This window comes from Microbacterium sp. NPDC055683 (genome assembly GCF_053617895.1).
Genome location: NZ_JBSHGQ010000035.1, coordinates 1 through 41,093, shown reverse-complemented (window position 1 = coordinate 41,093; position 41,093 = coordinate 1). Strand labels below are relative to the sequence as shown.

Annotated in this window: 50 protein-coding genes; 42 read left to right on the top strand and 8 right to left on the bottom strand. The window is 70.2% G+C overall.

The genetic code is table 11. The annotated features are described in order from the left end of the window. The first annotated feature begins 358 nt into the window (after positions 1 to 358). The 33 genes from rpsJ (at position 359) to mtnN (ending at position 19,610) form a co-directional block, all read left to right on the top strand. A complete protein-coding gene (gene rpsJ / locus ACWGPF_RS13285; RefSeq protein ID WP_156242027.1) occupies positions 359 to 667 on the top strand; it encodes a 30S ribosomal protein S10 in 309 nt (102 codons plus the stop codon). Positions 668 to 675: 8 nt separating this feature from the next. Then, positions 676 to 1,335, top strand: a complete 660-nt coding sequence (rplC, locus tag ACWGPF_RS13280; protein WP_345439222.1) for a 50S ribosomal protein L3 — start codon at positions 676 to 678, stop codon at positions 1,333 to 1,335. 5 nt (positions 1,336 to 1,340) lie between these two features. Then, positions 1,341 to 2,000: a 50S ribosomal protein L4 gene (rplD, locus tag ACWGPF_RS13275; RefSeq protein WP_452333246.1), complete on the top strand. Its 660-nt coding sequence runs from the start codon at positions 1,341 to 1,343 to the stop codon at positions 1,998 to 2,000. Beyond that, positions 1,997 to 2,296 carry a 50S ribosomal protein L23 gene (gene rplW / locus ACWGPF_RS13270; RefSeq protein WP_345439226.1) on the top strand — a complete coding sequence of 100 codons (300 nt, stop codon included), beginning with the start codon at positions 1,997 to 1,999 and terminating at the stop codon, positions 2,294 to 2,296. Before rplD ends, rplW begins: the two co-directional genes overlap by 4 nt. Before the next feature lie 21 nt (positions 2,297 to 2,317). Next, entirely contained in the window at positions 2,318 to 3,157 is an 840-nt protein-coding gene (rplB, locus tag ACWGPF_RS13265; protein ID WP_345439228.1) for a 50S ribosomal protein L2, read from the top strand. Between the two features lie 11 nt (positions 3,158 to 3,168). After that, a complete protein-coding gene (gene rpsS / locus ACWGPF_RS13260) occupies positions 3,169 to 3,450 on the top strand; it encodes a 30S ribosomal protein S19 (protein ID WP_135063327.1) in 282 nt (93 codons plus the stop codon). 22 nt (positions 3,451 to 3,472) lie between these two features. Further along, a complete protein-coding gene (rplV, locus tag ACWGPF_RS13255; protein WP_345439231.1) occupies positions 3,473 to 3,868 on the top strand; it encodes a 50S ribosomal protein L22 in 396 nt (131 codons plus the stop codon). After that, complete coding sequence (rpsC, locus tag ACWGPF_RS13250; protein WP_345439233.1) at positions 3,868 to 4,623, top strand: 30S ribosomal protein S3; 756 nt, start codon at positions 3,868 to 3,870, stop codon at positions 4,621 to 4,623. Before rplV ends, rpsC begins: the two co-directional genes overlap by 1 nt. Then, a complete protein-coding gene (gene rplP, locus ACWGPF_RS13245; RefSeq protein ID WP_345439235.1) occupies positions 4,623 to 5,042 on the top strand; it encodes a 50S ribosomal protein L16 in 420 nt (139 codons plus the stop codon). Before rpsC ends, rplP begins: the two co-directional genes overlap by 1 nt. Further along, a complete protein-coding gene (rpmC, locus tag ACWGPF_RS13240) occupies positions 5,042 to 5,347 on the top strand; it encodes a 50S ribosomal protein L29 (RefSeq protein ID WP_345439237.1) in 306 nt (101 codons plus the stop codon). The genes rplP and rpmC overlap by 1 nt, the downstream gene beginning before the upstream one ends. Beyond that, positions 5,347 to 5,631, top strand: coding sequence for a 30S ribosomal protein S17 (rpsQ, locus tag ACWGPF_RS13235; RefSeq protein ID WP_345439239.1), 285 nt, complete (start codon positions 5,347 to 5,349; stop codon positions 5,629 to 5,631). The genes rpmC and rpsQ overlap by 1 nt, the downstream gene beginning before the upstream one ends. Beyond that, a complete protein-coding gene (gene rplN, locus ACWGPF_RS13230; protein WP_345439241.1) occupies positions 5,628 to 5,996 on the top strand; it encodes a 50S ribosomal protein L14 in 369 nt (122 codons plus the stop codon). Before rpsQ ends, rplN begins: the two co-directional genes overlap by 4 nt. Positions 5,997 to 5,999: 3 nt before the next feature. After that, positions 6,000 to 6,359 carry a 50S ribosomal protein L24 gene (rplX, locus tag ACWGPF_RS13225; protein ID WP_345439243.1) on the top strand — a complete coding sequence of 120 codons (360 nt, stop codon included), beginning with the start codon at positions 6,000 to 6,002 and terminating at the stop codon, positions 6,357 to 6,359. Between the two features lie 2 nt (positions 6,360 to 6,361). Next, positions 6,362 to 6,952, top strand: a complete 591-nt coding sequence (rplE, locus tag ACWGPF_RS13220) for a 50S ribosomal protein L5 (RefSeq protein WP_345439245.1) — start codon at positions 6,362 to 6,364, stop codon at positions 6,950 to 6,952. A 152-nt stretch (positions 6,953 to 7,104) separates the two neighbouring features. Next, positions 7,105 to 7,503, top strand: coding sequence for a 30S ribosomal protein S8 (gene rpsH, locus ACWGPF_RS13215; protein ID WP_345439247.1), 399 nt, complete (start codon positions 7,105 to 7,107; stop codon positions 7,501 to 7,503). A 7-nt stretch (positions 7,504 to 7,510) separates the two neighbouring features. Continuing rightward, the gene (gene rplF / locus ACWGPF_RS13210) at positions 7,511 to 8,047 is read left to right on the top strand and encodes a 50S ribosomal protein L6 (RefSeq protein ID WP_345439249.1); all 537 of its coding nucleotides are present in this window, start codon (positions 7,511 to 7,513) and stop codon (positions 8,045 to 8,047) included. 2 nt (positions 8,048 to 8,049) lie between these two features. Further along, the gene (gene rplR, locus ACWGPF_RS13205) at positions 8,050 to 8,409 is read left to right on the top strand and encodes a 50S ribosomal protein L18 (protein ID WP_345439251.1); all 360 of its coding nucleotides are present in this window, start codon (positions 8,050 to 8,052) and stop codon (positions 8,407 to 8,409) included. Between the two features lie 20 nt (positions 8,410 to 8,429). Continuing rightward, positions 8,430 to 9,083, top strand: coding sequence for a 30S ribosomal protein S5 (rpsE, locus tag ACWGPF_RS13200; protein ID WP_345439253.1), 654 nt, complete (start codon positions 8,430 to 8,432; stop codon positions 9,081 to 9,083). Further along, positions 9,083 to 9,268 (top strand): 50S ribosomal protein L30, encoded by a 186-nt coding sequence (rpmD, locus tag ACWGPF_RS13195; RefSeq protein ID WP_345439255.1) that lies wholly within the window; start codon positions 9,083 to 9,085, stop codon positions 9,266 to 9,268. The genes rpsE and rpmD overlap by 1 nt, the downstream gene beginning before the upstream one ends. Further along, positions 9,268 to 9,729, top strand: coding sequence for a 50S ribosomal protein L15 (rplO, locus tag ACWGPF_RS13190; RefSeq protein ID WP_345439257.1), 462 nt, complete (start codon positions 9,268 to 9,270; stop codon positions 9,727 to 9,729). Before rpmD ends, rplO begins: the two co-directional genes overlap by 1 nt. Before the next feature lie 110 nt (positions 9,730 to 9,839). Next, positions 9,840 to 11,165, top strand: coding sequence for a preprotein translocase subunit SecY (gene secY, locus ACWGPF_RS13185; RefSeq protein ID WP_452333245.1), 1,326 nt, complete (start codon positions 9,840 to 9,842; stop codon positions 11,163 to 11,165). Then, positions 11,162 to 11,758, top strand: coding sequence for an adenylate kinase (locus ACWGPF_RS13180; RefSeq protein WP_452333244.1), 597 nt, complete (start codon positions 11,162 to 11,164; stop codon positions 11,756 to 11,758). Before secY ends, ACWGPF_RS13180 begins: the two co-directional genes overlap by 4 nt. 1 nt (position 11,759) lies before the next feature. Further along, positions 11,760 to 12,602, top strand: coding sequence for a type I methionyl aminopeptidase (map, locus tag ACWGPF_RS13175; protein WP_452333243.1), 843 nt, complete (start codon positions 11,760 to 11,762; stop codon positions 12,600 to 12,602). A 22-nt stretch (positions 12,603 to 12,624) separates the two neighbouring features. Continuing rightward, positions 12,625 to 13,314, top strand: coding sequence for a DsbA family protein (locus ACWGPF_RS13170; protein ID WP_452333242.1), 690 nt, complete (start codon positions 12,625 to 12,627; stop codon positions 13,312 to 13,314). Positions 13,315 to 13,479: 165 nt separating this feature from the next. Beyond that, entirely contained in the window at positions 13,480 to 13,707 is a 228-nt protein-coding gene (infA, locus tag ACWGPF_RS13165) for a translation initiation factor IF-1 (RefSeq protein WP_156242004.1), read from the top strand. A gap of 64 nt (positions 13,708 to 13,771) precedes the next feature. Then, positions 13,772 to 13,888 (top strand): 50S ribosomal protein L36, encoded by a 117-nt coding sequence (gene rpmJ, locus ACWGPF_RS13160; protein ID WP_005050492.1) that lies wholly within the window; start codon positions 13,772 to 13,774, stop codon positions 13,886 to 13,888. 167 nt (positions 13,889 to 14,055) lie between these two features. Then, entirely contained in the window at positions 14,056 to 14,430 is a 375-nt protein-coding gene (gene rpsM / locus ACWGPF_RS13155) for a 30S ribosomal protein S13 (RefSeq protein ID WP_345439268.1), read from the top strand. Between the two features lie 28 nt (positions 14,431 to 14,458). Then, positions 14,459 to 14,857, top strand: a complete 399-nt coding sequence (gene rpsK / locus ACWGPF_RS13150) for a 30S ribosomal protein S11 (RefSeq protein ID WP_345439270.1) — start codon at positions 14,459 to 14,461, stop codon at positions 14,855 to 14,857. 142 nt (positions 14,858 to 14,999) lie between these two features. Next, complete coding sequence (locus ACWGPF_RS13145) at positions 15,000 to 15,989, top strand: DNA-directed RNA polymerase subunit alpha (protein WP_345439272.1); 990 nt, start codon at positions 15,000 to 15,002, stop codon at positions 15,987 to 15,989. Positions 15,990 to 16,024: 35 nt separating this feature from the next. Continuing rightward, positions 16,025 to 16,597, top strand: coding sequence for a 50S ribosomal protein L17 (rplQ, locus tag ACWGPF_RS13140; protein WP_452333241.1), 573 nt, complete (start codon positions 16,025 to 16,027; stop codon positions 16,595 to 16,597). Positions 16,598 to 16,812: 215 nt separating this feature from the next. Beyond that, a complete protein-coding gene (locus ACWGPF_RS13135; RefSeq protein WP_452333240.1) occupies positions 16,813 to 18,273 on the top strand; it encodes a SulP family inorganic anion transporter in 1,461 nt (486 codons plus the stop codon). A 195-nt stretch (positions 18,274 to 18,468) separates the two neighbouring features. Further along, a complete protein-coding gene (locus ACWGPF_RS13130) occupies positions 18,469 to 18,924 on the top strand; it encodes an S-ribosylhomocysteine lyase (protein ID WP_345439871.1) in 456 nt (151 codons plus the stop codon). Then, a complete protein-coding gene (mtnN, locus tag ACWGPF_RS13125) occupies positions 18,921 to 19,610 on the top strand; it encodes a 5'-methylthioadenosine/S-adenosylhomocysteine nucleosidase (protein WP_452333239.1) in 690 nt (229 codons plus the stop codon). The genes ACWGPF_RS13130 and mtnN overlap by 4 nt, the downstream gene beginning before the upstream one ends. A gap of 21 nt (positions 19,611 to 19,631) precedes the next feature. Here mtnN and ACWGPF_RS13120 read toward each other — a convergent pair whose 3' ends face one another. The 3 genes from ACWGPF_RS13120 to ACWGPF_RS13110 are packed head-to-tail and all read right to left on the bottom strand — an operon-like array spanning position 19,632 to position 22,840. Further along, positions 19,632 to 20,507 (bottom strand): carbohydrate ABC transporter permease, encoded by an 876-nt coding sequence (locus tag ACWGPF_RS13120; protein ID WP_452333238.1) that lies wholly within the window; start codon positions 20,505 to 20,507, stop codon positions 19,632 to 19,634. A 1-nt stretch (position 20,508) separates the two neighbouring features. After that, positions 20,509 to 21,504 (bottom strand): carbohydrate ABC transporter permease, encoded by a 996-nt coding sequence (locus tag ACWGPF_RS13115; protein ID WP_452333237.1) that lies wholly within the window; start codon positions 21,502 to 21,504, stop codon positions 20,509 to 20,511. A 4-nt stretch (positions 21,505 to 21,508) separates the two neighbouring features. Next, positions 21,509 to 22,840 (bottom strand): extracellular solute-binding protein, encoded by a 1,332-nt coding sequence (locus tag ACWGPF_RS13110; protein ID WP_452333236.1) that lies wholly within the window; start codon positions 22,838 to 22,840, stop codon positions 21,509 to 21,511. A 130-nt stretch (positions 22,841 to 22,970) separates the two neighbouring features. On the opposite strand from ACWGPF_RS13110, the gene ACWGPF_RS13105 reads away from it, so the two are divergent. From ACWGPF_RS13105 to ACWGPF_RS13090, 4 genes are all read left to right on the top strand, one after another. After that, a complete protein-coding gene (locus ACWGPF_RS13105; RefSeq protein WP_452333235.1) occupies positions 22,971 to 24,062 on the top strand; it encodes a substrate-binding domain-containing protein in 1,092 nt (363 codons plus the stop codon). A gap of 98 nt (positions 24,063 to 24,160) precedes the next feature. Continuing rightward, the gene (locus tag ACWGPF_RS13100) at positions 24,161 to 25,189 is read left to right on the top strand and encodes a hydroxyacid dehydrogenase (protein WP_452333234.1); all 1,029 of its coding nucleotides are present in this window, start codon (positions 24,161 to 24,163) and stop codon (positions 25,187 to 25,189) included. After that, positions 25,186 to 27,066, top strand: coding sequence for a hypothetical protein (locus ACWGPF_RS13095; protein WP_452333233.1), 1,881 nt, complete (start codon positions 25,186 to 25,188; stop codon positions 27,064 to 27,066). Before ACWGPF_RS13100 ends, ACWGPF_RS13095 begins: the two co-directional genes overlap by 4 nt. Continuing rightward, positions 27,063 to 28,991, top strand: coding sequence for a DUF2264 domain-containing protein (locus ACWGPF_RS13090; RefSeq protein WP_452333232.1), 1,929 nt, complete (start codon positions 27,063 to 27,065; stop codon positions 28,989 to 28,991). Before ACWGPF_RS13095 ends, ACWGPF_RS13090 begins: the two co-directional genes overlap by 4 nt. 49 nt (positions 28,992 to 29,040) lie before the next feature. Here the strand turns inward: ACWGPF_RS13090 and ACWGPF_RS13085 are convergent, their stop codons facing one another. Then, on the bottom strand, positions 29,041 to 30,639 hold the full coding sequence (locus ACWGPF_RS13085; protein WP_452333231.1) for a hypothetical protein: 1,599 nt from the start codon (positions 30,637 to 30,639) through the stop codon (positions 29,041 to 29,043). Between the two features lie 219 nt (positions 30,640 to 30,858). Here ACWGPF_RS13085 and truA point away from each other — a divergent pair, with 219 nt between their 5' ends. From truA to ACWGPF_RS13065, 4 genes are all read left to right on the top strand, one after another. Further along, entirely contained in the window at positions 30,859 to 31,722 is an 864-nt protein-coding gene (truA, locus tag ACWGPF_RS13080) for a tRNA pseudouridine(38-40) synthase TruA (RefSeq protein WP_452333230.1), read from the top strand. A gap of 146 nt (positions 31,723 to 31,868) precedes the next feature. After that, positions 31,869 to 32,501: a hypothetical protein gene (locus ACWGPF_RS13075; protein ID WP_452333229.1), complete on the top strand. Its 633-nt coding sequence runs from the start codon at positions 31,869 to 31,871 to the stop codon at positions 32,499 to 32,501. 263 nt (positions 32,502 to 32,764) lie between these two features. Then, positions 32,765 to 33,427, top strand: a complete 663-nt coding sequence (locus tag ACWGPF_RS13070) for a fructose 1,6-bisphosphatase (protein ID WP_452333228.1) — start codon at positions 32,765 to 32,767, stop codon at positions 33,425 to 33,427. A gap of 148 nt (positions 33,428 to 33,575) precedes the next feature. Beyond that, positions 33,576 to 35,018, top strand: a complete 1,443-nt coding sequence (locus ACWGPF_RS13065; RefSeq protein ID WP_452333227.1) for a glycosyltransferase family 2 protein — start codon at positions 33,576 to 33,578, stop codon at positions 35,016 to 35,018. A gap of 4 nt (positions 35,019 to 35,022) precedes the next feature. Here ACWGPF_RS13065 and ACWGPF_RS13060 read toward each other — a convergent pair whose 3' ends face one another. From ACWGPF_RS13060 to ACWGPF_RS13045, 4 genes are all read right to left on the bottom strand, one after another. Further along, positions 35,023 to 36,078, bottom strand: a complete 1,056-nt coding sequence (locus tag ACWGPF_RS13060) for a response regulator (protein WP_452333226.1) — start codon at positions 36,076 to 36,078, stop codon at positions 35,023 to 35,025. A gap of 69 nt (positions 36,079 to 36,147) precedes the next feature. Further along, a complete protein-coding gene (locus ACWGPF_RS13055) occupies positions 36,148 to 37,149 on the bottom strand; it encodes a glycoside hydrolase family 6 protein (RefSeq protein WP_452333225.1) in 1,002 nt (333 codons plus the stop codon). Continuing rightward, positions 37,146 to 38,279 (bottom strand): hypothetical protein, encoded by a 1,134-nt coding sequence (locus tag ACWGPF_RS13050; RefSeq protein WP_452333224.1) that lies wholly within the window; start codon positions 38,277 to 38,279, stop codon positions 37,146 to 37,148. Before ACWGPF_RS13050 ends, ACWGPF_RS13055 begins: the two co-directional genes overlap by 4 nt. Continuing rightward, on the bottom strand, positions 38,276 to 39,895 hold the full coding sequence (locus ACWGPF_RS13045) for a sensor histidine kinase (RefSeq protein ID WP_452333223.1): 1,620 nt from the start codon (positions 39,893 to 39,895) through the stop codon (positions 38,276 to 38,278). Before ACWGPF_RS13045 ends, ACWGPF_RS13050 begins: the two co-directional genes overlap by 4 nt. A 117-nt stretch (positions 39,896 to 40,012) precedes the next feature. Between ACWGPF_RS13045 and ACWGPF_RS13040 the strand changes: the two genes are divergently transcribed. Beyond that, entirely contained in the window at positions 40,013 to 40,681 is a 669-nt protein-coding gene (locus tag ACWGPF_RS13040; protein WP_345439313.1) for an endonuclease/exonuclease/phosphatase family protein, read from the top strand. The last annotated feature ends 412 nt before the right edge of the window (positions 40,682 to 41,093 follow it).

Here is a 41,093-nt window from a genome sequence, read left to right as displayed (position 1 = left end):
CGGGGGCGCATCCGAGGGATGCGCCCCCGTCGTCGTCGCCTACGGACGACTGGCATCGCGACGCGACACGCCCGGGTTGCGCCGACATCGGCGGGATGGCAGAATAGACAGGTTCCACATTCCGGCGTGCGCTTCGGCGCGTGCGGATCACTGCCAGGGCAGTGCATAGACGGCGCGGAAACGCGCAGGGATCTAGGCCGCGGGCAGCAGAACGACATCACCCCCCTCCACCCCTCCGGGGGAGGAGTGCGGACTGACAGATGAACAGCGGTGCAGCATCAGCCGCCTCCGGGCGGCATCGAACATGCGCCTGTGCGTCCAATGCCCCCGAGGTACGACGCGGAAAGAGAGACAGACAATGGCGGGACAGAAGATCCGCATTCGCCTGAAGTCGTATGACCACGAGGTCATCGACTCGTCGGCGCGCAAGATCGTCGACACGGTGACCCGTGCCGGCGCTCAGGTCGTCGGCCCGGTGCCGCTCCCGACGGAGAAGAACGTCGTGGCGGTCATCCGTTCGCCCCACAAGTACAAGGACAGCCGCGAGCACTTCGAGATGCGCACCCACAAGCGCCTCATCGACATCGTCGACCCGACCCCCAAGGCGGTCGACTCGCTCATGCGCCTGGACCTCCCTGCTGACGTCAACATCGAGATCAAGCTCTGAGGTCCGACATGGCTGACATCAACAACAAGGTTTCGAAGGGCCTCCTGGGCACGAAGCTCGGGATGACCCAGGTCTGGAACGAGAACGGCAAGCTCATCCCCGTCACGGTGATCGAGCTCGCCCCCAACGTGGTCACGCAGCTGCGCTCGGTCGAGAAGGACGGCTACAACGCCGTGCAGATCGGCTACGGCCAGATCGACCCCCGCAAGGTGAACAAGCCCCTCACGGCCCACTTCGAGGCCGCGGGCGTGACGCCCCGTCGTCACCTCACCGAGATCCGCACCGCGGACGCCGCCGACTACACCCTGGGCCAGGAGCTCACGGTGGACGGCACGTTCGAGGCCGGCCAGCTCGTCGACGTCGTCGGCACGAGCAAGGGCAAGGGCACCGCGGGTGTCATGAAGCGCCACAACTTCAAGGGCGTCTCGGCTTCGCACGGTGCGCACCGCAACCACCGCAAGCCCGGCTCGATCGGCGCATCGTCGACCCCGAGCCGCGTCTTCAAGGGCATGCGCATGGCCGGCCGTATGGGCGGCGAGCGCGTGACCGTCCTCAACCTCACGGTCCACGCCGTCGACGCCGAGAAGGGTCTGCTGCTCGTCAAGGGCGCCGTCCCCGGTGCGCGCGGTCGGATCGTCTTCGTCCGCAACGCTGTGAAGGGAGCCTGAGTTAGATGGCTGACTCCACGCTCGCCCTCGACGTTCTCGGAACCGACGGCAAGAAGACCGGCACGGTCGAGCTTCCCGCCTCGGTGTTCGACGTCAAGACGAACATCCCGCTGATCCACCAGGTCGTCGTCGCGCAGCTCGCGGCGGCTCGCCAGGGCACGCACTCGACCAAGCGTCGCGGCGAGGTCTCCGGCGCCGGCCGCAAGCCCTTCAAGCAGAAGGGCACGGGCAACGCCCGTCAGGGCTCGATCCGCGCGCCGCACATGACCGGCGGTGGCATCGTCCACGGCCCGAAGCCGCGCGACTACTCGCAGCGCACCCCCAAGAAGATGATCGCCGCCGCCCTCGCGGGCGTGCTCAGCGACCGTCTCCGCGGCGGCCGCCTGCACATCGTCGACGCGTTCGGCGCCGAGAAGCCCTCGACGAAGGCCGCTGCGTCCTTCCTTGCGCAGGTCACGACCTCGAAGAAGGTCCTCGTCGTGCTCGACCGCACCGACGACTTCGGCTGGCTGAGCGTTCGCAACCTCGCGAACGTGCACGTCCTGTCGGCCGACCAGCTCAACGCCTACGACGTGGTCACGTCCGACGACGTCGTGTTCACGAAGGCCGCGATCGACGCGTTCATCGCGCTGAAGTCCGGCGCCACCCAGGAGGTCTCGGCATGACCGCGCTCAACAAGGACCCGCGCGACATCATCCTGTCGCCCGTCGTCTCCGAGAAGAGCTACGGCCTGATCGACGAGGGCAAGTACACGTTCATCGTGGACCCCCGCTCGAACAAGACGGAGATCAAGCTCGCGATCGAGAAGATCTTCGATGTGAAGGTCGCCTCGGTGAACACGATCAACCGCGTCGGCAAGTCCCGCCGCACCCGCTTCGGCACCGGCAAGCGCAAGGACACCAAGCGCGCCATCGTGACTCTGAAGTCGGGCACCATCGACATCTTCACGGCCGTCGCCTGACCCGCGGAGGAGGAGAGAACAATGGCTATTCGCAATTACAAGCCCACGACCCCGGGTCGCCGCGGCTCGTCGGTGGCTGACTTCGCCGAGATCACGCGATCGACCCCCGAGAAGTCGCTGCTGCGCCCGCTCGCCAAGACGGGCGGCCGCAACAACCAGGGCCGCATCACCACCCGCCACATCGGCGGCGGGCACAAGCGCCAGTACCGCGTCATCGACTTCCGTCGCAACGACAAGGACGGCATCAACGCCAAGGTCGCTCACATCGAGTACGACCCCAACCGCACCGCGCGCATCGCGCTCCTGCACTACTTCGACGGCGAGAAGCGCTACATCCTCGCGCCCGAGAAGCTGCGCCAGGGCGATGTCGTCGAGTCGGGTGCCGGCGCCGACATCAAGCCCGGTAACAACCTGCCGCTGCGCAACATCCCGACCGGTACGGTGATCCACGCGATCGAGCTCCGTCCCGGCGGCGGTGCGAAGCTGGCTCGTTCGGCGGGCGCCTCGGTGCGTCTCGTCGCGAAGGACGGCCCCTACGCCCAGCTGCGCCTGCCCTCGGGCGAGGTCCGCAACGTCGACGTGCGCTGCCGCGCCACGATCGGCGAGGTCGGCAACGCTGAGCAGTCGAACATCAACTGGGGCAAGGCCGGCCGCAAGCGCTGGAAGGGCGTGCGCCCGACCGTCCGCGGTGTCGCGATGAACCCGGTCGACCACCCGCACGGTGGTGGTGAGGGCAAGACCTCCGGTGGTCGCAACCCCGTCACGCCGTGGGGTCAGCCTGAGGGCCGCACCCGTCACGCGAACAAGGAAAGCGACAAGCTCATCGTTCGTCGTCGTAACGCCGGCAAGAAGCGCAAGTAGGAGTCAAGAAGATGCCACGCAGTCTGAAGAAGGGCCCCTTCGTCGACGAGCACCTGCTTCGCAAGGTTGTCTCGCAGAACGAGGCGGGTTCCAAGAACGTCATCAAGACCTGGTCGCGCCGTTCGATGATCATCCCCGCCATGCTGGGACACACCATCGCCGTGCACGACGGTCGCAAGCACATCCCCGTGTTCGTGACCGAGACCATGGTCGGCCACAAGCTGGGCGAGTTCGCGCCCACCCGCACCTTCCGCGGTCACGTGAAGGACGACAAGAAGGGCCGTCGCCGCTAAGGCGACCTGAGAGGAGAGAGAAATGGTGGAGTCCATCGCACGTGTGCGACACATCCGCGTGACCCCTCAGAAGGCTCGCCGTGTCGTTGCCCTCATCAAGGGCAAGCAGGCCCAGGAGGCGCTCGCGATCCTCAAGTTCGCGCAGCAGTCCGCCTCGGACCCGATCTACAAGCTCGTCGAGTCGGCGATCGCCAACGCGCAGGTCAAGGCCGGCAATGCCGGCGAGTACCTGAACGAGCAGGACCTGTACGTGAAGAACGCCTTCGTGGACGAGGGGACGACGCTCAAGCGCTTCCAGCCTCGTGCCCAGGGCCGCGCGTTCCAGATCAAGAAGCGCACGAGCCACATCACGGTCGTGCTCTCCACGCCGGACGCCGCCGAGGCGGCCCCGGCGGAGCAGAAGAAGGCGAGCAAGTAATGGGACAGAAGGTCAACCCGTACGGCTTCCGTCTCGGCATCACCACGGACCACGTCTCGCGCTGGTTCTCTGACTCGACCAAGCCGGGTCAGCGTTACGCCGACTACGTGGCCGAGGACATCAAGATCCGCAAGCTCCTGACGACGACGCTCGACCGCGCCGGCGTCTCGAGCATCGAGATCGAGCGCACCCGCGACCGCGTGCGCGTCGACATCCACACCGCGCGCCCCGGTATCGTCATCGGCCGCCGCGGTGCGGAGGCCGAGCGCATCCGCAGCGAGCTCGAGAAGCTCACGGGCAAGCAGATCCAGCTGAACATCCTCGAGGTGAAGAACCCCGAGGCCGACGCTCAGCTCGTCGCCCAGGGCGTCGCCGAGCAGCTCAGCGCCCGCGTGGCCTTCCGCCGCGCGATGCGCAAGGGCCTGCAGGGCGCCCAGCGCGCCGGCGCCAAGGGCGTCCGGATCCAGGTCTCGGGCCGTCTCGGCGGCGCCGAGATGAGCCGTTCGGAGTTCTACCGCGAGGGTCGTGTGCCGCTGCACACGCTGCGCGCGAACATCGACTACGGCTTCTACGAGGCGAAGACCACCTTCGGCCGCATCGGCGTGAAGGTCTGGATCTACAAGGGCGACCTCACCAACAAGGAACTCGCGCGTGAAGAGGCTTCGCGCAAGCCCGCTTCGCGCGACCGTGGCGGCCGCCGCGGGCCCCGTCGCAACGACGAGGCCGCTCCGGTCGCGGAAGGAGCGTCGGCGTAATGCTCATCCCCCGCAAGGTCAAGTACCGGAAGCAGCACCACCCCAAGCGGGATGGCGCGGCGACCGGCGGCACGAAGGTCTCCTTCGGCGAGTACGGCATCCAGGCGCTCACGCCGGCCTACGTGACGAACCGTCAGATCGAGGCGGCTCGTATCGCCATGACGCGTCACATCAAGCGTGGTGGAAAGGTGTGGATCAACATCTACCCCGACCGCCCGCTCACCAAGAAGCCGGCCGAGACCCGAATGGGCTCCGGCAAGGGCTCGCCCGAGTGGTGGGTCGCCAACGTCAAGCCGGGCCGCGTCCTCTTCGAGGTCGCGGGTGTCAACGAGCAGCTCGCTCGCGAGGCACTCACCCGGGCAATCCACAAGCTGCCGCTCAAGGCACGCATCATCAAGCGCGAGGAGGGCGACGCGTAATGGCGATCGGCACCAAGGAGCTCGCCCCCAAGGAGCTCGACACGTTCGAAGACCAGCGCCTCGCCGAGGAGCTGCGCAAGGCCAAGGAGGAGCTGTTCAACCTCCGTTTCCAGTCGGCCACCGGCCAGCTGGAGAGCCATGGCCGCATCCGCGCCGTCAAGCGCGACATCGCCCGTCTCTACACGGTGATCCGCGAGCGCGAGCTCGGGATCCGCGCGACGCCCGCGCCCGTGGAGACCAAGGCCAAGAAGAGCAAGGCGAAGAAGGCTGCAGAGCCGGCTGCCGCCGAGGGAGAGGCTGAGTGATGGCCACCGAGAACAAGACCGAGGAGACCGTCGAGCGCGGTTACCGCAAGTCGTTCCGCGGCTACGTCGTGAGCGACAAGATGGACAAGACGATCGTCGTCGAGGTCGAGGACCGCGTGAAGCACCCCCTCTACGGCAAGGTCATCCGTCGCACCAAGAAGCTCAAGGCTCATGACGAGCAGAACAGCGCCGGCATCGGCGACCTCGTCGTGATCAACGAGACGCGTCCGCTCAGCGCGACCAAGCGCTTCCGCCTGGTCGAGATCGTGGAGAAGGCCAAGTGATTCAGAACGAATCCCGACTCAAGGTCGCCGACAACACCGGCGCCAAGGAGCTGCTCACCATCCGCGTGCTCGGCGGTTCGAACCGCCGCTACGCGGGCCTCGGTGACACGATCGTCGCCACCGTCAAGGACGCGATCCCCGGCGGCAACGTGAAGAAGGGCGACGTCGTCAAGGCGGTCGTCGTCCGCACCGTCAAGGAGACCCGTCGCGCCGACGGCTCCTACATCAAGTTCGACGAGAACGCCGCCGTGATCCTGAAGAACGACGGGGAGCCCCGCGGCACCCGCATCTTCGGCCCGGTCGGCCGTGAGCTGCGCGACCGCAAGTTCATGAAGATCGTCTCGCTCGCCCCGGAGGTGCTGTAACTCATGGCGAACATCAAGAAGGGCGACCTCGTCCAGGTGATCACCGGCGCCAAGCCCGAGCGCGGCGGAGACCGCGGCAAGCAGGGCAAGGTGCTCGAGATCGTCGACGGCGGCAACCGCGTCGTCGTCGAGGGCGTCAACTACATCACCAAGCACAACCGCGTCGGCCAGACGCAGCGCGGCACCAAGACGGGTGGCATCGAGACCTTCGAGGCCCCGATCCACGTGTCGAACGTCGCGCTCGTCGACCCCGAGACGAAGAAGCCGACCCGCGTCGGCTTCCGCGTCGAGGAGCAGGTCAAGGACGGCGTCAAGAAGACGGTTCGCGTGCGCTACGCGAAGAAGTCGGGTAAGGACATCTGACAATGAGCACGGACACCGCAGCGCAGACTGGCAAAATCCAGCCGCGCAAGAAGCAGGTCTACCGCGACGAGATCCGCCAGAAGCTGCAGGACGAGTTCGGCTACGCCAACCCGATGCAGATTCCCGGCCTCGTCAAGGTCGTCGTGAACACGGGTGTCGGCGAGGCCGCTCGCGACAGCAAGGTCATCGAGGGCGCGGTCGCAGACCTCACCGCCATCACCGGCCAGAAGCCCGTCGTGACGAAGGCCAAGAAGTCGATCGCGCAGTTCAAGCTGCGCGAGGGCCAGGCCATCGGCGCGCACGTCACCCTCCGCGGCGACCGCGCGTGGGAGTTCCTGGACCGCCTCATCTCGCTCGCCCTGCCCCGTATCCGCGACTTCCGCGGCCTGTCGCCGAAGCAGTTCGACGGCAACGGCAACTACACCTTCGGTGTGACGGAGCAGTCGATCTTCCACGAGATCGACCAGGACAAGATCGACCGCGTCCGCGGTTTCGACATCACGATCGTCACCTCCGCGAAGTCGGACGACGAGGGACGCGCGTTCCTGCGCCACCTCGGCTTCCCCTTCGTGGGCAAGAACGACGAGGCCTGATACACTAGGGCGTTTGCTTCATGCGTGTGGCCCCCGCGGTCGTGTGCCGCGGGGGCCACACGCATGACATCCCACAACTGAACACAGCCAGTCATCGAAGGTCGTCTGTCGTGTAACGGCAGCCGAAACCTCATGAACGAAGGACAAGTCATATGACAATGACAGACCCGGTCGCAGATCTGCTGACCCGTCTGCGCAACGCGAACTCGGCGCACCACGACTCCGTGTCGCTGCCGTCGAGCAAGCTCAAGACGCACATCGCCGACATCCTCAAGCAGGAGGGCTACATCGCGTCGTGGGAGGAGTCTGACGCCCGCGTGGGCAAGACCCTCACGCTGACGCTGAAGTACGGCCCCAACCGCGAGCGGTCGATCGCCGGCATCAAGCGCGTGTCGAAGCCCGGTCTCCGCGTGTACGCGAAGTCCACGGAGCTCCCTCGCGTCCTCGGCGGACTCGGCGTCGCCATCCTGTCCACCTCCAGCGGGCTCCTCACGGACCGCCAGGCCGAGCAGAAGGGCGTGGGCGGAGAAGTTCTCGCCTACGTGTGGTGATCGAACCATGTCGCGTATCGGACGTCTTCCCATCGACATCCCCGCCGGCGTCTCTGTGACGGTCGACGGGTCCACGGTTGCGGTCAAGGGCCCCAAGGGCGAGCTCGCCCTCGAGGTCGCGAAGCCGATCGAGGTCAAGGTCGAGGAGAACCAGGTTCTCGTCACCCGCCCCGACGACGAGCGTGAGTCGCGTGCCCTGCACGGTCTCACCCGCACCCTCATCTCCAACAACATCATCGGCGTGACCCAGGGCTACACCAAGGGCCTCGAGGTCGTCGGCACGGGTTACCGCGTCGCGCAGAAGGGCTCGTCCGTCGAGTTCGCCCTGGGCTTCTCGCACCCGGTCACCGTCGAGCCGCCGACCGGCATCACGTTCACGGTCGAGGGCAACAACAAGCTCACCGTCAGCGGCATCGACAAGCAGGCCGTCGGCGAGGTGGCTGCCAACATCCGCAAGATCCGCAAGCCCGAGCCCTACAAGGGCAAGGGCGTGCGCTACGCCGGCGAGGTCGTGCGTCGCAAGGCCGGAAAGGCTGGTAAGTAATCATGGCTGTGAAGTCGAAGTCCGCCGCCCGGTCGCGTCGTCACACCCGCCTTCGCAAGAAGGTCGTGGGCAGCGAGCTGCGTCCGCGCCTCGTCGTCACGCGCTCCGCGCGCCACGTCTTCGTCCAGGTCGTCGACGACAGCAAGGGCCACACCCTCGCCAGCGCGTCGACGCTCGAGACCGACCTGCGCTCGTTCGAGGGCGACAAGACCGCCAAGGCCCGCAAGGTCGGCGAGCTCGTCGCCGAGCGTGCGAAGGCCGCCGGCATCGAGGCCGTCGTGTTCGACCGCGGAGGCAACCGCTACGCCGGCCGCGTCGCCGCGATCGCCGACGGCGCCCGCGAGGGAGGCCTGAACCTGTGAGTGAGATCAAGGAGACCGAAGTGACCACCGAAGCCGCTCAGGCAGCGCCCGAGCAGACCGAGGAGCGCCGCGAGCGTGAGCCTCGCCGCGGCGGTCGCGATCGCAACAGCCGCGGGAACGACCGCAACGGCCGTGGCGCCGACAGCCAGTTCCTGGAGCGCGTCGTCACGATCAACCGCGTGTCGAAGGTCGTCAAGGGCGGTCGCCGCTTCAGCTTCACGGCGCTCGTCGTCGTGGGCGACGGCAACGGCGTCGTGGGCGTCGGCTACGGCAAGGCCCGCGAGGTGCCCCTGGCCATCTCCAAGGGCGTCGAGGACGCGAAGCGCAACTTCTTCCGCGTCCCCCGCGTCGGCAGCACCATCCCGCACCCCGTGCAGGGTGAGGCGGCCGCGGGCGTCGTCCTGCTCCGTCCGGCTGCCGCCGGTACCGGTGTCATCGCGGGCGGCCCCGTCCGCGCCGTCCTCGAGTGCGCCGGCATCCACGACGTGCTCTCGAAGTCGCTCGGCTCGTCGAACACGATCAACATCGTGCACGCGACCGTCGAGGCCCTGAAGCAGCTCGAGGAGCCCCGTGCGGTCGCCGCGCGCCGTGGTCTCGACTTCGACCAGGTCGCCCCGGCTCGTCTCGTGCGTGCGGAGGCCGAGGCCGCCGCGAGTGCAAAGGCAGGTGCCTGATGGCTTCGCGTCTGAAGGTGACGCAGATCAAGTCCAAGGTGAGCGAGAAGCAGAACCAGCGTGACACGCTGCGCAGCCTCGGTCTCAAGCGGATCGGCGACTCGGTCGTCCGTCCCGACGACCAGCAGACGCGCGGCTACGTGCGCACGGTCGCTCACCTCGTGAAGGTTGAGGAGATCGACTGATGGCTGAGAGCAACGAGCAGCGCCCCGGCGTGCTGAAGGCCCACCACCTCCGTCCCGTCCCCGGTGCCAACACCGCGAAGACCCGCAAGGGTCGCGGTGAGGGCTCGAAGGGCAAGACGGCCGGTCGCGGCACGAAGGGCACGAAGGCCCGCAACACCGTGCGCGTCGGCTTCGAGGGTGGCCAGATGCCGCTGCACATGCGCACCCCGAAGCTCCGTGGCTTCAAGAACCCGTTCCGCGTCGAGTACCAGGTCGTGAACCTGGACAAGCTCGCGGAGCTCTACCCCCAGGGCGGCGACGTGACCGTCGCCGACCTCGTCGCCAAGGGCGCCGTTCGCAAGAACGAGAAGGTCAAGGTCCTGGGAGGCGGCGAGATCGCCGTCGCCCTGACCGTGGACGTCGACAAGGTCTCCGGCTCGGCTGAGCAGAAGATCGTCGCCGCCGGCGGCAGCATCAAGTAAGACCCCGTGAAAGGGCCGGAGGCGAACGCCTCCGGCCCTTTCCGTTACTCTGGAGCGTGGTGCGCCTGATAACGGTCGCGCATCGCTCCATTCCACTGGGAGGCCCTTCCTTGTTCAGCGCCATCGCGCGGATCTTCCGCACGCCCGACCTGCGTCGGAAGATCGGCTTCACGCTCGGGATCATCGCCGTGTACCGTTTCGGCGCGCACGTCCCCGCACCGTTCGTCAACTTCCCGAACGTGCAGAGCTGCATCGACCAGACGTCCGGCGCGCAGGGCCTCCTCTCGCTCGTGAACCTGTTCTCGGGCGGCGCGCTGCTGCAGCTGTCCATCTTCGCCCTCGGCGTCATGCCGTACATCACGGCGACGATCATCACCCAGCTGCTGCGCGTGGTCATCCCGCACTTCGAGACCCTCTACAAGGAGGGCCAGCAGGGCCAGGCGAAGCTCACGCAGTACACGCGCTACCTCACGATCGCGCTCGCGCTGCTGCAGTCGACGACGCTCATCACCGTCGCCCGCAGCGGGCAGCTGTTCGGCGTGACGGGCATCCCGGAGTGCACCGAGCTGCTCACGAACGACGTGTGGTGGGCGCAGCTGCTCCTCATCATCACGATGACGGCAGGCACCGGGCTCATCATGTGGTTCGCCGAGCTCGTGACCGAGCGCGGCATCGGCAACGGCATGTCGCTGCTCATCTTCACGTCGATCGCCGCGACGTTCCCCGCCGCCATGTGGTCGATCTGGCAGGCGCGCGGCTTCGAGATCTTCCTGCTCGTGCTCGCGGTGGGCGTCGTCGTCGTCGCGGCCGTCGTCTTCGTCGAGCAGTCGCAGCGCCGCATCCCGGTGCAGTACGCCAAGCGGATGGTCGGACGCCGCACGTACGGCGGGACGAACACGTACATCCCGATCAAGGTGAACATGGCGGGCGTCGTGCCCGTGATCTTCGCGTCGTCGCTGCTGTACATCCCGTCGCTCATCGCGCAGTTCAACTCCACGCCCGACGCCGAGGGCAACCTGCCGGGCTGGGTCACGTGGATCAACAACTACCTGACGACGGGCGACCACCCGGCGTACATGGCGGTCTACTTCCTCCTCATCATCGGCTTCACGTACTTCTACGTGGCCATCACGTTCAACCCGGTCGACGTCGCCGACAACATGAAGAAGTACGGCGGCTTCATCCCCGGCATCCGCGCGGGCCGCCCGACGGCCGAGTACCTCGACTACGTGCTGACGCGCATCACGCTGCCCGGCTCGCTGTACCTGGGCCTCATCGCGCTCATCCCGCTCATCGCGCTCGCGACGGTCGGCGCCAACCAGAACTTCCCGTTCGGCGGCGCCTCGATCCTCATCATCGTCGGCGTCGGCCTCGAGACCGTGAAGCAGATCGACGCGCAGCTGCAGCAGCGCCATTACGAAGGGCTCCTCCGATGACCGCGACCCGCCTCCTGATCGTCGGACCGCAGGGCTCCGGCAAGGGCACGCAGGGCGTGCTCGTCGCCGAGGCCTTCGGCGTCCCCGTCGTCTCGACGGGCGACATCTTCCGCGCGAACATCCAGCAGGGCACCGAGCTCGGCCGCACCGTGAAGGCGATCACCGACGCGGGCAACCTCGTGCCCGACGAGGTGACGAGCGAGATCGTGCGCGACCGGCTGTCGCAGGACGACGCCCAGGGCGGATTCCTGCTCGACGGATACCCCCGCAACGCGGCGCAGGTGGAGCACCTCGATGCGTTCCTCGGCGGTCGGGGCGAGAGCCTCGACGCCGTGATCCTCCTCGACGTGCCGCGCGACGAGTCGATCGCGCGCATCGCCAAGCGCGCCGAGGAGCAGGGGCGCACCGACGACACGGCCGAGGCGATCGCGAAGCGGCTCGACATCTACGAGTCCGAGACGGCGCCCATCCTCGACGTCTACGGCGCGCGCGGCATCGTCGACCGGATCGACGGCGTCGGCTCGCTCGACGAGATCACCGAGCGCATCTTCTCCGCGCTCGAGGCGCGCGGCCTCGCGCGCGTGGCCGCGTAGCGTGTTCCGCCGCTCGCCCTACAAGAACGCGGCGCAGCTGCGGGGGATGGTCGCACCCGGCCTCGTCACGGCGGCATCGCTCGACGAGGTGCGCCGGATCATCCGCCCCGGCATCACGACGGGCGAGCTCGATGCGGCGGCGCACGACGTGATCGTCGCACGCGGTGCACGTTCGAACTTCCAGCTCGTGCGCGGGTACCGGCACACGACGTGCATCTCCGTCAACGAGCAGGTGGTGCACGGCATCCCCGGCGGACGCGTCATCGAACCGGGTGACATCGTGTCGATCGACTCGGGAGCCGAGACGCCAGACGGCTGGAACGGCGACTCGGCGATCACGGTCGTCGTGCCGGGCGGAGACCCCGCGGTCGCCGCGCGTCGCGAGGAGCTCTCGCGCGTGACGGAGGGGTCCATGTGGGCCGGCATCGCCGCGCTCGCCCGCGCATCCCACCTCGGCGAGGTGGGCGCCGCCATCCAGGACTTCATCGAGGCGCACCCGCTGTCGACGGGCGCGCCGGCCGGCATCCTGCGCGACTACGTCGGCCACGGCATCGGGCGGAAGATGCACGAGGCTCCGTCGATCTTCAACTACCGCACCCCCGAGCGCGGCGCGGATGTGCGCCCCGGCCTCACCGTGTGCATCGAGCCGATGATGACGGCGGGATCGGACGAGGTGTTCGTCGAGGACGACGACTGGACCGTCTCCACCGTCGACGGCTCCGACGGCTCTCACTGGGAGCACAGCGTCGCCGTGCATGATGGCGGCATCTGGGTTCTCACCGCGCCCGACGGGGGAGCGTCTGCTCTCGCCGCGTTCGGCGTCGTCCCCGAGCCCCTCGCCTGACCGACCGGAGAAGACAGCAGTGATGATGGCAAGCCCTGGCAAGAAGACGAACTGGTTCGCGATCATCATCTCGATCGTCGTCGTGGTCGCGGTGGTGGGCGTCGGCGCGCTCGTCGTGACGATGAACAATGCGGCCTCGGCACCCGCCGCGGCGCCCGCCGACGGCGTCGTCAACGAGGACACGGGCGGCATCAGCCTGGGCGAGGGCGCCGACGTCATCGAGGAGTACGTCGACTTCATGTGCCCCTACTGCGGGCAGTACTGGGACGGCTACAGCGAGTACGTGAGCGAGAAGGTGTCGTCGGGGGACGCGACCCTCGTCATCCACCCCATCTCGATCCTCGACAACGCGTCGATGGGGACCCAGTACTCGACCCGCGCCGCGAGCGCCGCGTACTGCGTCGCGGAGTCGAACCCCGAGGCCTTCTATCCCTACGTCGACAAGCTGTTCGCGAACCAGCCGGCCGAGTCGACGGAGGGCCTCACGGACGACCAGCTCGCCGACTACGCCTCGCAGGTCGGCGCAGCGGATGCCGCGTCGTGCATCGCCGGCGGCGAGTACATGGACTACGTCACCGAGAAGACGCAGGACACCCCGATCGCGGAGGGCGCCACGGGCATCTCCACGCCGACGATCGTCGTCAACGGCGAGATCGCGAACATCTCGTTCACGGGCCCCGAGGCCGACCTGGCCCCGCTCCTCGCGCAGTGACCGTCGGCGCGACCCGGCGACACGCCGAGGTTGCCGACACGCCCGACGTGACCTAACATAGATCTTTGGTGCCTTGCGCCTCATCCCGGCGTGTCGTCGAGACGAGCCGGCACCACCATCCCACCCACCGCAGACCGGCCGGTCTGCAGCTACGCGAGCGAGGCTATGGCGAAGAAAGACGGAGTCATCGAGTCCGAGGGGACCATCGTGGAGGCGCTGCCGAACGCGATGTTCCGTGTCGAGCTCGACAAGCCCGCTGGGCACAAGGTGCTCGCGACGATCTCGGGCAAGATGCGCCAGAACTACATCCGCATCATCCCCGAGGACCGTGTCGTCGTCGAGCTGAGCCCGTACGACCTCACGCGCGGTCGTATCGTCTACCGCTACCGCTGATCGGCCGAGAAGTAACGACCGGCGTGCCCGCACGCCGGTACGAAGACAGCGAACAGGAAGCAACATGAAGGTCAACCCCAGCGTCAAGCCGATCTGCGACCACTGCAAGGTGATCCGCCGCCACGGCCGCGTCATGGTGATCTGCAAGAGCAACCCGCGCCACAAGCAGCGCCAGGGTTGAGCCGAGCCTCGCACGAGGATCCTCATACGAGGTCTCGCGAGGCGCGCAGCGCAGACACCGACAACTGAATCTCGGCAGGATCAGAACCCGCACGGCGGGGGACACCTCGGGGCGGAGGCCCGGGCACCGATCCTGCTCCACACCTCCATCGACAACAGGAGAACCGCATGGCACGTCTTGCCGGCGTCGACATCCCGCGCGACAAGCGCGTGGTGATCGCACTCACGTACATCTACGGCGTTGGCCGTACCCGCTCGAACGAGATCCTCGCCGCCACGGGCATCGACGAGAACATCCGCGTCAAGGACCTCTCGGACGACCAGCTCGTCGCGCTGCGCGACTACATCGAGGGCAACTACAAGGTGGAGGGTGACCTCCGCCGCGAGGTGGCGGCCGACATCCGCCGCAAGGTCGAGATCGGCTCCTACGAGGGCCTCCGTCACCGCCGTGGCCTCCCGGTCCGCGGTCAGCGCACGAAGACCAACGCGCGTACGCGCAAGGGTCCCAAGCGCACCGTTGCCGGTAAGAAGAAGGCCCGCTAAGGCGCGCGGATAGGTTCAGGAGAAGAACATGGCTGCACCCAAGACTGCTGCGCGCAAGCCGCGCCGCAAGGAGAAGAAGAACATCGCGCTGGGCCAGGCCCACATCAAGTCGACGTTCAACAACACGATCGTGTCGATCACCGACCCGTCCGGCGCTGTCATCAGCTGGGCGTCGTCGGGCGGCGTGGGCTTCAAGGGCTCGCGCAAGTCGACGCCGTTCGCCGCCGGTCTCGCCGCGGAGTCCGCTGCGCGCCAGGCGCAGGAGCACGGCGTCAAGAAGGTCGACGTCTTCGTCAAGGGCCCCGGCTCGGGTCGCGAGACCGCGATCCGTTCGCTGCAGGCCGCGGGCCTCGAGGTCGGCTCGATCTCGGATGTCACGCCGCAGGCGCACAACGGCTGCCGTCCGCCGAAGCGCCGCCGCGTCTGAGAACCGTCTTCGCCGGGGTGCTCGCGAGAGCACCCCGGCGCATTCGCCGTTCCGGCCCGGCTCGCGCTGGGTCCCGAGTACAACTCAAGACCTCATCCACGCAAGTGTCATATAGCGGGCACTTGATCGAAAGGAACACATAGTGCTCATCGCACAGCGTCCGACCCTCACCGAGGAGAAGATCTCGGAGTTCCGCAGCCGGTTCGTCATCGAGCCGCTCGAGCCCGGCTTCGGCTACACGATCGGCAACGCGCTCCGCCGCAGCCTCCTCTCGTCGATCCCCGGCGCGGCTGTCACGAGCATCCGCATCGACGGCGTGCTGCACGAGTTCAGCACGATCCCCGGCGTGAAGGAGGATGTCACCGAGATCATCCTCAACATCAAGCAGCTGGTCGTCTCGAGCGAGCGCGACGAGCCCATCACGGCGTACCTCCGCAAGACGGGCGCCGGCGAGGTCACGGCCGCCGACATCTCTGCCCCCGCGGGCGTCGAGGTGCACAACCCCGAGCTCGTCATCGCGACGCTCAACTCGGACGCGAAGTTCGAGCTCGAGCTCACGATCGAGCGCGGTCGCGGCTACGTCTCGGCGACGCAGAACCGCAACGAGTACGCCGAGGCCGGTCAGATCCCCGTCGACTCGATCTACTCGCCCGTCTTCAAGGTGAGCTACCGCGTCGACGCGACCCGTGCCGGTGAGCGCACCGACTTCGACAAGCTCATCCTGGACGTCGAGACGAAGGCATCCATCGCGCCCCGCGACGCCGTCGCGTCGGCCGGCCGCACGCTCGTCGAGCTGTTCGGTCTCGCCCGCGAGCTGAACGTCGAGGCGGAGGGCATCGAGATCGGCCCCGCGCCGGTCGAGACCGTCCTCTCGAACGAGCTGTCGATGCCGATCGAGGACCTCGACCTGTCGGTCCGCTCGTACAACTGCCTCAAGCGCGAGGGAATCAACACGGTCAGCGAGCTCGTCGCCCTCTCGGAGACGCAGCTCATGAACATCCGCAACTTCGGTCAGAAGTCGGTCGACGAGGTGCGCGACAAGCTCGTCTCGCTCGGTCTGTCGCTGAAGGACTCGGTGCCCGGTTTCGACGGCACCGGCTTCTACAGCGGCTACGACGAAGAGTCCCTCTGATCCGACTTCCCGCCCCGATTCTGGAGTAACAAGAAATGCCCAAGCCCACGAAGGGTGCCCGCCTCGGCGGCGGCCCCGCCCACGAGCGTCTGCTTCTCGCGAACCTCGCCGCGGCTCTGTTCACCCACAAGTCGATCAAGACCACGGAGACGAAGGCCAAGCGCCTCCGCCCCCTGGCTGAGCGCCTCATCACCAAGGCCAAGCGCGGCGACCTGCACGCCCGTCGCACGGTCCTTTCCGTGATCGGTGACAAGGAAGTCGTGCACGTCCTGTTCAACGAGATCGCTCCGCTCGTCGCGGACCGTGAGGGCGGCTACACGCGCATCACGAAGGTCGGCAACCGCAAGGGCGACAACGCCCCCATGGCCGTGATCGAGCTCGTGCTCGAGCCCGTGTCGCCGAAGACGAAGAAGGCCGCGCCGAAGGCCGAGACCGCCGCTGCGGCTCCGGTCGAGGACGAGGCTCCGGGCGAGGAGACTGCCGAGGCCGAGGTCGCCGAGGCTCCGGCCGAGGACGCTCCCGCCGCCGACGAGGCGCCCGCCGCCGACGAGGCGCCGGCTGCCGACGAGGCTGCCGAGGCTCCGGCCGAGGAGACCGAGGCCAAGTAGGCCTCCCGCTCTCGAAGCGCCCCGCACCGTCAGGTGCGGGGCGCTTCTGCGTGCGGGACGGTGCGGCGCCCCTGCGGGACGCACGGGCGGCCGGCCTGCGGGACGCACGGGCACCGGCAGCGCCGGCCGGTCCCCGCGGAGCGAGGAGGCGCCGCCGGGGGCCGTAGGGTGGGGAGGGGCCGTCCGCCCGCATCCCGCACGTCTCGAGGAGCCCCGTGTCCGCCGTCCTCCGCACGCTCCGGTCTCCGCGACTGCTCACCCGCGAGGTGCTCGCGGGACTCGTCGTCGCGCTCGCGCTCATCCCCGAGGCGATCGCGTTCTCGATCATTGCGGGCGTCGACCCGCGCGTCGGGCTCTTCTCGTCGTTCATCATGGGCGTCGTCATCGCGTTCGTCGGCGGGCGCCCGGCCATGATCTCGGCGGCGACCGGAGCCGTGGCCCTCGTCGTCGCCCCCGTCGCGCCGACCTACGGGCTCGACTACCTCATCGCGACGATCATGCTCGCGGGCGTCATCCAGGTGCTCCTCGCGGTGCTCGGCGTCGCGAAGCTGCTTCGCTTCATCCCGCGCAGCGTCATGACGGGCTTCGTGAACGCCCTGGCCATCCTCGTCCTCATCTCACAGATCCCGCACGTCGTGGGTGTCCCGTGGCTCGTCTATCCGCTCGTCGTGGCGGGCGTCGCGATCATCGTGGCCTTCCCGAAGCTCACGACCGCCATCCCGGCACCCCTCATCGCGATCATCGTGCTGACGATCGTCGCCGTCGTCTTCCACATCGACATCCCCACGGTCGGCGACGAGGGTGCGCTGCCGGAGAGCCTGCCGTCGCTGTTCCTGCCGGATGTGCCGCTCACGCTCGACACGCTGCGCATCATCGCGCCGTACGCGGTCGGCGTCGCCCTCGTCGGCCTGCTCGAATCGCTCATGACCGCGAAGCTCGTCGACGAGATCACCGACACGCGGTCGTCGAAGACGCGCGAGGCGTGGGGACAGGGCGTCGCGCAGTTCTCGTCCGCGCTCTTCGGCGGGATGGGGGGCTGCGCCGTCGTCGGGCAGACCATGATGAACGTGCGTGTGTCGGGTGCCCGCACCCGCATCTCGACGTTCCTGGCGGGCGTCTTCCTGCTCGTGCTCGTCGTGCTGCTCGGCGACGTCGTGGCCGTGATCCCCATGGCGGCGCTCGTCGCGGTCATGATCATGGTGTCGGTCGCGGCGTTCGACTGGCACAGCCTGCGGCCGTCGACGCTGCGCCGGATGCCCCGGAGCGAGACGGCGGTCATGCTCGTCACGGTCGTCGCGACGGTCGCGACGCACAACCTCGCCATCGGCGTGGGCGGCGGGGTGCTCCTCGCGATGGTGCTGTTCGCGCGCCGCGTCGCGCACTTCACGACCGTGCGCCGCACGGTGTCGGATGGCGTGGCCCGGTACGAGGTCGACGGCGAGCTGTTCTTCGCGTCGTCGAACGACCTCACGAACCAGTTCGCGTACGCGGAGGACCCGCCGAACGTCGTCATCGACATGTCGCGTTCGCACGTGTGGGACGCGTCGTCGGTCGCGGCGCTCGACGCGATCGAGACGAAGTACGCCCGCCACGGCATCGCCGTGGAGATCGTCGGGCTGAACGCTCCGTCGCGGCGCTTCCACGGGCGGCTGAGCGGCACGCTCGGGGGCGAGTAGGAGGCGCGGCGATCCGCATCCCGTCGACACTAGCCCCGGTCGTCGAAGCCCATGCCGGGAACGCTGGTCTCGACGACGAAAGGTAGCCTCGGCAGAATCCCGCGCCGCGCCGCGCCGCGCCCGTCGCGCCCCGTCACGCGCCGCGCCGCACCGCGGCCATCCGCGTAGGCTCGGAGGGTGACCGAAACGCCCCGCATGAACGTCGAGTCGTTCAACCTCGACCACCGCATCGTCGCCGCGCCGTACCTGCGCCTCGCCGACCGCAAGCAGCTGCCGGCAGGCGACGTCATCGTGAAGTACGACGTGCGCTTCGCGCAGCCGAACGTCGCGCACCTCGAGATGCCGACCGTGCACTCCCTCGAGCACCTCTTCGCGGAGAAGAGCCGCAACCACTCCGATCGCGTCATCGACTTCTCGCCGATGGGATGCCAGACGGGCTTCTACCTCATCCTGCAGGGCGAGCACTCGGTCGACGAGGTGGCGGCGCTCGTGCAGGCGACCCTCGAGGACATCCTCGCGGCCGACGAGGTGCCCGCCGCGAACGAGGTCCAGTGCGGATGGGGCGCGAACCACACGCTCGACGGCGCGCAGCGGGCGGCGCGCGCGTTCCTCGCGGAGCGCGACGCGTGGACGACGGTGTTCGCGGCATGACGACCGTCGTCGTCCAGGTGGCGATGGAGGAGGAGGCGCAGCCCTTCCTCGACGCCGCCTCCGAGGTGAGCGAGCCCGTCCGGATCGCCCGCGCCGTGCACCACGGCATCGTCGTCGGCGGGCGCACGGTCGTCCTCGTCCAGTCGGGTGTCGGGATGGTGAACGCGGCAGATGCCGCGGTCGGAGCCCTCCACCGCTACGGCGACGACGTGCTGCTCGTCTCCGCCGGCTCGGCGGGCGGGCTCGCGGCGGGCGTCGAGGTCGGCGACGTCTTCGTCGGCGACCGGTACGTCAACGTCGAGGCGGATGCCCGTGCCTTCGGCTACGAGGCGGGGCAGGTTCCCGGCATGCCGGCGTCGTACGAGGCGGATGGCGCGGCCTCCGCCGCGTTCGTCGCCGCGGCTCCGCAGGGCGTCACGGTGCGCCGTGGCGGCATCGGCTCGGGCGAGAAGTTCGTCACGGTCGACATCGCGCGCGGGCTGCGCGCAACCTTCCCGGGAATCCTCGTCGTCGACATGGAGACGGCCGCCGTCGCGCAGATCGCCCACAACCACGGCGTGCCGTTCGTGTCGGTGCGCGCCATCAGCGACCTGTGCGCCCCCGACGGCACCGAGTTCCGCACGCATCTCGACGGCGCCGCCGAGCTGTCGGCGCGCGTCGTGCTGGCGGGGATCGCGCGGCTGTAGCGCGGTCCTCGCGAGCGCCATCTACTTGATGCCCGAGGTGGCGAATCCGGCCACGTAGCTGCGCTGCGCGAACAGGAACACGATGATCATCGGCACGACGTAGAGGATCGAGGCTGCGGCGATGAGGTTGTTGAGCGGGAACCCCTGGTCGTTGACGTAGCCCGTCGTGAGCGCGACCGCGAGCGTCGTGTTGTCGTAGTTGAGCAGCAGGTTGGGGGTGATGAAGTCGCCCCACACTCCCGTGAACGACAGCACGAACACGGTGACGATGATCGGCTTCGACATGGGGATGAAGATGCGCAGGAAAGTGCCGAACCGCGAGCACCCGTCGAGCGTCGCCGCCTCCTCGAGCTCGCGGGGCAGGCCCGCGAAGAACTGGCGGTAGAGGAAGATCAGATAGGGCGATCCGGCGATGCCCCACAGCACCCACGGCCAGTAGGTTCCGACCAGGCCGATCCGCGCGAACAGCAGGTACGTCGGGATCAGCGTCACGATGCCGGGCACGAGCATCATCGAGATGAGGACGCCGAAGAGGAACCCCTTCCCCGGCCCCTTCAGACGCGCGAAGCCGTACCCCACGAGGGCCGAGAAGAACGTCGACAGCAGGCCGGAGATCGAGGCGAGGAAGAACGAGTTCGCGGCGTAGACGAAGAACGGCTGCTCGGTCACGGCCTGCGCGAAGTTGCCCAGGGCCGGGGGCACCGGGAACCACACGAAGTCGCCGCTGGCGAGCTGCTCGGGCGTCTTGAGGGCCGTGATGAGCAGCAGCGCGAACGGCAGCAGGAGCGCGATCGAGATGATCGCGAGCACGGTGAACAGCACGGGGCGGGCGTGCAGCCGCTCGCGGACGCGGCGAGGTGCGCCGGCGGTCGTGATGACGCGTGTGGTGGTGGACATGTCAGCGTCCCTTCTCGGACGGGTCGACCGCGTAGAACACCGTTCTCCCGCCGATCTTGAAGGTCAGCACGGTGACGAGCAGGATGGCGAGGAAGAACAGCCAGAGCATGGCCGAGGCGGGGCCGTACTGCGAGTAGGCGAAGTACTTGGCGTAGACGTCGATCATGAAGATCTGGTTCGCCTCCGGCACGGCGGTGATGGCCGCGGCGCCGGATGCAGGGGAGAGGAGCAGCGCGGGGACGAACGTCTGGAGGGCGCCGATCGTCGTCGTGATGGTCTGGAAGAGGATGACGGGCGAGATGGCGGGCAGTGTCACGTGCCAGAAGCGCTGGGCGGCGTTCGCGCCGTCGAGGACGGCCGCCTCGGTCAGCTCGGCGGACACGTCCTGCAGGGCGGCCAGGTTGATGATGACGCCGCCGCCGATGCCCCACAGCATGACGACGATGAGGACGCCGAAGACGGCGTCGCCGTTGAACCAGTCCACGGCGTCGAGTCCCAGCTGGGCGAGGAAGCCGTTGAGGGCGCCGGTGTCGCGGTCGAAGATGAGCTTCCATGTGAGGGTCGCGGCGACGGGAGGCACGATCGCCGGGAGGTAGATGAACGAACGGAACCAGGTGCGCCCTCGCACGCGCTGGTTGAGGAGCACCGCGAGGAGCAGGCTCCCGATGATCGTGATCGGGACGACGATCGCCGCGAGCACGCCCGTGCGGCCGAGGCTGGCCCACGTGCCGGGGTCGACGAGGACGTCGCCGTAGTTGCCGAGCCCGACCCACGAGAAGGACGGCGAGATGCCGTCCCAGTTCGTCATGCTGATGACGAACGCGTACGCGAGCGGGAAGAGCGTCAGCAGGACGGTGCCGGCGAGCCAGGGCGAGATGAAGGCGTAGAACGCGCGGCCCTCCTTCCGACGACGCGCGGATGGCCGGCGGTGCGGACGGGAGGGCACAGGGGCGCCCGGCGCCGGGGCGGCGGCCGGAGCGGTGGTCAGGATGGCCATGCGATCACTTCCCCACGAGCGACGCGCCCGTGCGGAGCAGGGCGTTCACCGAGTCGGTGGCGGAGTCGGCCCACTGGCCGACGGAGATGTCGCCGCGCACAGCGCGGGCGAAGGCGTCGGCGAGTGAGGCGTCGATCGCCGTGGCGTCGATGAACGGCGAGGCCGGCACGACGGAGAGGTACTTCTGCTCGTTGATCTGCGTGGCGTAGGCCGCCTTCTGCAGATCGGTCTCCTGCGGAAGACGTTCGACGAGGCTGTCGACCGTGGGGATGCCCCATCCGGTCGTCGCCCGCTGCGCGGCGGGCTCGCCGCCGCAGAACCACTCCACGAAGGCGAACGCCTCGTCCTTCATGGACGACTTCGCCGAGATCCAGAAGCCCGTCGCGGCGGTCGTCGGGCTCACGCGCGTCCTGCCCATCATGGGCGCGGCGCAGAGCCGGGCGTACGGCTCGACCTCCTGGTCGGGGGTGATCTGGCCCGTCATCCAGTAGCCGGCACCGTCCATCGCGAGCCGCTGCGCCGAGAAGCCGGGCCAGTCCCAGCCTTCCGGGCTGACGTCGACGAGCGTGTAGCCGATGCGCGCCGCGGCGACGTCGACGTACCACTGCAGAGCCTGGCGTGCCTCGGGGGAGGTGAGGTCGATCTCGGTCAGGTCGTCGTTGTAGACGCTGCCGCCCGCCGACGCCACCATGGTGGAGATTCCGGCGATCCGCGGCGTGGTCTGGAACAGCCCGTACTGCGTGACCTTGCCGCCCGAGCGAAAGGTCATCTCCTTGCCGTACTCGAGCAGGTCGGCGTGCGACAGGGGCGCGTCGTCCGTCGGCTGCGGCAGGCCCGCCTCCTCGAGCATGCGGGTGTTGACCCAGTACATGAGATCCTGCGACCAGTCCTTGGTGATCCCGTAGTAGGCGCCGACGCCCTGCGTCGTGCCGTCCCACCGCCAGACATCGTTGACGGCGGCGAGATCGTCCAGGCGCAGGATGCTGCTCGCGCGGAGGTAGTCGTCGAGCGGATGCGAGATGCCGCGCGCGGCGTAGTACGCCGACTGCGACGCCCCTGTCGCCCGCACGACGTCGGGCGGGTTGCCGGCGGCGATCATCGAGTTCAGCCGGATCTGGTCGAAGGTGATGAACGACAGCCCGATGTCGGGGTAGGCGGCCTCCCACGACGCGAGGAGCTCGTCGGTGACCTCGTTCGCGACGGTCATGACGGTGATCGTGCGGGACTTCCCGCTGAAGGCGTTCGTGGAGCAACCCGTCAGCGTCAGGGCGGACAGCCCCGCCGCCAGGGCTCCGCCGAGGAAGGCCCGGCGGGAGAAGGGCGCGGGTGGGCGCATGGACGTACCTCCGTTGCTACGTGGGTCCGGGGCGCGCGGGCCATCCGGAACGATCCTCATCCTGGAAATCGCGTGCCGCTAAAGTCAAGGCAGCGTATTCACTCGATCAGGAATCGAACATGGAGCGGACATGGATCTCTCGCAGCGGCAGGAGCGCATCCTCTCGGAGCTGCGTCTGCATGGCAGCCTCTCGGCGACCGACTTCGCCGAGCGCATGGGCATCTCGGCCATGACGGTCCGTCGCGACCTCCGCGAGCTCGCGGAGCAGAACCTCCTCCGCCGCGTGCACGGCGGCGCGGTGGCGAGGGAGAGCGGGGCGCCCGCCGCCGGCGCGCATCGCCCCGCCCCGCGCTCATCCAGCGGACCGGTACCCGACTACGACGAGCCGCTCTTCACCTTCGGCTTCGTCGTGCCCGACCCCAGCTACTACTTCCCCTCGATCGTCGACGGCGCCGTCGAGCGCGTGCACACGCTCGGCGGGCGACTCGTGCTCGGCATCTCCGACTACGACGCCGAGCGCGAGCGCTTCCAGGTCGGGCGGCTCATCGAGGCCGGCGTCGACGGGCTGCTCGTCACCTCCAGCGTCAACGACGCCGTGCCGACGTTCGAGCAGCTCCTCGACTCGCCCGTCCCGGCGGTCGTCGTGGAGCGCTCGCTCGACGACGCCCCCACGGCGAGCGCCCTCGACCTCGTCCGCTCGGATCACGCCGCCGGCGCGACCATGGCGGTGAGGCTGTTCGCCGAGCTCGGGCATCGCCGCGTCGGCATGGTGACGTTCGAGACGCCCACGATGCCGCACCTGCGCGTCGGCTTCGACAGGGCTGCCGCGTCGTTCGGGGTGGCGGCGCAGACGGTCGTCGTCGATCACCGCTCGGGCATCCGCGAGCAGAGCACTGCGTTCCTCCAGCGCTGTCTCGCCGACGGCACGACGGCGGTGTTCGTCCACTCCGACCGGTACGCCGTCGAGTTCGTCGAGGCCGCGATCGCGCTCGGCGTCGCGGTGCCGGGCGACCTGTCGGTCGTGGCCTACGACGACGAGGTCGCCGCGCTCGCCGCGGTGCCGCTGACGGCCGTCGGCCCGCCCAAGCGCGACATCGGATGGCTCGCCGCGGACATGCTCTTCGACCGGGTCTCGGCGACGCCCGAGCGCGCCCTGACATCGAGGCATGTCACGCTGAGGCCCAATCTCGTGCTCCGCCGCTCCACCGGTGCCCCCCGATGATGTTCGACTCATGATCGTTTGAACGCGGGATCTTGACGCCGCCGCGAGCGCCGTATTCAGATGGGCGGCGCCGACGCGATGCGATGGAGGGGTCGACGATGCCGCACACCACCGAGGACGATGGGCGACGACGGGTCGCCTTCCTCATGCCAGACGAGACGTTCCGACGGGTGTTCGACGCCGCCGACACGGCGCGGCTGCACGCCGACCCGTCACTGCGCCTGCTCGCCCCGTACCCTCTCGACCCCGAGAAGCCCGCGCACCGCGCGCTCCTCGCCGACGCGGAGATCGTCGTCACGGGATGGGGCACGCCCGTCATCGAGGGCGACGTGCTCGCGGCGCTGCCGAACGTGCGGGCGGTCGCCCACTCGGCCGGCACCATCCGTCCCGTCGTCTCGGACGCGCTGCTCGCGCGCGGCGTCGTCGTCGCATCGAGCGCGAGCGCGAACGCCGTCCCCGTCGCCGAGTACGCGCTCGCCGCGATCATCCTCGCCGCGAAGCGCGCATTCTGGGCGGCGGACGAGCTCCGCGCCGGCCGACCCGGTCACGCGGAGTCGGCATGGCCCACGGTCGGAGCGCACGGCGTGCGGGTCGGCGTCGTCGGCGCATCGCACATCGGCCGGCTCCTGCTGCGGCATCTCTCCTCGCTCGACATGGAGGTGGTCGTGACGGACCCGACGCTCGACGATGCCGGGCGCGCGCTCCTCGGCGTCCCGTGCGTGTCCCTCGACGAGCTGATCGCCACGAGCGACGTCGTCACGCTGCACGCGCCCTCCCTGCCGACGACGCACCACATGATCGACCGCCGCGCGATCGCCCTCATGCGCCCCGGCACGACGCTCGTGAACACGGCACGCGGCGATCTCGTCGACGAGGAGGCGCTCGCCGACCGGCTCGAGCGCGGCGACATCGCGGCCGTACTCGACGTCACGGCCGTGGAGCCGCTGCCGGCGGACTCCCGGCTGAGGGCGACGCCGCACACGTTCCTCACCCCGCACATCGCCGGGTCGCAGGGCAACGAGCTGCGCCGCCTCGCGACCCACATCGTCGACGAGGTCGTGCGCTTCGGCACGACCGGGGCGTTCGCCGAGACGATCACGGCCGACAGGCTCGAGGTGATCGCGTGACGCGCGACAGCTTCGTCGGGCGGTTCGACCCGATGGCGAGAGCGGCCGTCCGCCCGGGCGCATGGCGCCCTGCGCCTCGGATCGACGACCGCGATGCGTGGGCGCACCTGCCGCCCTCCGTCGTCGCCTCGCTCTGCGCGGAGGCCGATCGCCGGCGCGACCAGGCGGCGGAAGCCGCGCCGAATCTCGCCCTCTGGGTCCATTACGGGGAGACGGGCGAGCGCCTGCCGTACGAACGGGCCCACCAGGCGCTGCTCGGCGAGACGGCGTCGTCGGTGCTCGCCTGGGCGGCGACGGGAGACGACGGGTGGGGCCCGCGTCTCGCCGACGCGGTCTGGCGCCTCAGCGAGCTCAGCGCCTGGTGCCTGCCGAACCACTACGCGCTGCCCGAGAACGGCGAGCGGCCCCTTCTGCCGCAGCCCGGCCGCGACATCCTCGATCTCGCGTGCGCCGCGACGGGCGGCATGCTCGCGGCCGTCGACGCCATCGCCGGCGCTGCGCTCGATCGCCGGTTCCCCGGCATCCGCGACCGCGTCCGCCACGAGATCCGACGACGTGTGCTCGACCCGTGGGAGCGCGAGACGTACTTCTGGCACGGAATCGATGCGCCCCCGAACAACTGGGCGCCGTGGATCGTGTCGAACGTGCTCGCTTGCGCAGCCGCCGTCGAGGACGACCGCGACCGACTCGAGCGCACCGTCGAGCGCGCACTTGCGATCCTCGACCGCTTCCGGGACGGGTACGCACCAGACGGGTCGTGCGACGAGGGCGCGACGTACTGGTGGTGGGCCGGGGCGACGCTGTTCGAAGCGCTCGAGGCCGTCGAGCACCTCACTGGCGGCGTGTTCCAGGGATACGGCGTGGAGCCGGTCGTGGAGATGTGCCGCTTCCCGCTGCGTATGCAGATCGACGCCGAGCGGCAGGTGAACTTCTCCGACGGCTCGGCCGTGCACCCCGAGAACGCGGTCTGGCATCTGCTCGCGCGGTTCGGGGCGCGAATCGACGACGATGCCGTCGTGCGCCATGCGCGCTGGATGGGGCGCGCCCATCCGCTCGGCTTCGGCGGGCAGCTGGCGCCGCTCTTCCTCCGCACGCTCGCGGCGCTGCGCGATCCGGGCTGGGAGCACGCGGGGCCGGCGGAGCCGGGCATGCCCGTATCGTGGTTCGCGCCGAGCACGGAGATCGCGGTCGCGCGCGAGCGCGGGCACGACGTCTCGGGGTTCGCGATCGCCGCCAAGGGCGGGCACAACGACGTCAGCCACAACCACAACGACGCGGGCGGGGTGATCGTGTCGCTCGACGGGAGCCCCGTGCTCATCGACGTCGGCGTGGGCGTCTACCGGCGCGCGACGTTCGAGCCGGCCACCCGCTACACGATCTGGACCATGCGCTCCGGATGGCACGGCGTGCCGCTTCCCGACGGCGTGGAGCAGCGCGAGGGCGCCGCATTCCGCGCCGCGGATGTCGTCTTCTCGGACGAGGGCGTGCGCGCGGCGCTCTCGATGGACCTCGCCCCGGCCTACCCCGCGGAGAGCGGCCTCGTCCGCTGCACGCGCACCGTCTCGCTCGACCGCCGCGCGCGGGAGGTCGTCGTCGACGATGCGTGGGAGTTCGCCGACGCGCGACGCATGACGCTCGTCCTCATGACGTCCGCCGAGCCCGTCGCCGACGCGCACGGGCTCGTCGTCGGCCCCGCACGGCTGGCCTTCGCCCTCGACGATCTCGACATCGGCGTAGAACGGATCGCCGTCGACGATGAGCGGCTGTCCGACGCCTGGGGAGACGCCGTCTTCCGCGTCCTTCTCACCCCGCGGGAGCCGGGCCGCGCCGGCGCGCTGCGGATCGTCATCCGCCCCGTCGAGACGAGGACCCCGTGAGCGCGCCGCTGCCCGCCTTCGCCCCGCCGCCCGAAGACCGCGAGCTCTCGCCGTTCACAGGATGGACGCGCGCGCACTGGGAGGCCGTCGGCCTGCGCTGGCTCGACCAGGTCGAGCGGTTCGCGAGCCCGGGCGGCGCGGCGCCGCGGCTTCCGGGGCGCGTGACGGCCGACGGGGAGCGCCGGGAGAGCATGGAGGCGATCGGCCGCTCGTTCCTCCTCGCCGCCCCCGTCATCGCGGGGACGGAGACGGACGCGGCCGATCGCATCCGGGAGCGGTACGCCCGCGCTCTGCTCGCGGGAACCGATCCGGACGGCGCAGAGGCATGGCCCCTCGGCGTACAGTGCCGAGCTCCCGTGACCGGCGTGACCAACTCGATCGTCGAGGCCGCGAACATCGCCTTCGGCCTCCACATCGCGGGCGAGCGTCTGTGGGGCGGGCTCACCCGACCGGAGCAGCGGCGCATCGCAGCGTGGCTCCGCCACCACGCGCGGCTCGAGGTGTGGCACAACAACTGGCAGCTGTTCCCCGCCATGGCCGAGGGGTTCCTGCGGTCGGTCGGGGAGGACGCGTCCGGCGCGATCGGCGCACGCAACGTCGCCCGCGTGGAGTCGTGGTACCTCGAACAGGGGTGGTACACGGACGGCCCGGAGCACGCCGTCGACTACTACAACGCCTGGGCGATCCACCCGTACCTCTGGGCCTGGCACCGCATGACGGGATCGGGCGACATACGCCATCTCGAGCGGCTCTACGCCTTCACGGAGTCGTTCGCCGATCTCGTGGCCGCCGACGGCTCGCCCGTGCACATCGGGCGCTCGCTGACCTACCGGACGGCGGTGCTCGCCGCGCTCTGGTGTGCGGAGATGTCGGGCGCGAACGCGCTCTTCCACGGCACGACGAGGAGGCTCGCCTCGGGAGTGCTGCGCCGGTTCGTCGACGCGGGGGTCGGCATCGACGAACCTCTCGGCCTCGGATGGCTGCGCCCGCACGAGCCGATCGCGCAGACCTACAGCGGCTTCGGGTCGTCGTACCTCGCGGGCATCGGCTTCCTCGGGCTCGCGCTGCCCGCCGACGCCCCGGTGTGGACCGAGCCGGAGCGCGCGCAGCCGGCCGACGGCGCCCCCGGCGCGCGTGCGATCGCGGGGGCGGGATGGATCGTCGTGCGCCAGAGCGACGGCATCGTGCGCCTCGCGAACCACGGCACCGACCACTGCGAGATCCCCGTCGAGCCGACACGGCCCGACCCGGACGACCCGCACTACGCCAAGCTCGGGTACTCGAGCCACACCGCGCCGGGGACGGGGCGGGCGTGGGAAGACGGCGTCGACGGCCACCTCGCCCTCATCGCCGACGATGGGCGCGCGAGCCGCCGCGGCGTCATCCGCGCCATGCGCGTGGAAGGCGCGATCGCGGGCTCCGTGCACATCCCGCAGCGGGACGGCCGGCCCCTGCCGGGGTGCGCTGTGATGTCGGTGACGATCGTCCACGGCGACGACGAGCTGCGCATCCACCTCGTGCTGTCGGACGGCCCGCGATCCGTGAGGGAGGGCGGGTGGGCTGTCGCCGACGACCGGGCGGTCGCCGGGCGCTCCGATGGGCGGCGTGCCTCCGTGACGAACACGGCGGGCCTCTCGAGCGCGATCATCGGCCTGCACGGCTGGGCGCGCACCGAGGTCGTCGAGCACGACGGCTGCGATGCGTTCGCCCGGTTCTCCGCGGTGCCCGTGCTCCGCGGGGAGACGGACGGGAGCCCCTCCGTCTTCGCGAGCCTGCACGCGCTCTCTCGTCGACCGCGCGATCCGAGCGGAGGCTTCGCCCTCGACGTCGACGGCACGGTCGTCACCGCGCGGTGGGACGACGGTGCCGTCCACGTCGTCGACGTCGCGTCGTTCGTGCCCTGGGACGGCGTCCTCGCACGATGAGACGGGCGAGGGGCGGATCCTCCGCGCCTCGCCCGTCCGCCGACACCGGTCAGGAGACCGTGCAGCCGCCGACGACGAGCCATCCGCTCGCCGTCGTCTCACCGTCGGAGGCGAGCTCGATGCCGGGCTCGTCGCCTCGGGTGGTGTCGACGATCGCGACGCCCCAGCGGTAGCGGCCGCGGGGAACCTGGCCGATCCGCCCCATGAAGGAGTACGCGTTGTCGCGGTGGGCGCGCCACTCCGCGGGTTCCACGACCTCGTCGACGAGCACCTCGACGGGGTCGCCGGCGCCGTCGAGCAGCGCGAACGCGACGCGGTACTTGTGCGCCCACGCCGGCAGGTCGTTGGGCAGGAAGCCCCAGCCCTCGTTGACCCACGAGTGGGTGATGGCGGCCTGCGCGCCGGGGGCGAGCGCGGCGGGTGCCTCGACCGCGGCCGGGTGCAGACGGTAGCCGCCCTGCGCGTTGAACGCCTGGACGAGGTCGAAGCGCTCCTCGAACCACGAGTCGGTCTCGCCCACGCGGAAGTCCATCGAGTTGACGTGCGCCTGCGCCGAGTCGTCATACTCCCCCTGCCGCACGTCGGCCGGCGTCTCGTACCCGCGGGGGTCGTCGGAGTAGCTGTGGCTGCCCGTGACCCAGCCTCCCTCCATGATGATGGGGCGGCGATAGAGCCAGGCGCCGGCCACCTCGCGCTCCCACTGGCCGTAGTAGGTCGTCATGCCGAACGCGTCGTGACGCGGCACCCACCCCTTCTCGTACGTGCTGTCGAGCATGCGGCGGCTCTCGGGATCGGCGGCGCCCCATCCGCTGCCCACGGCGCCGATGAGCCGGTGGTAGTTGACCGCGAGCGGGACGCGGGGGAAGAGACGCGTGTAGAGGTCGATGTTCCAGTTCCACACCGCCTCGCGGTTGGCCGGATCGAGGTAGAGCATCGAATGGCCCTCGCCCCATTTTCCGAGGCCGTAGCCGTCGATGAAGTCCATCTCGGCGGGGTCGCCGAATCGGTCGGCGAACGCCGCGAGGAAGGCCGCGTACTTCTCCTGGAACACGGGGTCGTCCGGGTACGGCGACCACAGTGTCTGCGAGCCGCTCGTCGACTCGTAGCCTTGCGCGCCCGCCGCCCGCACGTAGTCGGGAGAGAAGCCGCGCGGCTTGTCGCGGCTGTCGACGACGACGCGGAACGCCAGGCGCATGTCGCGCGACCGCGCCTCGGCGATCATCCCCTTGAGCTGCTCGTCGACCTCCCAGCCGTAGACGCCCTCCTCAGGGTTCAGCACCGACCAGGCGAGGCGCATGTACAGCGTCGGGGCGTAGTCCGACACCTTCACCGGACCGTCGATGCCGGGCACCGTCATGGCGTCGTAGTGCTCCCAGTAGTCCGGCGCCGGCGTCGCGGTGCTATAGAGCACCCAGCCGTTCAACGGGTTGCGCAGCACGCGGACCGCGTCGTGTCCGAACACGGCGCGCACCGTTCCCGGCCGCTTCGCGGCGGCTCCCGCCGTCGCCGCGGAGCTCTGGCCGGTCGCGGCGCTCTGGCCGGTCGCGTGCGCGGGGGCGGCGCCGATGACGCCGGCCGCGGCCGCGAGGGCCCCGGCGACGCCGAAGCCCAGCACCGAGCGCCTGTCGAATTCGGGTTTCGTTCCCATCGTTCTCTCCTTCGAGCGGATGATGGCCCCGCAGCGGGCACGCGTCATCGACGACGAGCACGACGGCTCCGGACGGGGTCGGTGATCGGGCGGAGCGCCCGGGCGAGGGGTGCGCACCCCCTCGTCGACGACCATCCTTCTGGGGTGCGCGGCGGACGGTCAACGGATCCGGACCGGTCGCACACGAGTCGAACACGCGCGCCCGGATATCCTGATCCGATGCGGCGGATCCGGCTCGACATCGCCTACGACGGCACGAACTTCCGAGGATGGGCGAGGCAGCCGGCGCTCCGCACCGTGCAGGGCACGCTCGAGGCCGCCCTCACGCGCATCGCGGGATCGCCCGTTCAGCTCGTCGTCGCCGGACGCACCGACGCCGGCGTGCACGCGAGCGGGCAGGTCGCGCATGCCGATGTCGACGACCAGCAGTGGGAGCGGCTCACGCAGCGACGCCGCAACGCCCCGCCCGTCGACGACGAGATCGCCCCCGTGGCGAAGCGGCTGGCCGGCGTCCTGGGGCAGTACTCCGACGTCGCCGTGACACGAACATCCACGGCCCTCGACGGCTTCGATGCGCGCTTCTCGGCGACCTGGCGTCGATACGAGTACCGGATCGCCGATCAGCTCGTCGGGTACGACCCGCTCGAGCGCCTGCGCACGACGACGGTCCGCGCCGAGCTCGACGTCGAGGCCATGGACGCGGCCGCACGCGGGCTCGTCGGGCTCTGGGATTTCGCGGCCTACTGCAAGCCGCGGCCCGAGGCCACGACCATCCGCACGCTGCTCGAGTTCGACTGGCGGCGCGACGAGCGCGGCATCCTCGTCGCGAACGTGCGCGCCGACGCGTTCTGCCACTCCATGGTGCGCGCGCTCGTCGGAGCGTGCGTCGCTGTCGGGGAGGGGAAGCTCGCCCCGGAGCACCTTCCGGTCATCCGCGACGCCCTCGTCCGCACCAACGAGTTCAAGGTCCTCGCGGCGCGGGGCCTCACGCTCGCCGAGGTGGGCTACCCCGACGCCGACCAGCTGGGCACGCGCGCCGAGCAGACCCGAAACCGGCGCGACGCGGACGAGGTCGGCGGCTGACCCCGGACGGCGCCGCGCGCGGGCTCTCGCCGGTGGGGGGAAGCGGCCGCTTTCCGGGCCGGGGAGCGGCCGAAAGCCCCCACTCGCGCGGCAAGAACCCCCCACCGCGCCCGTAGAATGCTGCGCGGGGGAGGGAAGGACGCATCATGCGCAGGCTCGGCACGGGCATCGGCATCCTCGTACTCGCCGCGGCGCTCACCGGATGCGGCTCCGCACCCTGGCTCGACACCTCGGCGGCCGAGACGCCCGCCCCGAGCGCGGCCACTCCGACCCCGACGCCGACCCGCACCTTCGGCGACCAGACGACGGCGGCGACGCCCTCGGCGACACCCGCGCCCGTGACCAACGACCTCGCGACCGGCAGCACGACGCGCCAGCTGACAGCCGGCGCCGTCTCCGTCGACGTGACCTACTGGTCGGACCTCTCCATGGACGAGTGGACGGCGACGGCGGTGAAGCCGATCAGCCTGTCGCTGTCGACGATGATCACTCCCGACGACGGACAGAGCGTCTACCTCCAGCGGGCGAGCATGACGGTCGTGCCCGATACGGGTGACGCGCTCGCCGTGCAGGAGGACGCGTCGACCGAACCGCACGGCTACCTCGTCGGCTCGCCGTACAGCTACTCGCAGACGTTCTCGATCGGCGCGGTGCCCGAGGGGGCGGCCTCCGTGACCGTTCAGATGAGGTACGAGCTGCTCGTGCAGACGACCCCGACCTCCGACGAGTACGCGAAGCAGACGGCCACCGACACGCTCACCGTCGCGATCGCGGGCTGACCCTCCTCGGCAACACTCGAACCTCAAGACGAGCGCAAGACTGCCCGAGGGAAGGCGCGAGACGCTCGATCCCTGCCGCCCGACGTGGTTGCATCATCTCGTCGCCCTTCTGGGGAGGGGCGGCGAACGATGCGCAACCCGAATGCGCATGCCCTGCCCCCGCGCCCAACCCCCCTGGCGCGCGGGGGCAGATCCCGTGCCCGTGCGCGCCCCGATCCCCCTGCGGGCGCGCACGGGCCCCGACCTCCGAAGGGCCGTCCGACATGAACCGCCGGATCCTCGCCGCCACGGCGCTCCTCGCCGCCACACTCGCCGCGACCGGCTGCAGCCAGATCGTCGCGGCGATCGGGGCGCCCGTCGTCGAGCGCACGCCCGACCCGGCCGCCGTTGCCGCGACCGCGCCCGCGTTCGACTCGACGTTCACGCAGGACGGCTCGGTGTCGCTCGCGGTCGACGTCGCCGACGACCTCGAGGTCCGCGTCGACGTGTGGGCGGCCGACCCCAAGCGCACGCAGGAGTGGACGACGGCTTCCGACAAGACGTTCGGGTTCGCCGTCAACGTCTCGGACTACCGCGTCCCCGAGAAGGCCGTGCTCGAGCAGAAGCGGCGCGTGTACCTGTCGCAGGTCTCGATCGCCTCCACGCTCAGCCCGTCGCAGACGCCGGCCCCGTTCCAGTTCACGGCCGACCCGCGCACGCTCGTGCCGACCGACACGCTGCGCTCCGACCGCGGCCTGCTCCTCAACAGCTTCCAGGGCGGCCTGCTCGTGCCCGAGACCGTGATCGGGCAGCTGCCGGAGGGGACGACGGGCCTCACTCTCGACTTCGCGCTCACCCTCTCGGCCGAGGGCGCGGCGAACGACGACGCCTCGTTCCTCGAGCAGACGGTGCACCTCACGCTCCCGATCGAGATCTTCGCCGGCTGATCCCGGCACCGACTGATCCCTGCGCCGGCTGATCCCTGCACCGGCTGATCCCTGCACCGGCACCTTGCGCCGATCTTGAGGTGGCCCTGCGCGGGGGCCGAGGTCGGCCGTCCAGACTGGAATCGCACCCGATACGACAGGAGCCGACGTGGAGCCGCAGGACCTCGTTCCGATCACCGCCCCGAGCGCGATCGAGCCCATCGGCTTCGCCGACGACTTCGCGTCGGTGCTCGAGGACGTGCCGGGCCACCGATCCACGATCGGCTGCGTCATCCCCGCGTACAACGAGGAGGAGTCGATCGGCGCCGTCGTCGAGGCGCTCCTCGGACAGACGCGCGTGCCCGACGTCATCCACGTCGTCGTGAACAACTCCTCGGATGGCACGGTGCGCGTCGCGTCGCAGTACGCCGGCGCGCACGAGCTGTCGACGGAGCTGGGCGACCAGTTCACCGAGGTCTTCGTCCACGACATCGGCAAGAACCCCGACAAGAAGGTCGGGGCGCTCAACTACGGCTACTCGCTCGTGGAGGGGTACGACTACCTGCTCGGCGTCGACGGCGACACCGTCGCCGACCGTCGGGCGGTCGAGTACCTCGAGACCGAGGCGGTCTCGGACACGCGCATCGGCGGCATCTCGGCCATCTACTCGATCGACGACCGGCCGATCGCGGGCGGCATCGCGAAATTCCTCATCGCCGGGCAGCGCACGCAGTTCGCGGCCTTCAACATGCAGAACCTCCTGCGCGGCCGCAACATGGCCGTGCTCGGCGGCCAGTTCTCGATCTTCGCCACCGCGGCCCTCCGCGACGTCATGACCGCCAACCACCAGTCGACGCCGTGGGTGAAGGACAGCGAGGTGGAGGACTCGCTGCTCTCGCTGCAGATCAAGAGCGCCGGCTACCTCACGAAGATCAGCCCCTTCGCGCGCGCCGACGTGGGCGGCATGACGACGCTGCGCGCCTACGACGCGCAGCAGGTGAAGTGGACCTACGGCGCCATCGAGCTCATGTGGCCGGGCCAGCGCGGCGACACCAAGGGGCAGCCGTTCCATCCCAACCTCCGCCTGCGGTGGCTCGAGAACGGCAGCATGCTCACGAACCTCTTCGTGCGCGTCGCGTTCCTCCTGCTCCTCGCCGGATCGCTCTCCATCAACGCCTTCGTCTTCTCGGCATGGTGGCTCATCCCGCCGGCCGTCGCCACCGCGCTCAACCTGCGCATCGCGCACACGATGGCCTCGAGGTCGCGACGCGACTACCTGTTCGCGGGGCTCATCGTCCCGGCGGAGCTGTTCATATGGGTGCGTCTCAGCCACTTCCTGCGGTCGTGGAGCCGCTTCCTGTCGCGCAAGAAGGTCGACAACTGGGCCATGCAGGCGAGGGCGGAGACGGGCGGCCGCAGCACCCACTGGCTGCCGTTCGCCCTGTTCGCCGTCGTCCTCGTCGCGACGGCCGTCGTGTGGTCGATGCTCGGCCCCGTCGTGCAGTCGTCGATCCTCTGGGTCGGATGGCCCGTGCTGGGCGTCGTGACCGTGGTGCAGACGGTCTCGATGCTCTTCACGCTCCTCCGCCGCCACCAGGGCTACCGGGTCTGACGCGTCAGTACGCCTGCGAGAGATCCGACGTGAGACGATAGCCGACGCCGCGCACGGTCTCGATGTACCGGGGCGACACGGGGCTGTCGCCGAGCTTGCGGCGCAGGTTCGTCATGTGCGCCTCGATCGCGCGCTTGTCGGCTTCGCCCACGAAGTAGCTCGTGACGTACGACTCGCCTCGCAGCACGAGCGTGAGGTCGGCCTTGCTGCGCACGCGCCGCTTCGACTCCATGAGCGCGGCGAGCAGGTCGAACTCGGTGCGGGTCAGGTCGAGGTCGCCGTCGTCGATGCGCGCGATGCGGCTCTCGGGGTCGACATAGAGGTCGCGGTGCACGAGCGTATGGGGGCCGAGGCCCGCCGTGCGGCGCGCGACGGCGCCCTCCTGCGGACCGGCGTCGGGTCCGACCACGATCGGGCGCCCCTGACCGGGGGAGGACCCGATGCCCTGCCCTGGCGCGTGGGGCGGCGGGCCGGATGGCGCGGTGGCGCCGGGCGCATCGGACGCAGACGGCGGGGCGGGGGCCGCGCCCGCGGGCTGCGGCCATCCCTGCGGTGCCGCCTGCGGCCATCCCTGCGGTGCCGCAGGCTCGCGCGTCGTCGGGATGGCCGAGGTCGTCGGCCGCGTGCCGGGGAACGACGGGCCGGACGCGTCCTGCCGCGGCGCCTGCGCGGGGGCAGAGCGGGGTCGGCGCAGGAGCGCCTCGATGCGCGCGCGGAGCTCGCGGGGGCGGAACGGCTTGCCCAGGTACTCGTCGGCTCCCGAGGTGAGGCCGAGCACGACGTCGGCCTCGTCCTCGAGGGCCGTGAGCATGATGATGTACGTGTCGCTGCCCGCGCGGATGCGGCGGGCGGCCTCGAAGCCGTCGATGCCCGGCATGTTCACGTCGAGCGTCGTGATGAGCGGCTGGTACTGCAGCACGGCGCGCACGCCGTCGATGCCGTTGCCCACCGAGACCGTCGAGAACCCGGCCGCCTCGAGCACATCGACGAGGAGGTGGCGGATGTCGGGGTCGTCTTCGACGATCACCGCTGTCTTCAGCGGGGCCCCGGCGTCGCTCATCCTCGTCTCCTCTCGCGCGGAATACCGCTTCGGACACCCTACCCGGAGCGCGTGCGGCCTCCGTGCGGCTCAGCGAGCGCCCTGCGTCAGAGCGACCGCCGCGTCCGCCCACCAGGCGCCGGCGTCGGGGCCGCCGTGGCAGGGGCCGTCGCTCTCTCCGGGCGGCTTCAGCCACAGGTTGGCGTCGACGACGTCGTCGCCGTACTCCGCCGACCCCTCTCCGACCCGCTGACCCGGCGGGTTGCACCAGTCGGCCGGCGCGGTGCCGGCGCCGCTGCGCGAGGTGTCGACGACGGCGTGCATGCCGTCGAGCAGGCCGGACAGCTCGTGCGCGTACGCGAACTCGTCGGAGATGGCCTGGTAGTTCGACACGTTGGTCGCGAAGCCGCGCACCTGGCCCGCGACGTCGACGGCCGAGATGAGCTCGGCCATCCGCTCGGGCCCGAGCCAGTCGCTGTGGCCGCCGTCGAGGTAGATCCACGTGCCGGGGGACTGCAGCGCGCCCACCGCGTCGTGCAGCAGGGCCGTGCGCTCCTCGACGAGGCCGCACTCGGGGGCGAGGGCGAGTCCGTCCGGCTCGAGCACGACGACCTTCTGCACGTCGCGCGCCGTGTCGAGGGCGGCGCCGATCTCGCCGATCCAATCGGCGTACGCGTCGGGGTCGAGCCCTCCCGCGGAGTGCCCGCCGCAGTCGCGGCCCGGCAGTCCGTAGACGACGACCGCGAAGGCGGCCCGCTCGTCGCGCGCCTGGGCGGCGAGGGCGCCCACGGTCTCGCCCACCTCGCCCGCCGGATGGCGCTCCGGCGTCAGCCAGTACGCCGTCGGCTGGGCGGCGAGGAACGCGGCGGCCGCGCGCTCGGCATCCGTCGCATCGTCGTCGGAGGCGGCGCGGGCCGCTTCGGAGATGTCGGGCGCGATGAACGTCGTGCCCACGGCGGGCGGTCGCGCCGTGATCTCATGCACCCAGCGGCCGACGACGACGCCCACGACCACGATCACCGCGACGAGGGCGACGAGGGCCGCGAGCGCGAGCGGCACGAGCACGCGCGGCGACCGGAACGACGGGGTCACCGCCCGCCCGCGTCCGTCGCGCACGGCTCGACGGCACGTTCCCAGCGGTCGCCGCCCTTCTCGAACGCCACGGCGTGTGCCTCGGCGGCGGCCGTCCGCAGCGCCTCGAGGTCGTAGCCGACCGGTGCGACGGGCGCCCATCCGATGCTCGCCGACACCCGCATGCCGTTCGGATGGTCGGCGGCGGACACGCGCGCGAGGAGCGTCACGAGGAGACGGCGCACGGCCTCCTGCGAGCGGGGGACGAGGGCCACCAGACGCGTGTCGTGGCGCTCGATGTCGGCGTCGGCGGGGAGGACGGCGAGCACATCGGCGCGGAAGCGCTCGGCGATGCGCTCGAACGCCGTGCCCCCGAACGCGGTGCGCAGGTCGGCGGGGTCGTCGAGGCGGATGTCGACGAGCGACCACCACGCGTCGTCCGCGGCCGCGGCCCGCGCGAGCCGACCGCGCGCGACGGCCTCGAACGCGGCGCTCTCTCCCTCGCCGACCGCGGCACGCGGTCGGCGAGCGACGAGGAGCAGCGTGATGAGCGCGCAGACGACGTACACGCCCGTCCCGACGCCGTTGACGCCCCGGACGGTGGCGAGGTCGTCGGCGGCGGGGGAGCCCAGTGCGCGCACGACGCCGTCGAGGAGGGTGTACACGGCGAACACGGGGAAGATCGCGGCCCCGAAGCCGAGCGGCAGCAGCTCCTCCCGGAACACCGGGAAGAGGCGCACGAGCTCGACGATGATGAGCACGGCGAACACGGCGGCGACGACGAAGTCGATGCGGAACGCGATCGAGTACGCGTCGGTGCGGGCCGTCGCGAGCAGCGCGACGGGCGAGGCGACGAGGTATCCGGCCGCCCACGGCCATCCGCCACGACCCGTGCCCGACGCGTGCCGCAGGCCGAGCCAGATGAAGCCGTTCGCCGGGAGGAAGATGCCCGCGCCGAGTGCGCGGAGCGCCTCGTCGTCGACGATCGCGGCGGCGAGCATGGCGTACGAGGCGAGCATCCCGAGGACGAACGCGAACGACCACATGGCCGTCGCGCGGGAGGGGCGGGGGAGGAACCCCAGGCCGATCATCGCCACGCAGGCGAGCGTCATGATGGCGATGAAGGGCACGCCGGTGGCGGAGGCGATCATGCGGGCTCCTCGATGTCGTCGGCGGCGCTGCGGGGGAGGTGGATCGTGACGGCGGTGCCGCTGCCGAGCTCGCTGCGCACCTCGAGGCGTCCGCCGTGCTGAGCGACGATGTCGCGGCTGATGCCCATGCCGAGACCCGTGCCGGGCAGGCCGGAGTCGCGCGCGGACGCGGAACGGAAGTACGCGTCGAACACGTTCGGCAGGTCGTCGTCGGCGATGCCGATGCCGGTGTCGGCGACGACGACGCGCGCGCCGGAGTCGGACAGCTCCGCCTCGACGGCCACGCGGCCGCCGCGCGGGGTGTACTTGACGGCGTTGCCGACGACGTTGTCGATGACCTGACGCAGCCGGAACGCGTCGCCCATGATGGGGATGCTCTCGGCTCCGCGGCGCTCGAGCGCGACGCCGCCCGCCGTCGCGGCGGGGGAGAACGCGTCGACGGAGGACGCGACGACCGCGGCGAGGTCGAGCACGGTGTCGCAGTCGGCGGGGTCGCGGCCCGGGTCCTGCAGGATGCCGGCGATGAGGCGCTCCATGCGCTCGGCGGCGCTCTCGACGACCCGCAGCTGCTCGCGGGCGGCGGCCGGCAGGTCGTCGCGCTCGAGAACGAGGTCGGTGTGGCCGAGGACGGCCGTGAGGGGGCTCCGCAGCTCGTGCGAGACGACGCGGGCGATCGAGGTGCGCTCGCGCGCCGCCTCCGACTGCGCCGTGACGTCCTCCGCGACGACGATCATCCCGTCGAGGCGGTAGCGCGCGGCGACCTCGAGGACGCGCCAGCGGCCATCCGCATCGAAGAGCCAGACCCGCCGGCCCGAGAAGGTCTCGCCGCGGGCGGCGCGGGCGATCGTCGTCTCGTCGACGGGCACGGGCTCGCCTCGCCGCTCGCGGTACTCGACGGCGCGCGTGGGGTGCAGCTGCGCGAGCGCCTCGATGCCGTACATCCGCCGGAATGCGGCGTTCGTCGTGCGGATGGTCCCGTCGGGATCGACCTGCGCGACGCCCGTCTGCAGCGTGTCGAGCAGGGCGGCGCGGCGCTGCTCCTCCTGCTGCGCCCGCGCGAGCGCCTCCTGCAGCTGGCGCGATCGGCGTCGCAGCAGGCGTGCGGATGCGCGGGTGCGGTTCGATCCGATGAGGATGGTCGTGCCCATGAAGGCGAGCGCGATGATCACGATGAACAGTCGGAGCGCGTGCGTCGTCGTGAAGGCGGTCGTGAAGCCCGTGACGAGGATGACGACGCCGACGCCGCACAGGGCGGCGATGAGCCAGGGGACGGTGTAGTACGTCGCGATCCACGCGATCGGGAACACCCACAGGAAGCCGAGGCGCACGTCGCTCGCCGCCGCGAGGATGCCGATCGCGACGATGTCGGCGGCGGGCACCGCGAAGATCGCCGCCTTGCCGAGTCGGCGCCAGGGGATGGCCGCGGTCGCCACGGTCACGGCGATGACGAGCGTCAGCCCCCAGATGAAGGAGGCGCGCGTGAAGAGCGACGGCTCGAGAAGCGCGACGACGGCGGCGATGGCGACCGTGCCGAAGGCGAGCACGAGCTGCCACAGCCAGACGGATCGAGAGCGGGGATCGCCGAACGACGTGACGTCGTCGCCGTGCGCTCCCATGAGCAGAGCCTACTGGCGCCGAGGGCCCGGGCAGTCGGGGGTGTACATCCCTGCCACGCAGGACACGCGCATGCAAGCCATAGGCGCTCTACATCGCGCGGGCATAGCCTGACGAAGATGAGGGTCATCTCCTACAACCTGAGGAAGCACGCCGCCGCGGCCGAGCTCGAGCACCTCGTGGAGCGGTGGGAGGCGAACGTCCTGTGCCTGCAGGAGGCCGACACGACGGCGCTGCCCCGGCAGGTCGCGGGTCTCACGCTCGCGCAGGCCACCGAGCGGAACCGGCTGGGGCTGGCGCTGTACTACCGCGAGAACATGTTCCGCCTCGAGGACGTCGTCGTGCTGTCGCTCAAGCGCTCGCTGCACGACATCGTCTTGAAGCCCGCCCACGAGCGGCTGCTGGGCGCGCGGATGTTCGACATCGACGCGGGGCGCGAGGTCGTGTTCGCGTCGTTCCACGCGGCCCCGCTCACGGCGCTCAACTCGCTGCGGCGGCACCAGATCCGCTCGGCGCTGGGGGCGCTCGGGCGGCTGGGCCCGGGGCTCCCGACGCTCATGGTGGGGGACTACAACTACCCCGTCTTCAAGGAGCGCCTGCACGAGCGGATCAAGGGCAGCGGCTACGACCTCACCCTGAGCGACGCGCGGACGTACACGCGGTACCGCTTCTTCAAGGGCCACTACGACTTCGCGACCTCGGCGGGGCTCTCGATCGACGACATCACGACGCTGCCGCAGGGGCGCAGCGACCATCTTCCGATCCTCGTGAGCGCGAGCTACCGATGATCGGTATATCGCTGCTGCCCGGGTATCCGCTAGCATCGACTGCAGAGCGCCTCCCCGGTCGAGGCGGCGGATCCGCACCCGACGGGATCAGTCGCACGCACCACTCGATCGAGGGATGACCGGCGACCGTACCCGACAGCTCGACCGTCGTGCGCCAGCTCGCTCGCTTCACGTCGACGTGGAAAGACGGCCGACCCCGTTGCCGACGCCGCGGTCGACCGTCTCTGGGATCCGCGTCCGTGAAGAACGGCTGTCCCCGCCACCTGTCCCCCAGTTGGCGGGGACAGTCTATGCCGCCGCTTCGCGCCGCACCCTCGGTCGTCGAGCGAGTGGAGCGAGACGAAACGCCGAACGGCCGGCGAGCTCTCGCTCGCCCGCCCGTGGGGGGGTTGGGGGGGGGAGCGGTGCGCGG

Coding starts and splice junctions, on each gene's coding strand:
- rpsJ (WP_156242027.1), top strand. CDS start 359: ATGGCGGGACAGAAGATCCGCATTCGCCTGAAGTCGTATGACCACGAG.
- rplC (WP_345439222.1), top strand. CDS start 676: ATGGCTGACATCAACAACAAGGTTTCGAAGGGCCTCCTGGGCACGAAG.
- rplD (WP_452333246.1), top strand. CDS start 1,341: ATGGCTGACTCCACGCTCGCCCTCGACGTTCTCGGAACCGACGGCAAG.
- rplW (WP_345439226.1), top strand. CDS start 1,997: ATGACCGCGCTCAACAAGGACCCGCGCGACATCATCCTGTCGCCCGTC.
- rplB (WP_345439228.1), top strand. CDS start 2,318: ATGGCTATTCGCAATTACAAGCCCACGACCCCGGGTCGCCGCGGCTCG.
- rpsS (WP_135063327.1), top strand. CDS start 3,169: ATGCCACGCAGTCTGAAGAAGGGCCCCTTCGTCGACGAGCACCTGCTT.
- rplV (WP_345439231.1), top strand. CDS start 3,473: ATGGTGGAGTCCATCGCACGTGTGCGACACATCCGCGTGACCCCTCAG.
- rpsC (WP_345439233.1), top strand. CDS start 3,868: ATGGGACAGAAGGTCAACCCGTACGGCTTCCGTCTCGGCATCACCACG.
- rplP (WP_345439235.1), top strand. CDS start 4,623: ATGCTCATCCCCCGCAAGGTCAAGTACCGGAAGCAGCACCACCCCAAG.
- rpmC (WP_345439237.1), top strand. CDS start 5,042: ATGGCGATCGGCACCAAGGAGCTCGCCCCCAAGGAGCTCGACACGTTC.
- rpsQ (WP_345439239.1), top strand. CDS start 5,347: ATGGCCACCGAGAACAAGACCGAGGAGACCGTCGAGCGCGGTTACCGC.
- rplX (WP_345439243.1), top strand. CDS start 6,000: ATGGCGAACATCAAGAAGGGCGACCTCGTCCAGGTGATCACCGGCGCC.
- rplE (WP_345439245.1), top strand. CDS start 6,362: ATGAGCACGGACACCGCAGCGCAGACTGGCAAAATCCAGCCGCGCAAG.
- rpsH (WP_345439247.1), top strand. CDS start 7,105: ATGACAATGACAGACCCGGTCGCAGATCTGCTGACCCGTCTGCGCAAC.
- rplF (WP_345439249.1), top strand. CDS start 7,511: ATGTCGCGTATCGGACGTCTTCCCATCGACATCCCCGCCGGCGTCTCT.
- rplR (WP_345439251.1), top strand. CDS start 8,050: ATGGCTGTGAAGTCGAAGTCCGCCGCCCGGTCGCGTCGTCACACCCGC.
- rpmD (WP_345439255.1), top strand. CDS start 9,083: ATGGCTTCGCGTCTGAAGGTGACGCAGATCAAGTCCAAGGTGAGCGAG.
- rplO (WP_345439257.1), top strand. CDS start 9,268: ATGGCTGAGAGCAACGAGCAGCGCCCCGGCGTGCTGAAGGCCCACCAC.
- ACWGPF_RS13180 (WP_452333244.1), top strand. CDS start 11,162: ATGACCGCGACCCGCCTCCTGATCGTCGGACCGCAGGGCTCCGGCAAG.
- ACWGPF_RS13170 (WP_452333242.1), top strand. CDS start 12,625: ATGATGGCAAGCCCTGGCAAGAAGACGAACTGGTTCGCGATCATCATC.
- infA (WP_156242004.1), top strand. CDS start 13,480: ATGGCGAAGAAAGACGGAGTCATCGAGTCCGAGGGGACCATCGTGGAG.
- rpmJ (WP_005050492.1), top strand. CDS start 13,772: ATGAAGGTCAACCCCAGCGTCAAGCCGATCTGCGACCACTGCAAGGTG.
- rpsM (WP_345439268.1), top strand. CDS start 14,056: ATGGCACGTCTTGCCGGCGTCGACATCCCGCGCGACAAGCGCGTGGTG.
- rpsK (WP_345439270.1), top strand. CDS start 14,459: ATGGCTGCACCCAAGACTGCTGCGCGCAAGCCGCGCCGCAAGGAGAAG.
- rplQ (WP_452333241.1), top strand. CDS start 16,025: ATGCCCAAGCCCACGAAGGGTGCCCGCCTCGGCGGCGGCCCCGCCCAC.
- ACWGPF_RS13130 (WP_345439871.1), top strand. CDS start 18,469: ATGAACGTCGAGTCGTTCAACCTCGACCACCGCATCGTCGCCGCGCCG.
- mtnN (WP_452333239.1), top strand. CDS start 18,921: ATGACGACCGTCGTCGTCCAGGTGGCGATGGAGGAGGAGGCGCAGCCC.
- ACWGPF_RS13120 (WP_452333238.1), bottom strand. CDS start 20,507: ATGTCCACCACCACACGCGTCATCACGACCGCCGGCGCACCTCGCCGC.
- ACWGPF_RS13115 (WP_452333237.1), bottom strand. CDS start 21,504: ATGGCCATCCTGACCACCGCTCCGGCCGCCGCCCCGGCGCCGGGCGCC.
- ACWGPF_RS13110 (WP_452333236.1), bottom strand. CDS start 22,840: ATGCGCCCACCCGCGCCCTTCTCCCGCCGGGCCTTCCTCGGCGGAGCC.
- ACWGPF_RS13105 (WP_452333235.1), top strand. CDS start 22,971: ATGGATCTCTCGCAGCGGCAGGAGCGCATCCTCTCGGAGCTGCGTCTG.
- ACWGPF_RS13100 (WP_452333234.1), top strand. CDS start 24,161: ATGCCGCACACCACCGAGGACGATGGGCGACGACGGGTCGCCTTCCTC.
- ACWGPF_RS13085 (WP_452333231.1), bottom strand. CDS start 30,639: ATGGGAACGAAACCCGAATTCGACAGGCGCTCGGTGCTGGGCTTCGGC.
- truA (WP_452333230.1), top strand. CDS start 30,859: ATGCGGCGGATCCGGCTCGACATCGCCTACGACGGCACGAACTTCCGA.
- ACWGPF_RS13075 (WP_452333229.1), top strand. CDS start 31,869: ATGCGCAGGCTCGGCACGGGCATCGGCATCCTCGTACTCGCCGCGGCG.
- ACWGPF_RS13070 (WP_452333228.1), top strand. CDS start 32,765: ATGAACCGCCGGATCCTCGCCGCCACGGCGCTCCTCGCCGCCACACTC.
- ACWGPF_RS13060 (WP_452333226.1), bottom strand. CDS start 36,078: ATGAGCGACGCCGGGGCCCCGCTGAAGACAGCGGTGATCGTCGAAGAC.
- ACWGPF_RS13050 (WP_452333224.1), bottom strand. CDS start 38,279: ATGATCGCCTCCGCCACCGGCGTGCCCTTCATCGCCATCATGACGCTC.
- ACWGPF_RS13045 (WP_452333223.1), bottom strand. CDS start 39,895: ATGGGAGCGCACGGCGACGACGTCACGTCGTTCGGCGATCCCCGCTCT.
- ACWGPF_RS13040 (WP_345439313.1), top strand. CDS start 40,013: ATGAGGGTCATCTCCTACAACCTGAGGAAGCACGCCGCCGCGGCCGAG.